Source organism: Bradyrhizobium sp. SZCCHNS30572, from assembly GCF_032484415.1.
Classification (GTDB): Bacteria; Pseudomonadota; Alphaproteobacteria; order Rhizobiales; family Xanthobacteraceae; genus Bradyrhizobium.
The window spans coordinates 956,005-1,012,058 of the sequence record NZ_JAUESY010000001.1; the positions used below are offsets into that span (position 1 = coordinate 956,005).

General features: G+C 61.8%; 43 protein-coding genes and 3 pseudogenes (1 of these 46 running past the window's edge). 23 read left to right on the forward strand and 23 right to left on the reverse strand.

The window, feature by feature from the left end; all coding sequences use genetic code 11:
* Both QX048_RS04755 and QX048_RS04760 read left to right on the forward strand, forming a co-directional pair.
* Window positions 1-176 carry the end of an extracellular solute-binding protein gene (locus QX048_RS04755; RefSeq protein WP_315828349.1) on the forward strand. It extends 853 nt beyond the left edge of the window, so 176 of the gene's 1,029 nt are visible here — the last part of the coding sequence; the start codon falls outside the window, past its left edge; the stop codon is at window positions 174-176.
* An 8-nt stretch (window positions 177-184) separates the two neighbouring features.
* Entirely contained in the window at window positions 185-1,015 is an 831-nt protein-coding gene (locus QX048_RS04760; protein WP_315828350.1) for an ABC transporter permease, read from the forward strand.
* 92 nt (window positions 1,016-1,107) lie between these two features.
* Here the strand turns inward: QX048_RS04760 and putA are convergent, their stop codons facing one another.
* Window positions 1,108-4,806 (reverse strand): trifunctional transcriptional regulator/proline dehydrogenase/L-glutamate gamma-semialdehyde dehydrogenase, encoded by a 3,699-nt coding sequence (gene putA / locus QX048_RS04765; protein ID WP_316172773.1) that lies wholly within the window; start codon window positions 4,804-4,806, stop codon window positions 1,108-1,110.
* Between the two features lie 146 nt (window positions 4,807-4,952).
* On the opposite strand from putA, the gene QX048_RS04770 reads away from it, so the two are divergent.
* Window positions 4,953-5,423, forward strand: coding sequence for an Lrp/AsnC family transcriptional regulator (locus QX048_RS04770; protein WP_315754084.1), 471 nt, complete (start codon window positions 4,953-4,955; stop codon window positions 5,421-5,423).
* A 340-nt stretch (window positions 5,424-5,763) separates the two neighbouring features.
* Here the strand turns inward: QX048_RS04770 and QX048_RS35200 are convergent.
* Window positions 5,764-5,931: pseudogene (locus QX048_RS35200) on the reverse strand (ion channel); the annotation flags it as partial.
* A 223-nt stretch (window positions 5,932-6,154) separates the two neighbouring features.
* Here QX048_RS35200 and QX048_RS35205 point away from each other — a divergent pair.
* Window positions 6,155-6,403, forward strand: a complete 249-nt coding sequence (locus tag QX048_RS35205; protein ID WP_409998687.1) for a helix-turn-helix domain-containing protein — start codon at window positions 6,155-6,157, stop codon at window positions 6,401-6,403.
* A gap of 251 nt (window positions 6,404-6,654) precedes the next feature.
* On the opposite strand, the pseudogene QX048_RS04775 reads toward QX048_RS35205, so the two are convergent.
* The 5 genes and pseudogenes from QX048_RS04775 to QX048_RS04795 form a co-directional block, all read right to left on the reverse strand.
* Window positions 6,655-7,639: pseudogene (locus QX048_RS04775) on the reverse strand (NAD(P)H-dependent flavin oxidoreductase).
* A 209-nt stretch (window positions 7,640-7,848) separates the two neighbouring features.
* On the reverse strand, window positions 7,849-8,445 hold the full coding sequence (locus QX048_RS04780) for a nitroreductase (protein ID WP_410051205.1): 597 nt from the start codon (window positions 8,443-8,445) through the stop codon (window positions 7,849-7,851).
* Window positions 8,446-8,554: 109 nt separating this feature from the next.
* The gene (locus QX048_RS04785) at window positions 8,555-9,532 is read right to left on the reverse strand and encodes an NADPH:quinone oxidoreductase family protein (protein WP_315754088.1); all 978 of its coding nucleotides are present in this window, start codon (window positions 9,530-9,532) and stop codon (window positions 8,555-8,557) included.
* Window positions 9,533-10,045: 513 nt separating this feature from the next.
* The gene (locus QX048_RS04790; RefSeq protein WP_315754090.1) at window positions 10,046-11,281 is read right to left on the reverse strand and encodes an ABC transporter substrate-binding protein; all 1,236 of its coding nucleotides are present in this window, start codon (window positions 11,279-11,281) and stop codon (window positions 10,046-10,048) included.
* A gap of 76 nt (window positions 11,282-11,357) precedes the next feature.
* Window positions 11,358-12,566: a CaiB/BaiF CoA-transferase family protein gene (locus QX048_RS04795; RefSeq protein ID WP_315754092.1), complete on the reverse strand. Its 1,209-nt coding sequence runs from the start codon at window positions 12,564-12,566 to the stop codon at window positions 11,358-11,360.
* Window positions 12,567-12,696: 130 nt separating this feature from the next.
* Between QX048_RS04795 and QX048_RS04800 the strand changes: the two genes are divergently transcribed.
* From QX048_RS04800 to QX048_RS04825, 6 genes are all read left to right on the forward strand, one after another.
* Entirely contained in the window at window positions 12,697-13,671 is a 975-nt protein-coding gene (locus QX048_RS04800) for a helix-turn-helix domain-containing protein (RefSeq protein WP_315828351.1), read from the forward strand.
* Between the two features lie 100 nt (window positions 13,672-13,771).
* The gene (locus QX048_RS04805; protein ID WP_315754096.1) at window positions 13,772-15,025 is read left to right on the forward strand and encodes a cytochrome P450; all 1,254 of its coding nucleotides are present in this window, start codon (window positions 13,772-13,774) and stop codon (window positions 15,023-15,025) included.
* A 91-nt stretch (window positions 15,026-15,116) separates the two neighbouring features.
* The gene (locus tag QX048_RS04810) at window positions 15,117-16,325 is read left to right on the forward strand and encodes an acetyl-CoA C-acetyltransferase (protein ID WP_315754098.1); all 1,209 of its coding nucleotides are present in this window, start codon (window positions 15,117-15,119) and stop codon (window positions 16,323-16,325) included.
* Between the two features lie 13 nt (window positions 16,326-16,338).
* A complete protein-coding gene (locus tag QX048_RS04815; protein ID WP_315754100.1) occupies window positions 16,339-18,480 on the forward strand; it encodes a 3-hydroxyacyl-CoA dehydrogenase NAD-binding domain-containing protein in 2,142 nt (713 codons plus the stop codon).
* A 210-nt stretch (window positions 18,481-18,690) separates the two neighbouring features.
* The gene (locus QX048_RS04820) at window positions 18,691-19,884 is read left to right on the forward strand and encodes an ABC transporter substrate-binding protein (protein ID WP_315754102.1); all 1,194 of its coding nucleotides are present in this window, start codon (window positions 18,691-18,693) and stop codon (window positions 19,882-19,884) included.
* Window positions 19,885-19,983: 99 nt separating this feature from the next.
* The gene (locus tag QX048_RS04825; RefSeq protein ID WP_315754104.1) at window positions 19,984-21,522 is read left to right on the forward strand and encodes an acyl-CoA synthetase; all 1,539 of its coding nucleotides are present in this window, start codon (window positions 19,984-19,986) and stop codon (window positions 21,520-21,522) included.
* Window positions 21,523-21,638: 116 nt separating this feature from the next.
* Here QX048_RS04825 and QX048_RS04830 read toward each other — a convergent pair whose 3' ends face one another.
* Complete coding sequence (locus QX048_RS04830) at window positions 21,639-22,895, reverse strand: CoA transferase (protein WP_315754106.1); 1,257 nt, start codon at window positions 22,893-22,895, stop codon at window positions 21,639-21,641.
* A gap of 21 nt (window positions 22,896-22,916) precedes the next feature.
* Window positions 22,917-25,139, reverse strand: coding sequence for an acyl-CoA dehydrogenase (locus QX048_RS04835; RefSeq protein WP_315754109.1), 2,223 nt, complete (start codon window positions 25,137-25,139; stop codon window positions 22,917-22,919).
* 130 nt (window positions 25,140-25,269) lie between these two features.
* On the opposite strand from QX048_RS04835, the gene QX048_RS04840 reads away from it, so the two are divergent.
* The 9 genes from QX048_RS04840 to QX048_RS04880 all read left to right on the forward strand — a co-directional run bounded on the left by QX048_RS04840 (window position 25,270) and on the right by QX048_RS04880 (window position 35,483).
* Complete coding sequence (locus QX048_RS04840; RefSeq protein ID WP_315754159.1) at window positions 25,270-26,100, forward strand: FadR/GntR family transcriptional regulator; 831 nt, start codon at window positions 25,270-25,272, stop codon at window positions 26,098-26,100.
* 214 nt (window positions 26,101-26,314) lie between these two features.
* Entirely contained in the window at window positions 26,315-27,103 is a 789-nt protein-coding gene (locus QX048_RS04845) for a CoA-transferase subunit beta (protein WP_315754112.1), read from the forward strand.
* Window positions 27,104-27,152: 49 nt separating this feature from the next.
* On the forward strand, window positions 27,153-28,037 hold the full coding sequence (locus tag QX048_RS04850; RefSeq protein WP_315754114.1) for a CoA transferase subunit A: 885 nt from the start codon (window positions 27,153-27,155) through the stop codon (window positions 28,035-28,037).
* Window positions 28,034-29,266 (forward strand): CoA transferase, encoded by a 1,233-nt coding sequence (locus QX048_RS04855; protein ID WP_315754117.1) that lies wholly within the window; start codon window positions 28,034-28,036, stop codon window positions 29,264-29,266. The genes QX048_RS04850 and QX048_RS04855 overlap by 4 nt, the downstream gene beginning before the upstream one ends.
* Before the next feature lie 80 nt (window positions 29,267-29,346).
* Window positions 29,347-30,633, forward strand: coding sequence for a cytochrome P450 (locus QX048_RS04860; RefSeq protein WP_315754119.1), 1,287 nt, complete (start codon window positions 29,347-29,349; stop codon window positions 30,631-30,633).
* Window positions 30,634-30,701: 68 nt separating this feature from the next.
* Complete coding sequence (locus QX048_RS04865; RefSeq protein ID WP_315754121.1) at window positions 30,702-31,805, forward strand: NAD(P)-dependent alcohol dehydrogenase; 1,104 nt, start codon at window positions 30,702-30,704, stop codon at window positions 31,803-31,805.
* A 23-nt stretch (window positions 31,806-31,828) separates the two neighbouring features.
* Window positions 31,829-33,067, forward strand: coding sequence for a cytochrome P450 (locus QX048_RS04870; RefSeq protein ID WP_315754124.1), 1,239 nt, complete (start codon window positions 31,829-31,831; stop codon window positions 33,065-33,067).
* Window positions 33,068-33,129: 62 nt separating this feature from the next.
* A complete protein-coding gene (locus tag QX048_RS04875) occupies window positions 33,130-34,278 on the forward strand; it encodes an acyl-CoA dehydrogenase (RefSeq protein WP_315754127.1) in 1,149 nt (382 codons plus the stop codon).
* An 8-nt stretch (window positions 34,279-34,286) separates the two neighbouring features.
* A complete protein-coding gene (locus tag QX048_RS04880) occupies window positions 34,287-35,483 on the forward strand; it encodes an acyl-CoA dehydrogenase family protein (RefSeq protein ID WP_315828353.1) in 1,197 nt (398 codons plus the stop codon).
* 54 nt (window positions 35,484-35,537) lie between these two features.
* On the opposite strand, the gene QX048_RS04885 is transcribed toward QX048_RS04880, so the two are convergent.
* From QX048_RS04885 to QX048_RS04895, 3 genes are read right to left on the reverse strand one after another with little or no spacing between them, the layout of a single operon-like run.
* Window positions 35,538-36,497 carry a nitronate monooxygenase gene (locus QX048_RS04885; protein ID WP_315754131.1) on the reverse strand — a complete coding sequence of 320 codons (960 nt, stop codon included), beginning with the start codon at window positions 36,495-36,497 and terminating at the stop codon, window positions 35,538-35,540.
* A gap of 22 nt (window positions 36,498-36,519) precedes the next feature.
* Window positions 36,520-36,924: a Zn-ribbon domain-containing OB-fold protein gene (locus tag QX048_RS04890; RefSeq protein WP_015665275.1), complete on the reverse strand. Its 405-nt coding sequence runs from the start codon at window positions 36,922-36,924 to the stop codon at window positions 36,520-36,522.
* 1 nt (window position 36,925) lies between these two features.
* The gene (locus QX048_RS04895; RefSeq protein WP_042339184.1) at window positions 36,926-38,092 is read right to left on the reverse strand and encodes a thiolase domain-containing protein; all 1,167 of its coding nucleotides are present in this window, start codon (window positions 38,090-38,092) and stop codon (window positions 36,926-36,928) included.
* A 144-nt stretch (window positions 38,093-38,236) separates the two neighbouring features.
* Between QX048_RS04895 and QX048_RS04900 the strand changes: the two genes are divergently transcribed.
* Together QX048_RS04900 and QX048_RS04905 are read left to right on the forward strand one after the other, a co-directional pair.
* Window positions 38,237-39,100: a MaoC/PaaZ C-terminal domain-containing protein gene (locus tag QX048_RS04900; RefSeq protein ID WP_316171388.1), complete on the forward strand. Its 864-nt coding sequence runs from the start codon at window positions 38,237-38,239 to the stop codon at window positions 39,098-39,100.
* A gap of 57 nt (window positions 39,101-39,157) precedes the next feature.
* The gene (locus QX048_RS04905; RefSeq protein WP_015665278.1) at window positions 39,158-39,934 is read left to right on the forward strand and encodes an SDR family NAD(P)-dependent oxidoreductase; all 777 of its coding nucleotides are present in this window, start codon (window positions 39,158-39,160) and stop codon (window positions 39,932-39,934) included.
* Window positions 39,935-40,037: 103 nt separating this feature from the next.
* Here the strand turns inward: QX048_RS04905 and QX048_RS04910 are convergent, their stop codons facing one another.
* The 8 genes from QX048_RS04910 to QX048_RS04945 form a co-directional block, all read right to left on the reverse strand.
* A complete protein-coding gene (locus QX048_RS04910) occupies window positions 40,038-41,252 on the reverse strand; it encodes an ABC transporter substrate-binding protein (RefSeq protein WP_316168097.1) in 1,215 nt (404 codons plus the stop codon).
* A gap of 37 nt (window positions 41,253-41,289) precedes the next feature.
* Window positions 41,290-42,429: an acyl-CoA dehydrogenase family protein gene (locus tag QX048_RS04915; RefSeq protein WP_315754137.1), complete on the reverse strand. Its 1,140-nt coding sequence runs from the start codon at window positions 42,427-42,429 to the stop codon at window positions 41,290-41,292.
* 305 nt (window positions 42,430-42,734) lie between these two features.
* Window positions 42,735-44,285, reverse strand: a complete 1,551-nt coding sequence (locus QX048_RS04920; RefSeq protein ID WP_315754139.1) for a 3,4-dehydroadipyl-CoA semialdehyde dehydrogenase — start codon at window positions 44,283-44,285, stop codon at window positions 42,735-42,737.
* Window positions 44,286-44,319: 34 nt separating this feature from the next.
* On the reverse strand, window positions 44,320-45,501 hold the full coding sequence (gene boxA, locus QX048_RS04925) for a benzoyl-CoA 2,3-epoxidase subunit BoxA (RefSeq protein ID WP_315754140.1): 1,182 nt from the start codon (window positions 45,499-45,501) through the stop codon (window positions 44,320-44,322).
* Window positions 45,502-45,560: 59 nt separating this feature from the next.
* Window positions 45,561-47,009, reverse strand: coding sequence for a benzoyl-CoA 2,3-epoxidase subunit BoxB (gene boxB, locus QX048_RS04930; RefSeq protein WP_315754142.1), 1,449 nt, complete (start codon window positions 47,007-47,009; stop codon window positions 45,561-45,563).
* A 35-nt stretch (window positions 47,010-47,044) separates the two neighbouring features.
* Complete coding sequence (gene boxC, locus QX048_RS04935) at window positions 47,045-48,736, reverse strand: 2,3-epoxybenzoyl-CoA dihydrolase (protein WP_315754144.1); 1,692 nt, start codon at window positions 48,734-48,736, stop codon at window positions 47,045-47,047.
* A 534-nt stretch (window positions 48,737-49,270) separates the two neighbouring features.
* Window positions 49,271-49,771: a MarR family winged helix-turn-helix transcriptional regulator gene (locus QX048_RS04940; protein ID WP_284417426.1), complete on the reverse strand. Its 501-nt coding sequence runs from the start codon at window positions 49,769-49,771 to the stop codon at window positions 49,271-49,273.
* Window positions 49,768-50,157 (reverse strand): hypothetical protein, encoded by a 390-nt coding sequence (locus QX048_RS04945; protein WP_315754146.1) that lies wholly within the window; start codon window positions 50,155-50,157, stop codon window positions 49,768-49,770. The genes QX048_RS04940 and QX048_RS04945 overlap by 4 nt, the downstream gene beginning before the upstream one ends.
* 146 nt (window positions 50,158-50,303) lie before the next feature.
* On the opposite strand from QX048_RS04945, the gene QX048_RS04950 reads away from it, so the two are divergent.
* Together QX048_RS04950 and QX048_RS04955 are read left to right on the forward strand one after the other, a co-directional pair.
* Window positions 50,304-51,623: a Rieske 2Fe-2S domain-containing protein gene (locus QX048_RS04950; RefSeq protein ID WP_315754148.1), complete on the forward strand. Its 1,320-nt coding sequence runs from the start codon at window positions 50,304-50,306 to the stop codon at window positions 51,621-51,623.
* Window positions 51,624-51,658: 35 nt separating this feature from the next.
* Window positions 51,659-52,621: a PDR/VanB family oxidoreductase gene (locus QX048_RS04955; protein ID WP_315754150.1), complete on the forward strand. Its 963-nt coding sequence runs from the start codon at window positions 51,659-51,661 to the stop codon at window positions 52,619-52,621.
* Between the two features lie 206 nt (window positions 52,622-52,827).
* Here the strand turns inward: QX048_RS04955 and QX048_RS04960 are convergent, their stop codons facing one another.
* From QX048_RS04960 to tnpC, 3 genes and pseudogenes are all read right to left on the reverse strand, one after another.
* Entirely contained in the window at window positions 52,828-54,099 is a 1,272-nt protein-coding gene (locus QX048_RS04960) for a hypothetical protein (RefSeq protein WP_172179754.1), read from the reverse strand.
* A gap of 190 nt (window positions 54,100-54,289) precedes the next feature.
* The gene (locus tag QX048_RS35210; RefSeq protein WP_409998688.1) at window positions 54,290-54,460 is read right to left on the reverse strand and encodes a hypothetical protein; all 171 of its coding nucleotides are present in this window, start codon (window positions 54,458-54,460) and stop codon (window positions 54,290-54,292) included.
* A pseudogene (tnpC, locus tag QX048_RS04965) lies at window positions 54,405-55,877 on the reverse strand (IS66 family transposase); the annotation flags it as partial. The gene QX048_RS35210 and the pseudogene tnpC, both read right to left, overlap by 56 nt.
* Between the last annotated feature and the right edge of the window lie 177 nt (window positions 55,878-56,054).

Sequence of the window (56,054 nt, forward strand, 5' to 3'; positions counted from 1 at the left end):
CCACCAAGATGGGATACGTCCCGACCGTCACGGACGCACCGCTGCCGCCCGAGCTCGACAAGCAGATCAACTTCTCCGAGGCCGAGCGGGCGCGCCTCTGGACGCCGAACTTCACCTATCTCGTGGAGCAGCAGGCCGCCTTTCTCGATTTCTGGAACAAAGATTTCAAGGGCTGAGGCGCGATATGGCGATCTTCATCCTGCCTGCCGGTCTTCTCGTCTGTGTGCTCCTTGTCGCGCCGATGGTCATGATGGCCCGCATCTCTCTGAACCATTTTGACGCGGCCTCGCTGATGATCGAGGCCCTGACCGGTGAGAACTATCTGCGCGCGGTGGCCGACCCCTACTATCAGCGCGTCCTGCTGATGACGTTGGGCGTCGCCGTCCTCTGCACCCTGGTCACGGTGATCCTCGCGTTTCCTGCGGCCTACTGGCTGTCGCGGATGGATAGCAAGCTCAAGAGCCTCGTGACCATCCTCACGATGTTCCCGCTGCTGGTCGGCAACGTGGTTCGTTCGGCAGGCTGGATTGCCCTGCTGGGAAATGACGGGTTGATCAATGCCACGCTGCAGGGCGCAGGCCTCGGCACGGCTCCCCTGAAACTGCTCTATACCCCCGGTGCCGTGGTCATCGGCATCATCGGCATCGTCCTGCCCTACATGGTTCTGACCCTCTCCGCGGTGATCGAGGGCATTCCGCGCCAGACAGAGGAGGTCGCAGCCAATCTCGGGGCGCGGCCGTTCACCGTGTTTCGGCGCGTGGTCCTGCCGCTGGCGATGCCCGGCGTCATTGCAGGTGGGGTCATGGTGTTCATCCTGAGCATGAACGCCTATGCCACCCCCGTCCTGCTGGGAGGGCCACAGTTCCAGATGATGGCCCCGGCGGTCTACGATCAGTTCAACCGTGTCAGCAACTGGCCTTTCGGCGCCGCTCTCGCCTTCATCCTGCTCGCCGTCACGCTGATGATGACCATCGTCGGAAGCGCTGCGCTCGCCCGCAAGTACAAGGCTGTGTAGCGGCGTCGATCTTCAGGCTGCTTGGCCAGGACGTACGTCTGCTGCGATCGCATCTCGAAGTGCACGCGCGGGAAGCGCGTGCGCTCGACGTCCTACCCGATCGTCATCAGGCTCGCATTGCCGCCGGCCGCGGCCATGTTGATCGACGTCGACACCTCCTCCAGCAGCCATTGGATATTGTAAGCATTCTGATTTCGGGCAATTTCGTTTGCTGAAGCTGCCTGAACCGGCACGAGTGGTCCCGGGATGGCGGCGATCCGCTTGCAGACGGACTGGACGCGCTCGACCCCGCGCTCGACCAGGGCGCCCCCGAAGAGACCGTGAGCGTCCCAGTCGGTCGACCAGGACACGCGGCCGGCCAAGTGTGGCGGTAGCCCCGCCAGCGAGCTCTGCAATCCCGATGCAGCGTCGATTATCGCGTGATTGCCGGTGGCGATGACTGCGCCAAGCTGATGATAGAGGCCGGTCACCGTTTCGGGTGCCAAAAGGATGAGGCCTCTCGGATGCAACGCGTAGACGTTGCGTTCACCGACGGGCCCGGGGAGCTCGACCTCATGCCAGAGCGCGGAGACTTGACCGAAATAACGAGCCGCGTCGGCGGCCGCGTTCGCCCCCTTGTCCTCAAGCCACTTCGCCCAATCGAGAAGCGCCGTGTTGGTGTTGTTGGAGCTGGGCTGCAGCGCGATCGGGGAGGGCGTGACAAGTCGCCCCAGATATTGCGGGCCGCCGGCCTTGGGGCCCGTACCGGACAGTCCGCGGCCGCCAAATGGCTGGACACCGACGACAGCGCCAATCACATTGCGGTTCACGTAGATGTTTCCTGCTTTGACGCGATGTGTGACGTGCGCGATCGTTGCGTCCAGACGTGTATGCAGGCCAAAGGTGAGGCCATAGCCCGTTGCATTGATGTCGTCGATCAGGGCATCGAGATCTTCACGGCGGTATCTCAGAACGTGAAGAACAGGTCCGAAGACTTCCCGTGTCAGATCAGAGAGCCTATCGAGTTCAATAATCGTTGGAGATACGAACGTGCCATTGGTGGTGTCCGCGCTCTGGCCGATCCGTTCGACCGCGCAACCCAAGCCGCGCATCGTCTCAATGTGCTCCTCGATCGTCTTCTTTGCTTCCGACGTGATGACCGGACCGACATCGACCGACAGGCGGTCTGTGCGCCCCATGGTCAGCTCACGCGTTGCGCCTTTCAGCATGTTCAGAATGCGATCCGCAACATCTTCCTGGAGACAAAGGACCCGAAGAGCCGAACAGCGTTGGCCAGCGCTATCGAAGGCCGATGCAATCACGTCACCGACGACCTGTTCTGCAAGCGCCGAAGAGTCGACAATCATCGCATTCTGCCCGCCGGTCTCTGCGATCAATGGGATCGGCCGACCTTCCATCGAAAGTCGGTTTGCAAGCTCCGACTGGATCAGACGCGCGACCTCGGTCGATCCAGTGAACATCACGGCCGAGATCGCCGGCGAGGCGACCAGAAGGGCGCCGACGCGGCCATCACCCGGCACCAGTTGCAGGACGTCGGCCGGAATACCCGCTTCATGCAGGATGCGAACGCCTTGGGCCGCGATCAGCGGGGTTTCTTCGGCAGGTTTTGCCAACACCGGATTGCCGGCGACCAGTGCGGCTGAGATCTGTCCGATGAAAATCGCCAGCGGGAAATTCCACGGGCTGATGCAAACGACCGGACCAAGCGGCTTTTGAGCCGGGCCGAGGGTGCGGCGTGCTTCCGCTGCATAATAGCGCAGGAAATCGATCGCCTCGCGCACCTCGGAGATCGCATTCGGCAACGACTTGCCGGCTTCACGCGAAATCAGGCCGAGAAGGGTGGGCATCCGATCTTGCATGAAATCGGCAGCCCGGGTGAGGCATTCGGCGCGCTCCGGCGGTGGTACGGACGCCCAACTCGCGGCTGCAGCGGAAGCCTGCTCAGTCGCCCGCAGCACATCGTCGTCCGATGCGTCAGTCACCCAGCCGACGATGTCGCGGCGATCTCCGGGATTGCAGATCGGACGTGCTGGAGCGCTCGCCTCGTTGGTCGTGAGTCGAGGTGTCGCCTTCCATTCGATGCCGGTGCTCGCCTTCAACGCGCGTGTGAGCGACGCGAGGATGGCTTCATCGGTCAGATCAAGGGCTGCCGAATTCGTTCGACTGCTTCCAAACAGCTCGGCCGGCAGTTTGATCTTGCTGTGCTGTGCGCCCATCGTCGCCATCGCCTTGACGGCTTCCACGGGATCGCTCACGAGGTCGTCGACCGATATGTTCGGGTCTACGATGCGGTTGACGAAGGAGGAGTTCGCCCCGTTTTCGAGCAGGCGCCGAACGAGGTATGCGAGAAGGGTCTCATGCGTGCCAACCGGTGCGTAGATCCGCACAGGGCGGTTGAGCTTGGCGTCACCGACGACCTCTTCATAGAGCGGTTCGCCCATGCCGTGCAGACACTGGAACTCGTATTGCCGGGGCTGAAAATTCTGACCGGCCATATAGTAGATCGTGGCGAGGGTCTGGGCATTGTGGGTCGCAAACTGGGGGAAGATCGCGTCGGGTGCTGCGAGCAATTTTCTGGCGCAAGCAATGTAGGAGACGTCCGTGTAGACCTTGCGCGTGTAGACGGGAAACCCGTTCAGCCCATCAACCTGGGCGCGCTTGATCTCAGCGTCCCAATAGGCGCCCTTGACGAGGCGGACCATGATGCGGCGGCCGGCGCGGCGCGCAAGATCGACGATGTAGTCGAGTACGAATGGGCAGCGCTTGCCGTAGGCTTGTACGACAAACCCCATTCCATGCCAGCCTGAGAGGTCCGTATCCAGGCAGAGCTGTTCGAGAAGATCGAGCGACAATTCGAGCCGTTCTGCCTCCTCGGCGTCGATATTGAGGCCGATGTCGAATCGCTTGGCCAGGAGTGCCAGCGCCTTCACCCTGGGTAGGAGTTCATCCATGACGCGCGTGGACTGCGCCCGGGAGTAGCGTGGATGCAGTGCGGACAGCTTGATCGAGATGCCCGGGCCCTGATAGACGCCGCGTCCTGCGGACGCTTGTCCGATCGCGAAAATCGCGTGTTCGTAGTCCTTGTAGTAGCGTTCGGCGTCGGCGGCGGTCATTGCCGCTTCGCCGAGCATGTCATACGAGTAGCGAAAGCCTTGTTGCTCTAGAGAGCTCGAATGGCGGAGCGCCTCCTCGATCGTCTGGCCTCGGACGAATTGTTCTCCCATCATGCGCATCGCCATGTCGAGGCCGCGACGTATGACCGGCTCGCCGCAGCGCGCGATCAGGCGAGCCAGTGCGGAAGCCAGACTGCCGTCGCTGACGGTCGAACTCAATTTGCCGGTGACGACGAGTCCCCATGTCGCGGCATTGATGAACAGCGACCGTCCGCCGCCAAGGTGCGACGTCCAGTCACCGGTGGCGATCTTGTCGCGGATCAGTGCATCGCGCGTCGGCGTATCGGGGATGCGAAGCAGCGCCTCGGCAAGGCACATCAGAGCCACACCTTCCTGGCTCGACAACGCGTACTCCTGAACGAGCGCCTCGACTCCGGAACGTGTTTGCTTGGCGCGCAGCTTTTCAATGAGACGTCGTGCGGTCTCCGTCGCCGCCGACTGGAGTCTCGCCGGGAGTGTTGCGGCCGCCACGAGTGGGGGCAGGCACTCCGTTTCCGGACGCCGGTAGGCCGCCGTGATCGCTTGACGCAATGCGCGCTGCGGATGGATCGGCGGAGCGAAGTTGGAGAAGACTGCATGCCGGTCCGCCTCGGAGTCGCTTTGCGGAAGAACAGTCATGGTGGAGTTGGACATCACCTCAGCCTTCATCTGACGCTTGATCGAACCGAGTTAGAAATAGCATTGGCGGCTCCGGCTTTCAGACTTTGTTTCTGCCGAAATATGGTATTATCGACCTTTCATCTGGAGCAAGTCGGTCCAATCGCATGGCGAAAACGCAGGAAAATAGTGAAATAGACCAGTTCGATGGGCGAATTCTGCAGGCCTTGGCCGAAGATGGCCGGATGTCGGTAACCGACCTGGCCAAGCAGGTCGGCCTATCCAAAACGCCGTGTCAGGTGCGATTGAAGCGCCTGATGGACGACGGCTACATCGTTGGTTTCAGGGCCGTGCTGGATCCACGACGGCTCGGACTGGAGCACGTTGCTTTCGCGGAAGTCCGGCTTTCGGACACACGGGAGAAGGCGTTGACCGAGTTCAACTCGGCGGTCATGAAGATCAAGGAGGTGGAAGAGTGCCACATGATCGCAGGTTCATTTGACTACCTGCTGAAGGTTCGAACCGCTGATATCAAAAGGTATCGGCAGGTATTGGGCGAAAAGATTTCGAGCCTTCCGCATGTGTCGAATACGTCGACATTTGTCGTCATGCAGTCTGTGAAAGACAGCGGATTATAGTCGGGCGGCGGAGGACGTCGCATCGTCGTCGGCCGTGACTTTCCGCCACGGACAAGGCCACGCCGCGAAATCTCGGAATCGTTTCATCGAGCGGTCGATCTCCGCGCCGTCCCGTCACCCAACTGCCGATCTGAAACAACGCATAGTCGGCCGCGGGGGGAGATTGTTCTCGATCTTGCCGATCTTGCGGCCAGAATCGCTAGCCCTGATCAGCAATCAGCGAGAACCTGAAACCAGGCCGTTATGAGCGGGCCTGCTTGCTCGAAGGTCTTGAAAAACATTGACGTTTTTCGTGGCGTCGGCTCACGAGCTTCCACGTTCGTTCACGGTGTAGCGGTGGTCAATCGGTGGTCGAATACTGAAGGCGGCGCTTAACTTCGGTGGATCTTCGGCCGACGAGCCCAGTAGCATTAAAAAAAGGAGCCCAATGGCCCATCACAAGCGACCGCGCCGCGGCGGTCTTCGGCACGATATCGCCATAGCCAACTGTCGCTATTGTGATGGTGCTGAAATAGAGCGCTGTTCATAGCCCATCCAGGTGCTGTTCAAACGCGCTATGCTGAAGAGCCTCAACGAGGCGATAAGCAATGGCGAAGGCGTAAATCGTCAAGAAATATGAGGTCGCGCCAGCTCCCGCCGCTACGACCGCCCGGATGGGCACATCCAACCGCCCGAACGAACTCAGATCTGGATAAAACTTGGGGGCAAGGTCAGGAGACAGAGGCGAAGGGGTGTCGATTGCTTCATCCAAGCCATTTGGAGAACCGAGGTCGATTCCGTTCGTTCTACGGCTCACCTGCACGATTAACGAAGCATGCGAGATCACTGGCTTGGGACGCACGAAGCTTTACGAGTTGATTGGGACAGGGGATCTCATTACTACAACCGTAGGACGTCGGCGGTTGGAACTCGTGAGCTCGCTCCAAGCACTGCTCGACGTGAACCCGTCGGAGCCTGGAGGTATGAGAAAGATTTGGTAACAGTTCGCGCCTTGTGAGACTTGGCCGCGTTTGTCCGTCTTTTTCCATTCCAATCCACTAAGTGGGTGAGGGTAATTTTGTGGAACCGCTGGTCCGTGAATCTCCCAACCAGTTGAATAAAAGAGATATTTTGCGCCGTCTCGCGGACTCCCTCTCCGCCATTTGCACGACGTCGTGCGCCAAACTACGATTTCCTGCGACACGGTTCGCCTGCTGATCATGCGTTGACTGTCGCGCGGCGGACCAGTTCGTCACGTTCGCAGTTGCTTGCTGCTTCGGACTAGATCCGAATTGACCGACGCTACATATTCTCTGGCGATCTCGTCGATCAATTCCGCCGCTCCCATCACGGAGCGCACGCCGGACACGGAGTGGCCTGCGCTCCAGACCTCGGCCCAACGACGCGGGCCGCCCGACTTGGTCCCAAACACCTCCTTGGCACGCTCTTGCGAAACGGACTCATCCAAATGAGCGGGATCGAGACCGGCGTCGACGATCGAAGGACGCAGCATGCTCGCCTCGAGTCCGGTGAAGGCCTTCGTCAAGATCACGTCATCCATGGTGCTGTCGATGAGCATTTGACGATAGGCGTCACTCGCCATGCTTTTCCCGCGTGGCGATGAAGCGCGTTCCCATATAAGCAAGGTCGCAACCGAGCAGCTGCGCAGCAGCCAACGCGACGCCATCGCCGCCCGCAAGAACGATCGGTCCGTCGAAGATTGCTCGGACGGCTCGGACGAAGGAAAATGGATTTGCCCAGCCGGTCTGGCCGCCCGCCCCGGCACTCAACAGGATCAGCCCATCCGCCCCGGCCTTGATTGCTTTCTCTGCGTGATTCAGAGACGCGATATCGGCGAATACGAGACAGCCTACATCCTGCAGCGGTCCAACGGCCGCTGCAGGAGACCCGACGCTGGTGATGACGATCTCCACCTTGTGGCGGACGAGACAAGCAAGGTCTTCCTGGAAGCGCGGCTGCCGCACGATCAAATTGGGGCAGTGTGGTGCAGCCTGATGACCCAAGTCTGCAACGCCATGCTCGATCGCTCTCAGCCAGTGATCGAGTTCTTCGACCGATCCAGCGTTGGCAGTGGGAAAGGCGCCGATCGCCCCCGACCGGCAAACCGCCGTGACGAGGTTGACGCCCGATACCCGGAGCATCGGAGCGGCCACCAAAGGCAGGCGCAACCGCGATGCGATCTTCGAGGGCAGGCCGGTTCGGTTCGTGAGAGTCATGTCGCCTTAAGTTGCTCTTGGAAGAGCTATCCTGCGCTTGCGCCGAGCTCTGTCATTGGAGTCTAAGCGCCAGCGCTGCACACGACAGGACCCTTGGAGCACCTTGCTCCAAGGGTCATTCGCGAAGGGATGGTGCCGCCATGATAGCGAAGCCCCTTCAGACCCAACATGAAGGTGGTCGTGTCGATGATTTCATCGTGCCCCGCAAGTCAGAAGCCTCGAAGCGTCGCAAATTCCGATAAGTCGGCGCGCTCCGTGCGAAGGCTGTTGATGGGATGCTCAGCATCCGCGTAGCCGAGAGCCATGCCGCAAAAGATCATGAGATGAGGCGGCAAAGCGATGAATTCGGCTATCGTCCTGTGCCAGATTGCCCACGCTTCCTGCGGGCAAGTGGCCAATCCCTTTTCGAAGGCCAGCAACATGACGGATTGCAAGTACATGCCAAGATCAGCCCACTGTCCCGGCTCCATCTCGCGATCGATGGCAAAGAACAAGCCGACCGGAGCGCCGAAAAATCCAAAATTCTTCGCGAGCTGCTTCAGGCGCGCGGCCTTGTCCTCGCGTGGAATTTCAATTGTGCGATAAAGATCTTCGCCGTTCTTGAAGCGTCGGGTCCTGTACGGCTCCTTCAGCTCGGGTGGATAGATGTTGTATTCTGCTTTTTCGCCCATTGGGTTGATCTTCATCCGCTCGGCGACGAGCGACCTGAACCGTTCGAGCTCTTGACCAGCCAGCGCCCAGACATGCCAGGGCTGAAGGTTGCCGCCCGAAGGCGAACGACCGGCCGCCAGCAGGATATCCTTCACGATCTCTCCCTGGACCGGCTTATCCAGAAACGCGCGGACCGACATTCGTGAGTTTAGGGCGTCGGAAACTTTCATAGGTTGTCCTCATGCAAAGCGTCGAAGGCGATCGTCAATCGATCCGAACAACCATCTTTCCCAGTGCGGAACGCGTGGTCATTGCCTTGAAGGCATCGCGGAAATCCCGAAAGGCGAAGATCTTCCCTACGACCGGAAGGAGTGTCTTTTCGCTCAACCAGGCGAATAGCTGGGCAATCAGTTGGTCGCGCACGTCCGGTTCGCGGCGGCCGATCTGAGCGAGGTCGACGCCCAGCAATGCGCCTCCTTTCAGAAGTGGTAAATTGAACGGCAGCGCGGGAATGCTGCCGGCCGCAAACCCGACGACAAGATGACGCCCATTCCAGGCGATCGAACGGAATGCCTGCAGACTCAGGTCACCGCCCACCGGGTCAAAGATCACGTCGACGCCGCGGCCACTGGTGAGAGTCTTTATCTCGTCACGCCAGCCGTCGACGGTGTAGTTCACCACTGCGTCGGCGCCGTACGCCGTCGCAAACTGCCGTTTCGCCTCAGTCGATGCGGCTGCTATGACCGAGGCGCCCAGTAGCTTTGCGACTTGTACCGCGGCGATGCCAACCCCGCCGGCTGCGCCAAGCACCAGCAGCGTTTCGCCCTGACGAAGCGTTCCCCGCACCTTCAGCGAATAGAGCGCTGTAAGATAATTCGCAAAAAACGAAGCGCCAACTTCCGGTGCCACGTCTTCCGGCCTGACGAAAAGCGCTGAAGCTGGGAGGCAAATATACTCAGCAAGCCCACCCGATCTGGCCATACCGATAACCGGCGTCCCTGGTGCAAAGCCTTCCACGTCCGGGGCGACTGCATCGACTGTGCCGGCAAACTCTGTGCCCGGTGTGAAGGGCAGGGGATCCCTGGTCTGATATAGGCCCCGGACCTTCAAGCCGTCCACAAAGCCAACGCTTGCAGCCTGTATCCGGACACGAACCATCCCAGGCGTTATGTCCGGTTGAGCCACATCCTTTAGAGCGACATTGTCGATGGCTTCGTAGTTCTCGACGACGACTGCTTTCATGATAGCCTCTTACGGAATTGGAGTGCGTATAATTGATCGAACGCAAGATTTTCGTTTCTTTTCGGTCGAGGCGCCGCAATGACGGGCCTGCGAATATCATCCGCAAATGTATCGCGGCGGTTCCGACGCCTCCGGCTGGGCGCGGGACGAGCATCTGGTCGCCAGCTTGTAGCTTGCGCCCTCTGTCAGCGCAGAATGGGCCGTGAGATATCTGCGCAAAATGAGGCCCTGCCTCGGCGGAAGTGCCATCCAGCAGGATTAGTGCTGCTTCCGCTGGAACGGCGACGTACTCGGCGAGTGCGCCCGAGCGATAAATTCCCATGACCTGCATGCCCCCGGGGCATACTCGGTCACCCCCTCTCCGACGCTTCATGAGATAGAGGTCCTGCACCTTGAGGCCATCGACGAAACCGATTCCCAGGGCTCGCAGACGCACGCGCGACGATGGCGTGAGCCGAGGCATGGGATCTGCTTCTCGCATTTGCGTTGGGAAAGCACAGGACCGAGCTCACCTCAGTTGGTCCCGGCGCTTCCGACTTCGCCGTCGATCAGCTCTCCGAGAGGCTGCCACCTCTGACCGTCGAAGCGAATGAGTTGCATCTGTTCGACTGGAAAATAATCCTTAGCAGACGTATTGATCTTGATGCCGGGCAAGAGCATCGGAACGTCCAGGTCCCTTAAGTTCGCGGCCTGCCGCATGATGTTGTCGCGCGTGGGGTTGTCGCCGCATCGCTTGAGGACTTCGAGCAGCGTGTGCGCAACGGCGTAGCCATAGACGGTGACGCGGTCTGCCTTGTCCCCATCTGGAAGATACCTGTCCATGAACGCATTCCAACCTCTCGTGGCCGCGTCGTTGCTCCAGGCGGGATCGCTGGGGTCCTTTAAATAGGCATTCGAGATGATCCCCTTGGCGTTCTCCAGACCTGCAGGACGGAGCACACTCGCCACGGAGGTGGAGACGCCTGCGAGGAAGACGACCGGCCTCCACTCGAGTTCTGCAAGCTTGCGGATGGCCTGAGCGCTTGCTTTCGGCGTGGTCCAGGACACGAAGATGTCCGCGCCGGAGTTTCTCAGCCGCGCGATGTGAGCGTCGATCGTCGGTTCCGACAATTCAAATGACGATTCGGCGACGATCATCGAGGCCCTTTCTCCCAGCCCATCGCGCAAACCCTTCGCCTCGTCGCGCCCTCCGTCGTCATTCTGCCAGAGCATGGCAATCTTCGCGTTCGGATAGTTCTGCAGGATGTATTTTGCGTAGGCGCGCCCTTCGCTCTGGAAATTTGGCTGCCAGCCCATGGTCCATGGAAAATGGTCCGGATCGCCCCAGCGGGTGGCATTGCTTGCGACAAAGAGCTGCGGCACCTTCCGGGCATTCAAGAATTTCTGGATCGCCGCGTTCGAGGGCGTTCCAACCGACTGGTAGATCATGAGCACCTCGTCGCTCTCGACCAGCTTTCTCGCCTGCTCCACGGCCTTCGGCGGACTGAACGCGTCATCGTAGCTGACGAAAGTGATCTTCCGCCCGTTGATGCCGCCTTCATCGTTGACCTTGCGGAAAAACGCTGCAGCGACGCGACCGATGATGCCGTAGGCTGATGCGGGCCCGCTATAGGGAGCGAGATTTCCGATTTTGATCTCTTGGTCTGTGGCGCCCGGATCGTACTTCTTTTCGGTTGCATTGGCCGGTAGAGCCGCGAGGCTCGCCGCCAACCCAACGGCGGCGAAATAGGGCAGGTATCTTCGTGGCATGGTTGATCCTCCCATCGACATAACTCAGCTCGGTTACGACCGATTTGGAACAGTGGGCCGGGACTTCGGCCGTCAATCAGCCGACAACGCCAGATACTTTCAGGCGAGCAATGTCCTCGTCGGAATATCCAAGCTCCTCCAGGATTTCCCCACTGTGCTGGCCCAATTCCGGTGCGGGGTTTGGGGGCCTCTTCGTGATACCGCTTATTCGGAACGGGCTGTCCACGATTGCGCCATGCCCCGGCATCCACTCGGCTCTGACAAGCGCACCGGCATGATACATCTGGTCGTCGCCGACCAGATCTCCGGCCTTGGCCACGATCGCCGCGGTCAGGTCAGCCGCCTGAAAGATGCGTTGCCAATCGGACGAGATGCGGCTCGCAAACAGGTCGTCGAGAAGTGCCACAAGCTCGGCCGCATTGGCGCGCCGTGTTGCAAGCGCCGAAAAGCGTGAGTCCTCGATTAAGGCGGAGCGGCCGATTGCGTGGCAGAAGCGCGGCCAATCGCGTTCCTCCTGCACCAGACTGATCATGAACCAGCGGTCGTCAGCGCACCGATAGAAGCACGTCAAAGCGTTCCGGGTGGCCTTTCGGGGGAGGCGGTACTGGATCTCGCCACCGCACAGGACCGCCTGGATCGATGCCGCATTCGACCAGACTCCGTTGGCGAGCAGCGATGACGTGACGCAGCTCCCCCGGCCCGTGCGCTCCCGGTAAAGGAGCGCCGTGACAATCCCGGCGTAGAGGGTGACCGCTGTCGGCTGATCGCCCATCCCCATAGTGGGTGCCGCAGGAGAGCTCTCGGGGTCGGGGCGTACGCTATCGGCCAATCCCGATCGAGCCCAATAGGCATGGGCATCGAAGCCCGGTCTTTCAGCTTCGGGGCCTGTCTCCCCGTAGCCGGTGAGCGCCGCATAGACGAGACGCGGATTGATTTCCGAAAGCTGCTCATAGCTGATCCCGAGCCGAGTGCGTGAAGCCGGAGACTGGTTGGTAACGAAAACATCGGCGGAACGCACGAGCTGCCCCAGGATGGTTCGACCAGTCTCGGTCTTGAGGTCCAACCCCAGCGTACGCTTGTTGCGCGCGGCAACTGTCCACGCGTAGTTATGGTCGGCTTTTGGCAGGTTAGGAAGACGACCGAGGACCCGCTGCGGATCGCCGGCGCCGACCGGCTCGATCTTGACGACGTCCGCACCGAAGTCCGCGAGGATCACGGCCGCCGCCGGGCCGGCGACAAAGGTGGCGCTGTCAATGACTTTCAGACCCTGGAACACGCCAGCCACCAGATCCTCCCTGCCGCCAAGCAGACTTGTTGCCGGCCATCCAGATGACAGCCAGATCTTTTGATTGGCATCTACCTAACACTCTTGACGCAAAGGTTCAACCATTCATAATTGGGACCTGGAGAGCAGAATGCCCTACGGCCCCGTCCATTCGATTTCCGCGATGCACCGGCGCTTCACGTCGCCGGACGAATGGCACTCCGCTATCGAGCCGCACTTCGCGGGAAGCTGCTACACGAGGCGGGCGCATTCGTTCTCTGTGTGGGGACGACTTGAGCGACTGGGCGATGCACTGCTGGTTGACAACTATGTTGCCGCATCTGGACTGGGCCGCGCCAACGACACGTACGGATTTTCGATCGATCCGACCGAGACGGGAAGCTGCTTTATTTTGCTGCAGCGATTCGGAAGCGCATTCGTGAAGCAGTCTGATCGTGCGACGGAACTCCGGGCCGGCGAATGGGCCATCTTTGACGCTTCCGTGCCGACTTCATTTCTGATTCCGGACGGCAGTCGAACGATCGGGGTGACCGTTAGTCATCGATACTGCGAACATTGGCCGCGCTCTCAGCTTGGCGGAACCCGCCTCGCGAGGTCGGCTGAGAGCCGGGTTGCACTCTCAATGATTTCCGAGGCCCTGGGGTCTCCCGAATGGCCGAATTTGCGGGTTCAGGCTTCGATGGAAGTTCTGTTTATGGATGCTGTGGAAGCAAGTCTGCCTGCGAGCGCTGCCAAACGGAGCGCCTTCATCCCGAACGCTGCGAAAATCGACCAAGTGAGACAGGCCATTGAGGTTCAGTTGAGTAATCCCGATCTCAGCCCCGACGGCATCGGCCGATCTGTCGGCCTGTCCCGCCGCTCGCTGTACCGGCTCGTCCGCCGGATCAATCAGACGCCTATGGGGTTGGTCCAAGAGCTACGTCTCGCGCGAGCTGCGCGATTGTTGCGAGATCGCGCGGAGGAACCTCAGAGCATCACCGACGTGTCGTACCTCGTCGGCTTCGTCGACCCCGCGCATTTCAGCCGGGTGTTTCGGGCACGGTACGGTCAATCGCCCAGGCAATGGTCGTCGTCCCGCACCGACGGGCAGGCCGCTGCGAGATAAACTTGGCACCGTGCGTCACGTGCCTGGCGCTGTGAGGCAGGTTTGATTTTCGTGCCGATGTTAGGGTGTCAGAAAATAATCAAACATCTGGAGGAGACCGATGGTCGAACGGATCGATGACCAGGTCGTAGACCCTGTCACATACGGAACGCCCCGCAAGTACGACGAAATCTTCGCCGAACTGCGGCGAAGCGACCCCGTGCGATGGACAGAACCTGCCGGCTATCGGCCATTCTGGACCATCGCGAAGCACAGCGACATCCTCGAAATCGAGCGGCAGAACGACAAATTCATCAACGATCCGCGTAATAGCCTCGTGCCGATCGAGGAGGAAGAAAGACGAGTCCGCGCGGGGAACGCGAAATTAGTCAGGACGCTCATCACCATGGACGAGCCCGACCATCGTGCTTACCGCGGCATCACACAGGCGTGGTTCATGCCGGTGAACCTGCGCAAGATCGAGGGGGAGATCAAGAATCTTGCCGGAGAGTTTGTCGCTTTGATGGACGAGCGCGGTGGCCGGTGCGATTTCGTCAACGACGTCGCGCTTTGGTACCCGCTGCGGATCATCATGACGATCCTCGGCGTTCCGCGCGAAGACGACGCCAAGATGCTCAAGTTCACGCAAGCTCTGCTCGCTTCGTCTGACAAGGATTTGTCGGGAGGAAGCAACAACTTCCAAAGCCGCCAAGTCGCGGCTCAGGAGTTTTTTGCTTACTTCGGCGCTATCGCGGAGGACCGTCGCAGGAACCCGAAGGACGATCTCGCCTCGGTAATCGCCAATGCGTCGGTCGGCGGCAATCCGGCCGGAGTCTTCGAGAGCCTCTCGTACTACCTGGTCATTGCGACCGCGGGCCATGATACGACAAGTTCGGCGATGGCCGGTGGATTGCATGCGTTGATCGAGCATCCGGCGGAGTTCCGTCGGTTGCGCGAGTCGCCGGAGCTGCTGAATTCCGCAGTCGAAGAGATGTTGCGCTGGACCTCGCCGGTGAAGCACTTCTTCCGCACGGCGACTCAGGACTATCAGCTTCGGGGCAAGCAGATCCGTGCCGGCGATTCGCTCATGATGTGCTTTCCATCCGGCAATCGCGACGAGGAGGTTTTCGTCGATCCTTTCGCGTTCCGTGTCGATCGGACGCCCAACCGCCATATCGCTTTCGGGCACGGCGTGCACCAGTGCCTTGGCCTCAACCTTGCGCGGATGGAGATGAAAGCGCTGTTCACGGAAATTGTTGCTCGGGTGGACTCGATCGAACTGGCGGGGGAGCCCGCGTGGATTGAGGCCAATCTGGTCAGTGGCCCGAAGCGGTTGCCGATCACGTACCGTATGAAGAGCTGCCCGGTGCAGTGATCAAGCCATCGCGTGCCGGATGGTCGAGGTGCCGTGCGTTGCCGCGGGGGCGCTCCGACATCATCTTTCAGACCGACTTCAGGAATCAGAAATGAGTGAAGCGATTATCTTCGATGCGATCCGCACGCCGCGAGGCAAGGGAAGGAGGGACGGCGCGCTGTACGAAGTGGGGCCGGTTCAACTCCTGGCCGGGCTGATGCAAGAGCTGGAGCGGCGGACTGAAATCGACACCGCGCTGATCAACGATGTTCTGATCGGCTGCGTGCAGCCGTATGGCGAGCAGGGTGGCGTGATCGCCAAGACCGCCGCGCTCGCCGCTGGATGGTCCTGGACGGGGCCGGGCCTTCAGCTCAACCGTTATTGCGGCTCGGGCCTCGATGCTGTGAATCTGGCAGCGCAGAAGATCCGTTCCGGGTGGGACGACTTGATCGTCGCCGGTGGCGTCGAATCGATGTCGCGCATGGGCATCGGCGCAGCACCGAGTGTGCGTGATCATCAGCCGCGGTTGTCGTTCGAGCTAAAGATGATTCCGCAGGGTGTGAGCGCGGACTTGCTGGCCACGCTCGATGGTCGGACGCGCGAGGATGTCGATGCCTACGCGCTGCGCTCGCAACAACTGGCGGCGCAAGCGCGCGCCGAAGGCCGCTTCGATGGATCTCTTGTGCCGGTGCGCGATATCAATGGCGTCGTCCTGCTTGCGGCGGACGAGGCAATCAGGGCAGATGCGACCGTGGAGGGGCTGGCGAAGCTCATGCCGTCCTTTGCCGAGATGGGCGAGTTCGGCGGTTTCGACGCCATCGCAATGTCGAAATATCCTCAGGTCGAGGAGATCAGGCACGTTCATACGGCCGGGAATTCCTCGGGCATCGTCGACGGCGCTGCGCTCATGCTGATCGGCAGCGCCGAAAAGGGGAGCGAACTCGGCCTGAGGCAACGCGCGCGGATCATCGCGACGGCCGCGCTCGGCGTCGAACCGACGATCATGCTCACTGGGCCTGCACCGGTCGCGGAAGCGGCGCTCCGCAAGGCGGGGTTGAGCTTCGAAGACATTGATCTCTACGAGGTCAACGAGGCGTTTGCGAGCGTAGTGTTGCGCTTCCTGGATGAAACGAAGGTGCCGCTGGCGAAAGTCAACGTCAACGGCGGCGCGATCGCGCTTGGGCATCCGTTGGGCGCAAGCGGATGCGTGCTGGTTGGGACGTTGCTCGACGAGTTGGAGCGGCGCGAGCTGAAGCGGGGCCTTGTCACATTGTGCGCAGCTGACGGCATGGGCGTCGCAACTGTCATTGAACGTGTTTGATTGGGGATTCGGAATGACCGCCATCGATTATGCCAGGGATGATCAGGGCATCGTCACGCTGACCATGGACATGCCAGGTCAGGCCGTGAACACCATGACCCAGGCGTTCCGTGATGCTTACCGCGGGACGGTTGAGCGGATCGAGCAGGAACGCGAGATGATCATCGGGGTCATCCTCACCTCGAACAAGCCGACGTTCTTTGCCGGCGGAGATCTCAAGGGGCTGCTCGCCGCCGATGACGCCGCGGCGCTCTTTGCCCGTGCCGAAGCCACCAAGGCGACGATGCGTCGGCTGGAGAAGCTGGGAAAGCCCGTGGTCGCGGCCATCAATGGTGCTGCGCTCGGCGGCGGTTTCGAGCTCGGCCTCGCCTGTCATGCGCGGTTCGCCATCAACGACGGAGGCCTTCAACTCGGTCTTCCGGAGACCACTCTCGGGCTCATTCCGGGTGCCGGAGGTATCGTGCGCCTGGTCTGCATGCTGGGGCTCGAAGCTGCGATGCCGCTCGTCCTCGACGGCGTAGTCTTCGGTGCGGAACGCGCCCTTGAACTGAAATTGCTGAATGGGCTCGCGCGGGACAAAGACGAGTTGCTCGCGCAGGCGCGCAGTTGGATCTTGGACAATCCCGAGGCGAGCCAGCCGTGGGATAGCAAAGGCTTTCGCATTCCAGGATCGACGCCCAATGCCGCGGCGCCGCTGGCTTGGCTGCGAACCGCGCCCACGCTGCTGATGAAGAAGCACCGCCTGCGTTACCCGGCCCTGGAAGCCGCGATGTCTGCGGCGGTCGAAGGGGCTGCCCTCGATTTTGACACGGCATCTCGGATCGAGAGCCGTTACCTCGCGAACGTCGCGGTTGGTAGCGTTGCCAAGAACATGATCCGGACGTCCTTCTTCCAGATGAACGAAATCAAGGCCAGGAAGAGCCGGCCGGAAGGCATTCCCGACGCCAGTTTCGCGCGAATCGGAGTGTTGGGTGCCGGACTGATGGGCCGTGGCATCGCCCAGGTCGCCGCTCAACGGGACATCTCCGTCGTGTTGAAGGACGTTACCCGGGAGCAGGCGGAAAAGGCAAAATCGCAGATCCAGAGCGGACTTGAGAGACAGGTCGAGAAAGGCCGACTGTCCGCGGATCGCATGAGCGCTGCGCTGGCCTTGATCAAGCCGACCGGGAGCCCGAGCGATCTCGCAGGATCGGAATTGATCATCGAGGCGGTGTTAGAAGATCGTGACCTCAAGCGAAGCGTCACTCAGGAGGCCGAGCCATATTTGGCGCACGGGGGAATTTTTGCGTCCAACACGTCGACGCTTCCGATCACGGGGCTCGCACAAGCCTCGGCTAGACCGGCGAACTACGTCGGATTGCATTTCTTCTCGCCGGTCGATCGGATGCCGCTCGTCGAGATCATCAAGGGAGCAGCGACCTCGGCGGAGACCTTGGCCCGGGCCTACGACTTCGTGCGGCAGATCAACAAGACGCCGATCGTGGTGAATGACAGCCGCGGCTTCTTCACGAGCCGCGTGTTCGGAACCTTCACACGCGAGGCAGGCGCGATGCTGGCCGAGGGCGTGGATCCTGCAGCAATCGAAAACGCGGCGATCTGGGCCGGAATGCCCGTCGGCCCTCTCGCCGTCATGGATGAAACCTCTCTTGCGCTGGCTTGGAGTGTTCGCCTCCAGACCGTCGCTGACCTCCAGGCCGCGGGTAAGTCTGCGCCTGCCCATCCACATTGGGCCGTTGTCGACAGAATGGTCAACGGGTTGAAGCGGCCCGGTCGAGCCGGTGGCGGCGGCTTCTATGAATATCCCGCCGGTGGCAAGAAACGAATCTGGCCCGGCTTGCGTGACCACTTTCCGCCGCGTTCGGCACAAATTCCTCTCGAAGAGTTGTCCGACCGTTTTCTCTTTATCCAAGCCGTCGAAGCCGTGCGCTGCCTCGAGGAAAACGTCATCGAATCTTCCCGGGACGCAAACATCGGTGCGGTGCTAGGCATCGGTTATCCACGGTGGACCGGCGGACCTCTTCAATACATCGACATGATTGGCCCGAAGGCGTTCGCTCTACGTGCCTCCGAACTCGCTACGAAATACGGCGACCGCTTTCTTCCACCGCGCATGCTGGTTCAGATGGCCGACGGTGACCGCCGATTCTGCGCCTGACGAGGGCGGGCCGGGAGCGGAGAACCTTGCGTCGTATCGATTGTGGGTGCGGCCTGCCCAAAGGCCGGGAATAGGCCGATTGCGAGCGAGTCTCTCTTCCCTTCTCGTCCGGCGGAGGCTGGCAAAGGACTCGTTGGACCGAACAGGGCTTGCGGCCATCACAGTCACAATGTATCAATGGTCCAACCAATAAAGGGGAGGGCAGTGGTCATGGCAGGACGAGTTGTCGCCGCGGTACTGGGCTTGTTCCTGTGCAGCGGTTTGGCGGTTGGCGAGCCGCTGAAGATCGGTGTCTTGACTGACATGTCGGGCGTCATCGCCGATACGGTCGGTCGCGGCTCGGTCCTTGCCGCGGAGCTGGCGGTCAGCGACGCCGGCGGCACCGTCCTTGGCCGACCGATCGAGATCGTTTCGGCCGACCACCAATTGAAGCCGGACGTTGGCCTGACCATCGCCCGACGGTGGTTCGACGAGGAGCATGTTGACGCGATTGCCGACGTTCCCGTGTCCACCATCGCTCTCGGAATCCAGAATCTCGCCCATGCGAAGGGAAAGATCGCCCTCATCTCGGGCGCCGGGACAATCGATCTCTATGGCAAATCGTGCTCGCCGACAGGCTTCGTGTGGACATTCGATACCAGCGTTTTGCCGCGCGCCACCGTTCTGAGCGCAGCCGAGTCCGGCGTGAAGAAGTGGTTCGTAGTCGGGCCCGACTATTCCTTCGGACACCAGATGGAGCGGGCGGTTGCCGACGTCGTGAAGGAGACCGGGGGACAACTGGTCGGCACGCGGCGCGCGGCGATAGGTACGTCGGATTATGCCTCGCTCCTCCTGGCGGCGCAGGAAGCGCGACCGGACGCGATTGCCTCGTCCTTTGCCGGCCACGACGGCGTCCTTCTCATCGAGAACGCTGTTGAATTCGGCCTGCTGCAGAAGGGAATGCGCATAGCGAGCCTGATGTTGTTCGACTCCGACGTGCACAGCCTCGGCTTGGACCGCATGAAAGGCATCTATACGACGACAGCATTTTACTGGGATACGGACGACAACACCCGCAGCTTTGCGAAGCGGTTCAGCGAGAAAATGGGACGACCGCCGTCCGCCCTTCAGGCCGGAGTCTATAGCTCGGTCACGCACTACCTGAAGGCCGTCAAGGCTGCGGGCTCGACATCCGGACCGGAGGTCGCAAAGAAGATGCACGAGCTGCCGATCTCGGACCTCACGACCCCTTCGGCCAGGATCCGGGCAGATGGCCGCGTGATGCGCGACATGCTGCTGGTCCAGGTCAAATCGCCGGAGGAATCAAAGGCCCCGTGGGACTATTTCAAGATCGTCCGGCGCATGAAAGCCGAAGAGTTGATGCCGGAGGCGCCCAATCCGGACTGCAAACTGGCAACGCAGTAGCCGATCGGTTTCCAGAACGATCGGGCAGGCGGCCGCGAGAAGTCGAGCGCTTCACCAAACGTGCTCCCACGCCCCGGACAGAACATTGTTAGAGGGATGATGACATCGCCACTGATTTTTCTCGATGGAACGGCTCGCGCGCGCGAAGAGGTGCTGAGCAATGCCGCACGTGCGGCCAGCGGGCTGCATGCTTGCGGAGTCTCCGAGGGCGACACTGTTGCGGTCCTGCTGCGCAACGACTTCGCTTTTGTCGAGGCGACCCACGCCGCTGCGTTGATCGGCGCCTATTGCGTGCCGATCAATTGGCACGGCCGGGCGCAGGAGGTCGGTTATATCCTCAGGGATGCGAAGCCCAAGGTCCTGGTGGCTCATGCCGATCTGCTCGCGGCGGTGCGCAGCGAACTCGGGGAGGCCTTGCGCGGCATTCTGGTGCTGAGCGTACCGACGCCGCCCGAGCTCGTTCGGCAATTCGGCGTTCCACCAGGTGCCGAGGAGCCGGTGGGATCGGACCGCTGCTGGCCGGCTTGGCTGGCGGATTTCCAGCCCTGGAGCGGTGCCCCGCCGCGCAGCCGCGCGACGCTGATCTACACGTCCGGTACGACGGGGAACCCGAAAGGCGTGAAGCGCGAGCCTGCGACGGTTGAGCAGGCCAAGGCGTATGGAGAGCTGATGCGCGCCGTCTACGGCATCGCGCCCGGCGTGCGCGTGTTGATCGGGGGTCCACTCTACCATGCGTCACCGAACGCCTGTTTGCGTCAGGCCATCGCACAGGCCGAGATCATCGCGTTCCAATCCAAATTCGAGCCGGAAGAAACGCTGGCGCTGATCGAGCGGGAAAGGATCACGCATGCGGTGATGGTTCCCACCATGTTCGTCCGCCTGATGCGTCTGCCGGAACAGACCCGCCGCCGATACGATGTGAGCTCTCTGCGATGGGTGATCCACACGGGCGCGCCCTGTGCGCCGGAGATCAAGCAGGCCCTGATGGACTGGTGGGGGCCGGTCATCTACGAGACCTATGGCGGAACGGAGGTCGGAGCGGTGATGCTGAGCACGCCGGACGATTGGCTGGCTCACCCCGGCAGCGTCGGGCGGCTCACGCCGGGCGCCCGGATTGCGCTGTACGGAGAAAACGGTAAGCCGGTCGCGCCGGGCGAGGTGGGCGAGATCTACGTTCGTCAGGACTCGCTGGCGGATTTCGTCTACCTCAACGACGAGGCCAAGCGAAAATCGGTCGAGCGCGACGGGCTGATCAGTGTCGGCGACGTCGGCTATCTCAAGAACGATCGGCTGTATCTGTGCGATCGGCGGTCGGACATGGTGATTTCGGCGGGCGTCAATATCTATCCGGCGGAGATCGAATCGGCTCTGATTCAATGTCCTGGAGTGCGCGATTGTGCTGTGTTCGGCATTCCCGACGATGAGTTCGGCGAGTCGCTGGCTGCCGCGATCGAGCCTGAACCGGGAAGCGAACTCACGACCGAGCAGGTTCGCGCCTATTTGGCCGAACGTATCGCGAAATACAAGGTGCCGCGCCGGATCGATTTCCATGGAGCGCTTCCGCGCGAGGAAAGCGGGAAGATCTTCAAGCGTCGGCTCAAGGAGCCCTTCTGGAAGGACACGGGCCGGCGCATCTGACCGCTATTTTTCCGTCGCGCGCGGGGGCGCAGCACGCTGCGGCGGCAATCCCTTTCTTGGATATTGACGTTTCGGCCGGATGTGAGCGGACGTCATCGCGCGTCGGCGAGAGCGGGTCAGCCTGACGATCCGAATGCGCCCGCCGTTCTCAGTTCAGCAATGCGTTCGGGCCCATAACCGAGAACGTGCTCCAGCACCTCGGTCGTATGCTGCCCGAGAGTCGGGGCAGCGATCGGGTCGAGAACAGGCGTTTCGCTGAAACGCAATGGGGATCCGATGTTCGGTATGTCGCCTGCTGTCGGATGCGGAATGGACGACGCGAGCGCACGCTCGGCCATTTCGAAAGAGCTGAAAGCGTCTTCGATCGTTCTGACGACGCCGGCCGGCACGCCCGCGGCCTGCATCTTGGCAGCCCACCGTTCGCTGGAGTGGCCGGCAAGAATCCCTTCGATGATGGCGGTCAACTCGTCGCGATGCGCCATCCGGTCGCGGTTGCTTACGAAGCGAGGATCCTCGGCCAGGTCAGGCCGCTCCAGCACGTTCGTGACAAGGCGACGAAAGGTTCGATCATTCGCGCAGGTGACATAGAGCGGGCCGTCTGCCGTCTGGAAGGTGCCCGTCGGCGTGCTATCGGCGCTGCGGTTGCCGGCGCGAGTCGGATTGCGACCCGTCGCAAGATAGTTCATCGCGTGAAAGCCCAGCATCAGCGCAGCGGTATCGAACAACGCTGTCTCGACACGCTGCCCCAGCCCAGTGTTCTGGCGTGCGGTCAAGGCGCCGAGCACGGCAATCGCGGCCGTCATGCCAGTGGAGATGTCCATGATCGCGGGGCCGGTGCGGACACCTGGCTGGTCCGAAAAACCGTTCATCGACATGAAGCCGGTCTCGGCCTGGATCACCGGATCGAAGCCCAGACGATCAGCCATTGCGCCGTCGCGGCCATAGGCCGAGACGCTGCAATAAATCAGGCGAGGGTTGAGCTGATGCATCGCATCGTAGCCGAGGCCGAACCGTTCCATCACCCCGCACGAGAAATTCTCCACCAGGATATCGGCTGATGCGACGAGTTCAATTGCGATTTTTTGCGCAGCTTGGCTCGCAAGATCGAGCGCAATGCCTTTCTTGTTCCGATTGACCCAGAGGAACGGCACGCCTTCACCGCCGAGGTGAGGTTGGAAACGACGAAAATCGTCCCCGTTCGCCGCGTTCTCGATCTTGATCACGTCGGCGCCCATATCCGCTAGAAAGAGCGTGCACATGGGTCCCGCGATGAAGTGCGAGAAGTCGATGACACGCAATCCTTGAAGCGCGGAGGGCGCGCCAGGCGTTCTCGGGCGCGGCGGCGGAAGCTGCGGACGGCCTGTCGTGGTCATGTCACCTCCCGGGGCAAACAGCTATCGCGGCAGTCCCAGCCCGCGTTGGGCGATCAGGCTGCGCTGGATTTCGTTGGTGCCGATGCTGATGACCCACATCAGCGAATGCCGGAGCATCTGTTCAATGCGCCCGCGCAGGACCGCGCCTGGGCTGTGTTCGCTGAGCAGCGCCTCCGGCCCCAGCAGGTCCAGCGCGGTCTCGCCGAAACGCTCCATCAGTTCGCCGGAATAGACCTTGCTAACGGCAGCCTCGTCCGGGGGCGTCTCGCCCTTGTCCACCTGCTCGGCACAATAGACCATCATGCGCCGCCCGGCTTCGATCTCGGCCGCGAGCGCGCCGATCCTGGCGCGCACGAGCGGATCGTGCCGCATCGGGATGCCGTGGCGCTTGGCGGTCCGGAGATGCTCGCACAGCAGTTCGAACATGTGGGCGACCTTCAAGACGATGCCGCCGCCGATGAAGCCGCGTTCGGTCGCCAATGCCCCGGTCAGGACCTTCCATCCTTCCCCCTCGGCACCGATCCGATTTTCGGCAGGTACCCGCACGTCGTCATAGAAGATGTTGGCGAAGGTGCCGCCATACATCGTCTCTGAGGGGCGGATCGCAATCCCGGGCGTCGTCATCGGAACGATGAACATCGTGATGCCCGCATGAGGCGGGGTCGCGTTCGGATCGGTCCGGGTCGCGAGCAGCATATACTCGCCCCAATAGGTCGTGGTCCAGATCTTCTGTCCGTTGATCACATAGTGCTCGCCGTCGCGGACCGCGCGCGTCTTCAGCGACGCGAGATCGGAGCCAGCCTGGGGCTCGCTGTAGCCCATGCCGTAGATGGCCTCCCCGCGCAGGATTTCCGGCAGGTAGCGCTGCTGCTGCTCCGGCGTGCCGTAGACCTGAAGCATGGCCGCCTGCACGGGCGCGCCGGCACGCGGGGCTTCGGCGTGCTCCATCTCCTCCATGAAGGCGATCTGCTCGAAGGCGCCACGCTCCTGTCCGCCGAACCGCTTCGGCCAATTCAGTCCGATCCAGCCGGTCATGCCGAGCGCCCTGGCGAACTCGCGGTCATATTCGCGTTCGCGAAAGGAGAGCTGCTCGTGCCGCGCACGGCGCTCGCCCGACCAATACGCGTCGAGCCAGGCTCGCACCTCACGGCGGAAGGCATTGCCGGCCGGTCCCAGATCGTAGTCCGGAAACCGGATTTTCCCGTCCCCGTCGAGAAAATGGCTCGCGAGTCGTTCGGCCGGCGGGCGTTGGCCGCCATGGCGAAGCATGCTGACATGGACCTGTCGGAAGTGCCGCGGAGCCTCATGCTCCTCGCTATAGCCAATCGCGCCGAAGGCGTGCTGGGTCTCGAGCGACACCTGGCGAAGAGAACCGCTAGCCGTCGCCAGGGCTGCGGCTGCGAACCAGCGCCATTGCGCGGCTTCCAAGTCATATTGAGCTGCGGCATTCGCGATCGTGAGCTGAACCGCGCGCAAGGCGATGTGGCAGTTCGCGAGCTTGTGCTGAATGGCCTGGAAGCGCCCGATGGGTTGCCCGAACTGCCGACGTTCGCCGGCATAGGCAACGGCCTGCTCGAATGCGCGCTGGGCTGCACCGAACGCCCGCGCGGTCTCCGCCACGGCCGCGACTGTGAGCAGGTCTCGGACCTCGGCAGCCGTGGACGGCACCAGGACGACTGGAACCGCATCGATCCGTACCCGCCACCAACCAGCCTTTCCCATCATCGGGCTCGGCTCAGCGGCGACACCTTCGCTGGTGTTGATGATGGCCAGAGCTGGGCCGGGCACGAATATGGCCAGATGCGTAACGATGTCGGCGGATTCGACGAAGCCCAAGTCCGCAATCAGGCGGCCTGCTTCCATTTTCGCCCAACCTGCGGCTCCCTCATGATCGAAGCCTGCGAAAGACACGGCGACTACCGCGTCACCGCTACGGAGGTCATCTACAAGCGAACTGAGAGCGTGGGCATCGCCGCGGGCTCGAAGCTGCATGAGGTTGATCAAGGCTGCATCCGCGAGCGGTGCACGGCAGCTGGCACGGCCGGCCTCTTCCTGGACCAGCACGATCTCGCGCAAGCCGCCTTCGGCGGGAGAGGCCGCAATCTGGGTCAAGCCCTGAGCGGCCAGTTGCTTCCAGAGCCTTGGGGGCACCTGAGCAGCCTTGTCCCACAAGTCCTCGAAGAATCCCCGGACGGCTTCTTGCAGGATCCGGCGATCCTCGTCCGACGGCAACTCCCGCAGCATTCTGGTGGCTACTCCCCGTTTGGTCCTACCATTCTACATTTGTGAGAAGTCTGGGTCAACGCCAACGCGCTATGGCGAGAATCGTCAGCTTCGCCTATATTTCCTTGCAGCTTCGAACCATCGGGTGGATATGAGCGCTTCACAATTGCCGGCCAAATCCAACGCAGAGGCTGCGCCGATTGCGCAGTTCCAACGAATTAAATCGTCCCGCGCGTTCGATGAGATTGCCGCTCAGATCCGAACGGAGCTTTCCTCCGGCAGACTTACGGTCGGCAACCGTCTGCCTTCCGAGCGTGCGCTGTCGGAGCAATTTGGCGTCTCTCGCAATACCCTTCGTGAGGCCTTGCGTTCGCTCGAGCATGCCGGTCTCATCCGCCTGCAGAAGGGCGCCCGCGGGGGCGCATTCATCAGCCAGCACAGCGGCGAAGCCATCGCGACCGGGTTGATGGACATGTACCACGTCGGTACCATCCAGCCCGCACAGTTGACCGAGGCCCGCATCTGGCTCGAATCGGTCGTTGTCCGAGAAGCGTGCCGGCGCGCAACGGCCGCAGACATCGAGATGCTGAACCGTAATATCGATGAAGCGCAGGAAGCGCGCCGCCGGGGCGACTTCGCAGGCCGCGCGGAGAGGCACATCGAATTCCACAGAATGCTAGCGCGTCTCACGGACAATCCGATCATGGTCATCGTCATGAACGGGGTGCTCGATGTGCTCACTCATTTCGTGCAGCGGATCGGCGAGTATGACAACAGCTTCGTGTTGCCGTCGCGGCGCCGCTTCATGGATCATTTTGCTGCAGGCGACGCTGAAGCTGCCGTGGCCGAGATGGAATCCTGCCTGAAGCGGCTGCAGCGAAGCTATATGTCGCGCATTCAGGCCGCGGAAGGTGTGTCAGGTGTGTCGGCTACCAAGGCCGCTCCACGCGCCCGCCGGTCTCCGCCGGCCGCCCAGCGCTAAATCCACTTACTGCGCAACGCGACCCTCGTCTGTCGAGCAGCCGATGCGTCCACTCCGGATGGCATGCGGACACGCGTGGCTGGCCGACCCCCGATCACGTCCGAATTGTCCGGCACGAATCCGCGCGGTCTCGTCGCCGCCGGCCGTGGGTCCGTTGACACGGCATCCGACCCTCGCTAAATTGCCAATGGTTCAACCAATAGGTCGCGGACAAATGGCTGCAAATCCCTCCCTCGGAGAGACGCTGGCGGTGTTGCTGGCGCGCGATATCGCCGATGGCGAGAAGGTCATCATCGGAACCAATTCCGACATTCAGCTTGCCGCCTGCAATCTCGCGCGCCGCCTGCAGGCGCCGCGCTTGTGGTGGATCTCCGGTCCGGGCGGAATGGTCAATCCGACGCGCGATCATCTGCTGTCGACGGCCGACTACGAGAACCTCGAGTCGGCGGAGTCCTGGATGGATCTGCCGGTCATGATCGACTTCATCGACTGGAAGATCCACTTCTTCGATTTCGCCATCCTGTCGGCGCTGCAGGTCGACCGCTTCGGCAACATCAACACGGTGGTGGTCGGTGATCAGCGTAAGCCGCGCGTACGCGGGCCGGGAACCGTCGGCATCAGTGCGCTTTGCGGTCTCGCCAAGCGGTTCTATGTGTGCCTGACGCGTCACGACCGCAGCGCGTTCGTGCCGCGGGTCGATTTCCTGTGCGGAGCCGGTCACATGGAAGGCGGTGATTCCCGCGAGCGCACGGGATTGCCGCCTGGCGGCCCCAGACTGGTGCTGTCCCCGCTTGGAGTTTTCGATTTCGTGCCGGACAGCAAGGCCATGCGCGTGAGGTCGATCAGCCCCGGCGTGACGCTCGAGCAGATCCGCGACTCCACGGCCTTCGACATCGTCGTCGAGGGCATGCCCCCTGTGACGACCATGCCCACCGATCAGGAGCTCGCGCTGCTGCGCGAACATGTCGATCGGCGCGGCGATCTCCGGCGCAAGTTTCCCTGACCGTGCGGCGGATCTCCTTCCATCAGACTGACAGGCAAGCCGAAGTCCCATGACAAAGAGCAAGATCGTTTCCGTCGATGAGGCCGTAGCCGAGATCCCGGACGGAGCCAAAGTTGCCCTTGGCGGTTGGATATTCAATTCGCAGCCGATGGCGCTCGTACGCGCGTTGATCCGCAAAGGAGCTCGCGACCTGCATTTGATCCCTGCGCCCGGCTCGATCGCGCCGGACATGCTGATCGGTGCGGGATGTGTTGCCTCCACCGTCTGCGTCTTCATCAGCTTTGAGCAGTTCGGTCTGGCGCCGCATTTCCGTCGTCAATCGGAGAACGGCACGCTCAAGGTCTACGATCTGGACGGTCCTGCTATTGCGGGCGGATTGCGCGCGGGAATTTGCGATTTGCCCTACATGCCCGTGCCGGACCTCTGCACCGACCTGCCGAAATTTGCGCCGGAGCATTATTGGCCGCTCCCGTCCAAGCCTGGCGAGCGCAGGATGCTCGCCGTCGCGGCCGTCAAGCCGGATGTCTGCCTGCTGCACGCGCAGCAAGCCGACGAGCACGGCAACGTTCAGCACCTTGGGCCGCCGTTCTTCGACGCGATGATCGCCCAGGCGTCCCGGCGGGTCATCGTCTCGGTCGATCGCATCGTGTCGACCGACACGATCAGGCGCAGCAATCATCTGACCAAGCTGCCGAGCGCCATGGTCGACGCGGTCGTCGAGGCGCCATTCGGCGCGCATCCGACCGCTTCACCTTCGCTCTATCGCTCCGATGAAGCGCATCTGAAGGACTATGTGAAGAGCAGCGCCAGTGCCGAGACATTCAGCGCCTATCTCGATCGCTACGTGCGGAGCGCCTCGTCCAGCGTTTATCTCGATACGATCGGTGGCAGCCGGCTGGCGGCGCTTGCCGTATCAGAAACCAATCTGAAATGAGCGTCGATATGGCAATCGGACCGGCCCGGCCAGGAATCCTCGACGGAATCCGCGTCCTCGACTTCACCGCGATGATGTCCGGCCCTTATTGCACGCGGTTGATGGCGGACATGGGCGCAGAAGTAATCAAGGTGGAGCCCCCGGAGGGCGATCACATCCGGTTGCGTCCGCCGCTGCGGGATGGGCGAAGCGCCTATTTCTCCCAGCTCAATGCCGGCAAGAGCAGCATCGCCCTGGATCTCAAGCAGCCCGCGGCCCGCAAGCTGATCTACGATCTGGTGCCCCGGTGCGATGTGCTCGTGGAGAACTACCGCCCCGGCGTCATGCAGCGGCTCGCGCTGGACTACGAAACCCTTGCGAAGATCAATCCCAAGCTCGTGTACTGCTCGATCTCGGGGTTCGGCCAGGAGGGCTCGTGGTCCGGACGGAGCGCGTATGCGCCGGTGCTGCACGCAACCTCGGGCTACGACATGGCGAACCTCGACTATCAGGAGGGGAATGTCGAGCGTCCGCTGAAGAACGGAATCTTCATCGCTGATGTTCTCGGTGGCTCGACGGCATTCGGAGCCATTCAAGCCGCACTGTTTCGGACGCTCAAGACCGGGCAGGGCGACTATATCGACGTATCGCTGCTCGACGCCATGGTCGGCATGCTGGTGTACGAGTGCCAGGAAGCGCAATTCCCGGCCGAGCGCCGCCGGCCGGTCTATCGACCCACGCAGGCGAGCGATGGCTTCCTGCTCGTCGCCCCCGTGAGCCAGAACAACTTCGAGGCTTTGGCGCGCGGCGTCGGTCATCCGGAATGGATCACCGATGCGCGCTTCGCAACCAGCAGCGCCCGCGAGCATCACTGGTCCGAATTGATGAACCTGCTCGACGGCTGGGCGGCATCGCGAGCTTCAGCGGAATGCGAGGCGACCCTAACCGAAGCCGGCGTGCCGTGTTCTCAATACCGGACCATCCGTGAGACGATGGCGCTGCCGCCTATCCAGGAGCGCGGCGTCTTTGAGGAGATCGATGACGGCGCCGGGCCGCTGCTCATTCCAAACCCCGCATTCCGGTTCGCGCAGAGCGCGGCCAATGTCCGGAACAAGGTGCCTGCGCTCGGCGAGGATGGGCCAAGGTTGTTGCAGAGCCTTTTGGGACTGAGCCCGCAGGAGATCGCGGCGCTGCGCGAGGGCAAAGTTCTTCGAGGCGCGGAAGAGAGGATCGTCGCGGCAGCCGAGTAGCCGCGACGGCGCATCAGGAATGTCGAAGTCGTCGATCGCCTGCCGCTGGGCTTCCTTCCTGAACCCGCGAGCACTGCGACATGAAGGAGGGACCGGGGTTGAGCGCTGCGAATTTTCCAATCCCCGACAACATCGTCGCCGTGCTGACGGACCCTTCAGCCTACGGCACTCAACGCATCTTCGATGCCTATCGCTGGCTGCGCGTCAATCAACCGCTCGGGAAGGCCAGTCCGCGCGGGTTCAACCCTTTCTGGGTCGTGACGCGCCACGCGGACATTCAGACCATTAGCCAGCAGAGCCAGCTGTTTCGCAGCAGTGATCGCCCGGTGGCGTTGCTGAGCAGCAAAGCCGAAGCCAAGATCGAGGCGGCGACGGGGGGCAACGGCCTCCTCCGCACCCTGGTGCAGATGGATGCTCCCGATCATCCCAAGTTCCGTGCATTGACGCAGAAATGGTTCACGCCGGGTAATCTGCGTTCGATCGAAGGCAGGATTCGCGACATCGCAAGAAGCTATGCGGACCGCCTCACCGCGTCCGGCCAGCATTGCGACTTCGTGTCCGAAATCGCGCTCGGGTTTCCGCTGCGGGTGGTCATGGCGATTCTGGGCGTCGATCCGGATCATGAGCCCAAGATGTTGCGCTTGACGCAGGAGTTCTTCGGCACCAAGGACCCGGATAACGCGCGCAAGGGTCGAAACGACGGTGCCACGGCTCTATCGGATGTCGTATTGGAGTTCGGCGAGTTCTTCTCGTCTGTGGTTGCGGACCGGCGCGCCAACCCGTCCGATGATCTTGCAAGCGTCATCGCCAACGCGCAGATCGACGGCGAATCGATCTCGGACCTGGATGCGCTCAGCTATTTCGTGACCATCGCGACCGCCGGCCACGACACCACATCGTCCTCGAGTGCAGGCGGGATGTGGGCGCTTTGCGAACATCCGCAGCAGTTCGAAAGGCTGAAAGCCGATCCTGGCCTGATCCCCGGCTTCGTCGACGAGGCGATCCGCTGGACCACGCCGGTCAAGCATTTCATGCGCACGGCCGCCGAGGACACCGAACTGGACGGCCGCTCCATCAGGCGCGGCGATTGGCTCATGCTGTGCTACGCCTCTGCGAATCGCGACGAGGCCGTCTTCCAGGATCCCGACACGTTTCGGATCGATCGCTCGCCGAACCGCCATCTCGCCTTCGGCTACGGAGCCCATCTGTGTCTGGGGCAATATCTTGCCAAGCTCGAGATGCGGATCCTCTTCGAAGAATTGTTGCAGCGGATTTCCTGCGTTGAGCTCGACGGCGAAGGAGCAACGACCGTGTCCTGGTTCGTCAACGGGCCCAAGCGCCTCCCGATCCGCTTCCAACTCCGTTGATCCATCCCCTACATCTCGCTTCCGCATGATTTGACGGCACTGCGCAATCTGTAACGGAGAAGACGAGCATGAAGATCACAGCCGCAGTTGCAGTTGCGCCGGAGCGACCGTTCGAACTGATCAGCTGCGATCTGTCGGATGATCTTGCGCCCGGAGAGCTGCTCGTACGGGTCGAGGCTTGCGGCATCTGCCATACCGATCTCGCGGTGAAACTGCAGCACCTCCCCGTGCCGCTCCCCAAAATTCTCGGTCATGAGGGCGCGGGCGTGATCGAACGCGTCGGTCCGGGCGTGGTCGGGCTGGCCGAGGGCGATCACGTGCTGATGAGCTTTGGCTCGTGCGGCGCATGCGGACAGTGCCAACTCGGCGCGCCCGGCTATTGTGATGAGTTCGGGATGATCAACCTGTTCGGTCAGCGGCGCGGTGGCTCAGGCCTCCGCTACCGCGGCGCTGAGCTTAGCGGCTACTTCTTTGCGCAATCGGCGTTCGCAACCCATGCCATTGCCACGGCCCGAAACGTGGTGAAGGTCGGCAACGATCTGCCGCTCGCGCTGCTCGCGCCGATGGGCTGCGGGATCCAGACCGGCGCGGGTGCGGTAATGAACGTGCTGACCCCTCGGGCTGGTGCGTCGATCGCCGTGTTCGGCGTCGGCGCGGTCGGGATGGCGGCGATCATGGCCGCCAAGCTGGCGGGCTGCGGCACGATCGTTGCCGTCGACATCCGCGATGAACGTCTTGCCCGTGCGCGTGACATCGGAGCAACCCACATCGTGGATGGCCGGACACCCGATCTGGCCAAGGCCGTTGCCGCGCTCGGCCGTGGCCGCGGCGTCGATCACTCGCTCGACACCACGGGCGTGCCCGAGGTGGTCGCCGCTTCGATCGCGTGCCTGCGGCAGCGGGGCTCATCCGCCCAGGTGGCCGCGCCGCCGCGCGGGACGCGGTTTCCCGTGGAGGCAAGCGTTCTGGTCGGCGGAGGTCTGACGGTCCGGGGCGTCGTCGAGGGTGATGCCGTGCCCACGATCTTCCTGCCGAGGCTCGTTGATTTTTTCCGCCAGGGGCGGCTGCCGCTCGACAGGATCGTCAGCTTCTATCCGTTCGAAAAGATAAACCAGGCGGTCGAAGACATGGAAGCCGGCGCAACCGTCAAGCCAGTGCTGCGGATGAACTGAACAAGAAGCGAGGGGAGGACGCGATGCAAGAAACGAGTTTAGACCAAGCGATCGTCGACCACGAAACCTACGGGGCTCTCGACAGGCAGCATGCCCTGTTCTCGACCCTTCGCAAGCAGGATCCCGTACATTGGACTGAACCTCCGGGCTTCCGTCCGTTCTGGACCATCAGCAAGCATCAGGACGTCATCGAGATCGAACGGCAGAACGAGAAGTTCATCAACGCGCCCCGCACCAAGCTGTTGTCCATCGATTTCGAGACAAAGGTCCGGGACGCGATGGCAGGCCGACCAATGCTGGTCCGCGCGATCAATCAGATGGATAATCCGGACCATGCCAAGTACAAGAAGATTACGCATGCCTGGTTTCAGCCGCGTGAAGTGCGCCATCTGGAAGACAGGATCGCCGTGATCGCACGGACCAGTGTCGACCAGATGCTTGGAAAGGGGACCGAGTGCGACTTCTATAAAGATGTCGCAGGGTGGTATCCGCTCAGGGTCATCATGCTGATTCTCGGAATCCCGGATGAGCATGGCCCGCGATTGCTCGATATCACTCGAGCTTATTTCGGCGGTGGCGATGCGGAGGTGCAGCGCGGCAACGACCTGATCGATGCCACCTTCGCCTATGTGAACTTCTTCAAGGAAGTGGCGCGGGAACGACGGCGGAACCCCACCGACGACCTCGCGAGCATCATTGCGACGGCCGAGGTCGACGGCGAGCCGATAGGCGAGTTCGAGACCTCGTCCTATTATGTGGCGCTCGCCAGTGCTGGTCACGACACGATCAGCGCAACTCTCTCCGGCGGTCTGCTCGCCTTGATCGAGAATCCCGGAGAAATGCGAAAGCTGAAGCAAAATCCCGATCTTATTCCTGCCGCTGTCGAGGAAATGGTGCGCTGGGTATCTCCGGTGAAGCATTTCTTCCGGACCGCGACGGAGACCTATACGTTGCGCGGCAGGACCATCAAACAAGGCGATCATCTGCTGCTGGCCTATCCCTCTGCAAATCGGGATGAGGATGCCTTCGAGTCTCCCTTCGCATTCGTCGCCGACCGGACCCCGAACCGCCACGTCGGCTTCGGTTTCGGCATTCACGCCTGCCTCGGACTATATCTCGCCAAGGTCGAAATGATCGCCTTCATGCGCGAACTGCTCTCGCGCGTCGACGGGATCGAACTTGCTGGCGAGCCGGCCTGGACCGAGACATCCTTCGTCGGCGGTTTGAAGCGGCTTCCGATCCGCTTCTCGCGACTTTATTAGGCGATGGTCGATCTGCGCGCCCGGAAACCGAGATTGGCGGGCGACATGAATGGAGCTCAAGGATGGATCTGACGCCGAGCGAAGCGCAGCAGATGCTGCGCCATAGCGCCGAGCGGTTTATCGCTGAACAGTACGACCAGGCGGCACGTCGCTATGCGATGCAGGATCCTATGGGATTCAAGCGCGAGAACTGGCGCAAGTTCGCCGATCTGGGCTGGCTCGGGCTTCCGTTTGCGGAGGAGGTTGGCGGCTTTGGCGCAGGACCCGTCGAGGTCGCGATCCTGATGGAGGAGTTCGGCCGCGGGCTTGCGACCGAGCCTTATCTCTCGACGGTGCTGCTGGCTGGGACCCTGATTGCGGAATGCGGCACGGACGGGCAGCGGACAAGCCTGCTGCCGTCCATCATCAACGGCGAGCGTCTGCTATCGTTCGCTCACTACGAGTCGGATGCAAGGGCAGGCCTTTCCGAGGTCCACACTGTGGCGCAGACCGACAAGCAGGGTTGGATGCTCCACGGCCGCAAGATCGCCGTGCTCGACGCAGCGTCTGCGGACGCCCATATCGTGTCGGCGCGCTTGCCCGATGCGCAGGGGGCTGGAATTGTTCTGTTCCTGGTGCCGAAGGATGCCGCGGGGCTGAGGCTGCGCGATGCACCACGGCTAGGTGGGGGCCGCGTCGCGGAGCTGACATTCGAACAGGCTCGGCTTCCGCCGGATGCGCGGCTTGGAGGGGGCGGGGATGCGCTGCCGGCGATCGAAGGTGTCGTCGATCGGGCGATTGCCGCACTCTGCGCCGAGGCCGTCGGCATGATGCGAAGCATGTTCGACGCCACGCTCGACTACACGAAGGTGCGCAAGCAATTCGGTCGGCCGCTCGGGGCCAACCAGGTGATCCGTCACAGGCTGGCCGACATGTATGTGCAATGCGAGGAAGCCCGAGCGATGGCGTCGCGCGCGGCTCTTTTCGTGGGTGCCGATGCCGGTCCGACGCAGCGATCGCTCGCCGCATCCGGAGCCAAGGCCAAAATCGGCCGCTGCGCACGGAGTGTCGCGGAGCAGGCGGTGCAACTTCACGGTGCGATGGGCGTCACGGACGAGCTCGACCTCGGACTCTATTTCAAACGGCTGTTGGCGTTCGAAGCGCTTTTTGGCAGCGTGGACTACCATCTGCAGCGTCACGCCAAGCTGTTTGGCAACTCCCGATCTGAATGAGATCAGTCATGTCGATATTGCTCAAGCCCGATGAGTTGTGCTTCAGAGATGAGGTGCGGGCATTCATCGCGGCCCGTCTTTCGCCCGAACTGCGGCGGGCCAGTTCTCTCAATGTCTCCTTCTTCTCCGATCCCGACATCGTCGCGCCATGGCAAACGGCTTTGCACGAGCGGGGCTGGGTCGCACCCGGTTGGCCTAAGGAGCATGGCGGCCCCGGCTGGACCGCGAGGCAGCGATGGATCTTCGAATCCGAGTGTGCCGCAGCAGGCGCGCCGCAGCTATCTCCCATGGGCATCAAGATGGTCGGACCCGTCTTGATGCGCTTCGGGACCCCGGAGCAAAAGAAGTTCTACCTGCCCCGCATCCTCAGCGGCGAAGATCGATGGTGCCAGGGCTATTCGGAGCCTGGCTCGGGATCTGACCTTGCCTCGCTGACGACACGCGCCGTTCGCCATGGCGATCATTACATCGTCAACGGCACCAAGATTTGGACAACGCACGCGCACTTCGCAAACCGCATGTTCGCGCTGGTTCGAACCAGCGATGAACCGCGGCAACAGGACGGCATCAGCTTCCTGCTCATCGACATGGCGTCGCCCGGCATCACGATTCGCCCGATCACGATGATCAGCGGCGACCATGACGTCAATCAGGTGTTCTTCGACGGTGTGGAAGTTCCGGTGACCAATCTCGTCGGCGAGGAGGGACGGGGCTGGACGTGCGGCAAGTATCTGCTGGAATTCGAGCGGGGCGGCGGAATCAACTCGCCGAAACTGAGACATGCGCTTGAGAAGGTGCGGGAACTGGCCAACTCCGACCTGTCTTGCAAGGCGATATCGCACCCGGAGATCGCGACCAAACTGTCGGACATCGAACTCGACGTCCAGACATTGGAGTTCCTCGAGCTGCGGGTGTTGTCAGCCTTGCAGAGAGGCGAAAATCCAGGACCGGTGTCGTCGGTCCTCAAGCTGCGTGCGAGCGAGATCCACCAGGCCATCTCGCGCGTGGGAGTTGAAATGATCGGGCAAAATGCACTGGTGGAGGAAAGGCGCCGTCCTCTCCATGCTCTCAATGACGAGCCGATCATCCCAGAAGAATTGCTAAGCGTGGTGGCACGTCATCTCAACGGCCGCGCCAACACGATCTTCGGCGGGAGTTCGGAAATCCAGCGCGACATCATCGCCAAGCAGGTGCTCGGGCTTTGAGGAAATCACCATAAGAGGTGATGCGGCCGCCCGGAGATCGTCCTGCAAGGTACCTCAGACCATGGCGGGGATCTGGCAAGCTTCCGCATATTCCCGCTTCAGCTTCACAATCAGATCCGCGACGGTCGGAATCTCGTCGATCAAATCGATTCCTTGACCTGCGCTCCACAGGTTCTTCCAGGGCTTTGCGCTCTCAGGCAGATGGTCGTGCCGCATGCCCTTGCCCATCGGGTCGGGCAAGGCGTCCGGATCGAGGCCCGCAGCGCGCAACGACGCGGCCAGCCAGTTCGCGGCGACGCCGGCAACCTTCTCCGTATAAATCAGGTCTGCGGACGTCTGCGATACGATCATGCGCTTGTATTCGTCGGGCGCCAGCGACTCCTTCGTAGCGATGAACCTGGTCCCGAGATAAGCTAGGTCGGCACCGAGCACTTCTGCCGCGCGTATGGTGGCGCCGTCGGAAATGGCGCCGGCCATGACGATCGTTCCGTTGAAGATCGAGCGGACCTTGCGGACCAATGCGAGGTGGCTGATCGTGCCGGAGTGGCCACCGCCTCCAGCGCCGATGCAGATCAGGCCATCGACGCCGGCGGCCATGGCGCGCTCGGCGAACGGGATGCTGGTGATGTCGTGGAAGACCTTTATCCCACGATCATGCGCCTGTTGCACGATGATCTTGGGATTGCCGCCGACGGTGATGACGATGTCGACATTTTGTTCGACGCACAGATCGAGGTGACTCCCGATCTGGTCTTCCGGCGTCTTTGCAGACAGGTTCACGGCGAGCGGACCGACCGGTCCCGGCGCCTGCGCGGCGTGTTCGCGCAAATCCGCGGAGATCGTGCGCAGCCACTCAGCGAATTCGTCGAACGAGCGGGCGTTTTGGCGTGGCAGGGCGCCAATCACGCCCGCCTTGCAGGCCTCGCGGACGAGATCAGGGCCGCTGACAAGGAACATCGGTGCGCAAACGGCGGGCAACGAAAGCGTTCGCCGAAGCTTTGGGTCAAGCGCCATGAAGCTGCTCCTGGGCCGTTCGTCAGCCCTGTTCCGGGGCGAACATCGGGATCATCGTCCCGTCCTCCGCGGGCTTGAATACGACGTGGACACGTTGCCCGATGCGCAGCGAATCGAGATTGCAATCGACGATATTGCTCAACATCGTGATGCCCTCGTCGAGCCGCACATAGGCGATCGCGTAGGGTGTGGGGCCGGCACGGCGGGTGACGCTGACGCTATAGATCTCACCCTTGCCGGTGACATCGCTCCATTCGGTGTCTCCGAGACAATAGGGACAAAGCGGCCGCGGATACCAATGCGGCTTGCGGCAGGAAACGCAGACCTTCACGCGGAACGCCCCGACTGCCGTTGCGGCAAAGAATGGCGCGGTTGCGGGGTCGTGCACCGCTAGGCCGAGCGGGCGGTCCTGATACATCGTCGTCATCTCACGCGCGCTCCATGATCAGGGTGGCACTGCCATGGCGCGAGCCGAGCAAGCCGCCTGTGCCTTGGGCGAGGGCAAGGTTGCAATCCGGGACCTGCACTTTGGCGTGGGTTTCGCCGCGCAGTTGGCGGACGGCCTCGATGACCTTGGTGATGCCCCCGCGATTGGCGGGATGGTTGTTGCAAAGTCCGCCGCCGTCGGTGTTGAACGGCAGCTTGCCTACTCCGGAAATCAGATTGCCATCCGCAACGAAAGCTCCGCCCTTGCCTTTCTCACAGAACCCGAGATCTTCGATCTGCATCAGCACGGTGATGGTGAAGCTGTCGTAGATCGAGGCATAGTCGATGTCGGAAGGCTTGACACCGGCTTCCTCGAACGCGCGAGGACCGGACCATGCTGCTCCCGAAAACGTCAAGTCGACCTGCCCGTTCAACTGACCCTTGATCGCTTCGCCAGCGCCGAGAATATTGACGACGGGTCGCTTGAGCGAGCGCGCGATCTCCGGGCGGACGACGACCAGGGCACCACCGCCGTCACTGACGACGCAGCAGTCGAGGCGATGCAAGGGATCGGAAATCATCGGCGAGGCGAGGACATCGTCGACCGAGACCTGATCGCGCAACATCGCATTCGGATTATACTGCGCGTGGGTTGCGGCCGCGACCTTGATCCATGCCAGCTGTTCGCTGGTCGTGCCGTACTCGTACATGTGCCGGGCCGCCGCCAGCGCATACATGTTGACCGTCACGGGAGCATAAGGCGCCTCCCAGGGCACGTCGGGTGTTCCCGCGCCGACGAGTCGTGGCGCTACGCCGCTTGATCCCTCGCTTCGCGGCCGCCCCGCGAGCGTGATCAGAGCCACGTTACACTTGCCCATGGCAATCGCCTGGGCGGCATGCGAGACGTGAATCAAATAGGCGGACCCGCCGGTGTCGGTGCTGTCCACATGGCGGGGCCGCAGTCCCAGATAATCCGCCATGCTGTTCGCGCCGAGTCCTGGCGCGTCGCCTGCGCAGAAATAGCCATCGACATCCTCGAGGCGCAGGCCAGCATCTTCCAGGGCTCCGCGCGCACATTCAGCGTGCAACTGGGCGACCGTCTTATCCGGTGCTTTTCGGGTCGGGTGCTCATAGGCGCCTGCTATGCAGGCCTTTCTTCGAATACTCATCAGGTCTCTCGCGCTCGCGTCAGCCCGTGGCCGCTCATCTGCATAGGGCATCGTTGACCACGACCGGCGGGCTGTATATCATTGGTTCAACCAAAGACCAAGGCTGTATCTGTTTCTTGGCGGGGGACCAGACCCGGGGGAGCGATGGTTGATTATGCAAAGACGCGGGCTTGGCGTTCCAGCGAGGTCCGCCACGTCTACACGGCGAGAGACACCATTCTCTACGCGCTCGGTGTCGGTGCCGCGAGCGGCCCATTGGACGAGCGGCAACTGCGCCTCGTCTACGAGAAGGATCTCGTGCCACTTCCGACCATGGCGACCGTTCTAGCCTCGCCGGGTGCCTGGATGAGGGACAATGCGGAGCTCGGAATCAATTTCGCGAAAATGGTGCATGGCGAGCAATCCGTGCAGATGCATGCTGCGCTTCCTTCGAGCGGAATTCTGGTCGGCAAGAGTCGTGTCGCGCGGCTCGTCGACAAGGGCGAGGGCAAGGGCGCCATCATGTACGTCGAGAAGGAACTGTGGGACGAAACGGACAAACGATTGGTGGCCGTCAGTGAGCAGGTGCTCTTGCTGCGCGGCGATGGCGGCTTCTCACAAGTTTCCGGCGGCGATGAACCCGCCGCCGCTCCGCCGCCCGTCCCGGATCGTACGCCGGACCGCGTCGTCACCTTGCCTACGCGCCCGGACCAGGCGGTACTTTATCGTCTGTCGGGAGACCTCAACCCTCTGCATATAGACCCCGCGGTTGCCAGCAAGGCCGGTTTCCAGAAGCCCATCCTGCACGGGCTTGCGAGCTATGGATTTGCCTGTCGCGGCCTGGTGGAGAGCTTCTGCGACGGAGATCCCGCACGGCTGAAGACGATCCGGGCGCGCATGTCTGCGCCGGTCTTTCCTGGGGACACGATCCGGCTCGAATGCTGGCGCCTCGACGACCGCATCGCATTTCAGGCGCGGGTCGTCGAGCGCGACGCGCTGGTCCTCAGCCATGGCTGGGCCACGACCTGATACGGCCGGACGGCACGTACAAGATGATGGACTTCACCGGAGACTAAGGAACTGCGAATGACGAAGAACATGGTGTCGCTACAAGGCCGGACGATCGTCGTCACCGGCGCCGCGCAGGGGATCGGCAAGGCAACGACAGACTTGGCCATCGAACTTGGGGCAAATGTCGTGGCCGTCGATCTCAACGGCGAGGCGCTAGGGCCGGCTTTGGCGGGCTTTCCTGCGGAGCGGGTGATGAAGGTCGTCGGCAGCGTCACCGACGCTGAGCTGGCGGCAAGCACCGTCGCAGATGCCGTCGACAGGTTCGGTTCGGTGAACGGACTGGTCAACAATGCCGGCATCATTCGCCCCGCGCTGATCGAAAAGATGAGCATGCATCAATGGCAGGAGGTCATCGACGTTCATCTCACCGGCGCGTTCCTCTGGTTGCAGGCGGTGGGACGCCATCTGGTGCAGCGCGCGAAGGACGGCGACGCCTCGGGAGGAGCCATCGTCAACGTCTCGTCTGACGCGGGGCGAAAGGGATCGGTGGGCCAGATCAACTATGCCGCCGCCAAGGCCGGACTGCTCGCCATGACCATGACCGCAGCCCGGGAGTGGGGCAAATACAACATCCGGGCCAATTCGATCTGCTTTGGCGTGGTCGAAACGCCGATGACCGAGGTCGTGCGCGGCGAGAAATTCCGCGATGGTATCTTGGGGCAGATCCCGCTTGCACGCTGGGCAACACCGGACGAAGTGGTGCGGACCGTATGCTTCCTGCTCTCCGATGCGTCCTCGTACACGACAGGCCAGCACATCGGAGTCAACGGCGGCTTCCACATCAGTCTTTGACCTTACGCCTTCGTCGCTCCCTTGGCGTCTCTGCATTCAGGGGGGCCGAAAGACGAAGGCGAAACTTGCGGTGGGGCGCGCACGAGACGCGACCCACCGGCTTTTAATCCGCCGTCATCGGCTCGCCGGACAAGGTCCAACTGGTCCCATCGAAAACGGCGATGCGCAGAGTCCTGAACGGCGTGTAGTCGCCGGGCTTGGTGCCGATGGTGATGCCCGGCAGCATCATCGGCAACCGTTCGCCGTGCAGGGATGTTGCCTGCCTGATCAGATTTTCCCGGGTCAACTGGTCGCCGCATGCCTTCAGGACGGCCTCTAGCGCGTTGACGTTCATGTAGGCGACGAGCACCGAGTAATCGTCGGGATTGACGGACGGCGCATACTTCTTCAGGAAATTCTTATAGGCCTTGACCTCATCGTCGTCTGTCCAAGCCGGATCGCCCGGCTGCTTGAGAAATTGCGTGGTGACCAGACCGCGGGAGGCGTCGAGGCCGGCCGGCTTCAGCACGGTCTCGACTGAGGCTGTCGAGCCACCGATGATGTGCAGCGGATGCCAGTCCAGTTCATGCACCTTGCGGATCGACTGCGCCGCGGCCTTGGCCGACGACTGTTCGATCAGCGTGTCGACGCCGGCGGATTTCAACTGAACGACCTGGGAATCGATGGTTGGGTCGGAAACTTCGTAGGACACCTGGGTAACGATCAGAGACGCCTTTGCGCCGAGTCCCGCGCGCAGACCCTTGAGATAGTCCCTCCCGAAATCGTCGTTCTGGTAGAGAACGCCGATCTTTGCCTCCGGCTTCGCTGTGAGGATGTATTTGGCCATGACGCGGCCTTCGGTCTCGAAGTCTGGATAGAGCGGAACGGTCCAGGGAAATTGATTCGGATCGTTGAAGCGGCGTCCGCCCGCCGTGATGAAGAGTTGCGGCACCTTCTTGGAGTTGAGATATTTCTGGATGGCGACGTTCGGCGCGGTCCCGATCGTACCGACCTCGGCAAGGACGCCGATATCCTCGATCAACTTTCGGGATTGCTCGACGGCTTTCGGCGCACTGTAGGCGTTGTCGAGTTGGGTGAAGCTGATCTTGCGTCCATTGATCCCGCCACGCTCATTGAGCATCTCGAAATAGCCGAGCACCGCCCGTCCAGCCCCTGCGCCAAACGCGGAGGCCGGGCCGCTGAGCGGCGTCGATTGACCGAGCTTGATCTCGGTGTCGCTGGCTCCCGGATCATAAGTCTTCTGGGCATGCGCGGCAGAGAGCGACAGGAGAGTGACTACGATCAGAGAGCACGATGTCAGGACCGATGCGCGGCTCAAGGGTGTTCCTCCAGGTCTGCGTTTCCTAATTTGGCGGCTATCGAAGCAGTTCGCGCGCGATCACGAGGCGCTGGATCTGGTTCGTTCCCTCGAAGATCTGGGTCAGCTTGGCATCACGCATCATCCGTTCGACCGGATAATCCATGGTGTAGCCATAGCCGCCGAAGACCTGCACCGCGTCGGTCGTCACCTTCATCGCCATGTCGCTGCTGAAGCACTTGGCCATGCTCGCGAGCACGTTGAGGCGTTTCCAGTCGCCGGCGTCTCCGGCGCGGGCGCATTCGTAGACCAGCGCACGCGCCGCCTCGATCTGCATGGCCATGTCTGCCAGGATGAACTGGACGCCCTGGAATTCGGAGATGCTCTTCTTGAACTGCTTTCGTTCCTTGGCGTAGGCGAGGCTCGCTTCGAATGCGCCTTGCGCAAGGCCGACGCATTGGGCGCCGATCGTCGGCCGATTGAGGTCGAGCGCGCGCATCGAGGCCTTGAAGCCCTTGCCTTCCTCGCCGACGAGGTTTTCGACGGGTACGCGGACGTTGTCCAGGAAGATCGGCGTATTTGGCGCCCCGCGGAAACCCATCTTGCGTTCATGGCGACCGAAGCTGATGCCCGGCATTTTCTTCGGCTCGAGAATGAATGCGCTGATGCCGTCCGAGCCGGGGCTGTCGCTGGTGCGCGCCATCAGCACGATGTAGTCGGCGGCAACGCCGTAGCTACACCACTGTTTCCTGCCGTTAATGACGTAGCTGTCGCCGTCCTTGCGAGCCCGCGTATTGAGGGCGGAGACGTCCGATCCCGCCTGGGGCTCGGAAATGGCGATGGCCGTGACGACGCCGCCCTCCGCAATGATGGGGAGGAATCGCTTGCGCTGCTCTTCTGAGCCGAAGTGCAGCAACGGCATGATGAACATCGTGTTGAGGCCGGCAATCGACGCGCAGGCCGGCGAGACTTTCGCGATCTCCTCCCGTGCGATGCACATCATGGTGAGATTGCCGTTGGGACCGCCATACTGCTCGGGCACCCAGAGCTGCATCAGCCCCATTTCACCAAAAATCTTGACGATCTCCTCGGGGAAGCGATCGGTCTCGTCGATCTCGGCCGCGATCGGGGCCACATGCCTGGCAACGACTTTCTGCACGCTGTCGCGAAAGGCGACCTGCTCCTCGGTGAAGGTCACGATAGCGGTTCTCCCTCAGGTTAAACTCAATGGTTGGACCAATATATCCACCAGACGTCATTATGACAAGTCGGACCGTGGAGCGGACGCTTGGGGCTCGGCAGGTTGTGCCGTAGCGACGCGTCCCCGCCCGCAAGAAGCTCAGGAGACCCGAGTCACCACAAACGGCGCCAGACCCATGCCGGCGATTGTCGCGGGGGCACGTCAATATCCTAAGCCGAGCGTACACATCAGCGCGGAGAGGCGCAGCCACCGCAATCTGAGCAGCCGGCACGGCAATGGTCGCTCCGAAAGTGATCTGCGGCTCAGCGGCTCAGGGTGGCAACCACTGCTTTGGAGCCCTGTATTGCGGAGCGCCTGTGGTAGAAGTTGAGCGCACGCGCGCCGCCGAGCTCTTCGCCGCCTCCAGCGCGCCCTGGGCCGCCATGCAGGGATTGAGGCATGACGTTTCCGTGGCCTGTGTGAGCCTCGGCGACGTCCGGACTGACGACGTGAACACGGCCGTGGCTGTCTGCGAGCTCGGTCGCAAGACACGACAGTCTGGTCACGTCGGAGCCATACAAAGAAACGACCAGGGAGCCTTGCCCTCTCCGCACGAGGCTCAAGGCGTGAGCCTCGTCTCGGTAAGGTATCAAGGTCGCCACCGGTCCGAACACCTCGAGCTCATGCACGAGATTGGCCGCGTCCGCATCGCCTGAGCCTAGCAAGGTCGGGCCGACGCAGCATGCCACGGCCGGATCGACATCGATCAGCTCGTGAGTCTCCCCGTCGTACAGCACCTTGGCTTCCTGGCGCAAACGATCAAGCCCGTGCCGCACAGCAGCAAGTTGGGTTCGGCTGACAAGCGCGCCCATCCGTACCGAAGCGTTGCGGGGATTGCCAACAGTAATCTTGCTCAATCGTTGCGAAATGGCGTCAGCCGCGGGCTTATATTGCCGCTCTGGCACAAAAATGCGACGAATCGCCGTGCATTTCTGTCCCGACTTCTGGGTCATCTCCCGAACGACCTCCTTGACCAGAAGATCGAATGCGGCATCTCCGCATGCGCCTCCTTCGGCGAGGACGGCGGAATTGACGCTGTCCGCCTCGACGTTGATCCGGACCGACCGCTCTGAGATTGCCGGATGCAAGCGAATGACAGACGCAGTCTCCGCCGATCCCGTGAAAGAGACGATATCGAACGGATCGACTGCGTCCAGGAGCCCTGTAGATCCACCGCAAATGATCGAGAGCGCTCCCGGCGGGAGGATATTGGCTTCAACGACGTCCTTCACCATCACCTGTGCGAGCCATGCCGTCGCGGTGGCCGGCTTCACGACGACGGGGACGCCTGAGAGAAGGGCGGGAGCAGCCTTCTCCCACATACCCCAGGCCGGAAAGTTGAACGCATTGATGAGGAGAGCGAGTCCCCGTGTTGGCACGAGGATGTGACGGCTCTGGAAGGTCGCATCTTTGGCGAGCGAGGCAGCGTCCCCATCAAGCAGAAATCTTTCATCACCGAGGGATGCTGCCAGCTTCGCATAGGTCGAGACCGTGTAGATCGCTCCATCGATGTCAATTGCCGAATCGCTTCTTACCGTGCCGCTGTTGGCTTGTGCGATCTCGTAATATGCGTCTCGATTGCGCTGAAGCGTATTGACGATGCCTTCGAGCAATCCGCCGCGTTCGCGATAGGTGAGGCTGCGCAGTGCGGCGGCACCGGTGTCGCGGGCAAATTGAAAGCCGTCAGCGACGTCAAGTCCAGTATTGCCGACCCGCGCAAGCTCGGTACCCCGGATCGGATCGTACAGTGACGCTCCGCCTTGGCTGCCGCTCCGCCAACGTCCGCCGAGGTAACTCTGGAGATTTTCAGTCATCATTGCTCCTTGCTGCTCGAACAGAGCAGGCCAACTAATAGGTCTCGACGTGATAACGCCCCTCGGTACGCATCGCGTCGCGCAACTCGCGCCAGCGCAGATTGGCGGTGCGGCAGATGTCGTCGAGCGCGGCATCGACGCCCTGTTCCATGCCCTTGAGACCGCAGACATAGATATGGGTCGCGGTTGAGCAGAGCAGGGCTACCAGAGACGCTCCTTCCTGCCGGATGAGATCCTGCACATAGACCTTCTCTTCACTCGGAATTCGCGAATATGCGAAGCGCTTGCCTAGCAGGCTCTCCGGCACGTTCTGCAATGGGCCGAAATACGGCAGGTCCTGCGGCCGCCGCGCTCCGAAGAACAGCAGCATGCGGCCAGGAGCGCTGGGCATGGATCGGCGCCGCCACTCCGTGAAGCCGCGAAACGGGGCCGAGCCGGTGCCGGTGCAGATCATGATGATGTTGGCGGAGGGATCGTTCGGCATGAGGAAGGTTGCGCCGAACGGTCCAGTCACGTTGACCTGATCGCCCTTCTTGAGATCGCTGATGTAATTCGAGCAGAGCCCATTCGGCTCGCGCTTGACGGTCAGCGCGAGATTGTTGGTGTTCGGCCGCTCGCCGTGCCGCGGGCTCGCGATGGAATAGAGCCGCACGCGATGTGGCTTGCCTTCTTCATCCACGCCTGGAGGCACGATACCGATCGATTGACCTTCCAGAACCGGAAACGCCACCTCGCCGAAGTCGAGGATCACGTGATGGACGTCGACATCGGAATCCTGGTGCGTAAGGCGAAAATTGCCCGTGACGGTCGCAACAGCAGCGTGGTTCCTCTGGTAAAGATTGACCGCGGGCTTGGCTGCGCTTGCGGGAGGGACGGACTTGCCGCCAACGCCAGTATGGGCCTGGTCGAGCAGGGCCAACACCTCGGAGTCGATTGCCTCGCCGTCGTCGCCGCCGGTCAGCTCCCCTTGCTTCGGCAGCTCGCCCCATGAATATTGCTCATCGAGCGAGTAGGGCGACCTGACGATGCGCCAATTGTCGATCGAGCCGGTCGGACACGGCTGGATGCAATCCATGCACAAATTGCACTTCGTCGCATCAACCACGTAGTTGTTGTTGTCATGAGTGATCGCGTCTTCCGGACAGGTCTCTTCGCAGGTGTTGCAGCGAATGCAGATTTCCGGATCGATCAAATGCTGTTTGAGCGGCGCATTCATGGTGGCCCGAGCAGGAAATAGGACCGTCCGCATGGCGCGGGACGGCCGGGTTGAACGGATCAAGCGGCGATCTGGACGTATTCGAAGTCGCCCGGCTTGTTGTCGATGCCAACCTTCGGCGGCGCGATCCAGCTTGCGAACTGGCCTGGCTCAAAGGCAGGCTCCATCAGCGACGCGATGAACGCGCCGTCTGAGTCCGAGGGCAGATACTCCTTGTGTGCCTTCGCCCAATCTGCGTCCGACATGATCACCCCTCTGGGCGAGACATGGACGTCGCGGAACTCGCCGATCTTGCGATGGAATGCCACGTGCGGCAGTTCGAGACGGAACTTGATGCCTTCCTTCTCCATGATCTTGTTCCAGCGCCCGACGCCGCCGGCGCAATCCCGGCTGTAGTCGTCACGCAGCCGCATGTTGAGCGCGGTGAGCGCGGCCTCGTCCACGTTGGAGATCCGCCCGTCGACCAGCTTCAGCACCGGGTAGGTTGCGTTCGTGAGCTGGTGATCGTCGTCAATCCTCGTCTCCTGGAAGCGGCCCTTCAGCCCGGCATTGTAGAAATTGGCCGAATTAGTCGATATCTCGGCGCCGAACAGATCCAGCGTAAGCGAGTAGTGCAGGTTGAGCTTCTTCTGGATCGTGGGCAGGTCGATGACGCCGAGCCTCCGAATCTTGGTGATGTCATGGGGATCTTGGATGCCGGCACTCTTCATGGCTTCGCAGGTGCGCTGGATCGTGCGGCCGACACCTGTCTCGCCGACGAACATGTGATGGGCCTCTTCCGTGAGCATGAAGCGGCAGGTGCGGGACAGCGGATCGAAGCCGGATTGCGCGAGGCTTTCGAGCTGCATCTTGCCGTCACGATCAGTGAAGAAGGTGAACATGAAGAACGACAGCCAGTCGGGTGTTGTCTCATTGAATGCACCCAGCATGCGCGGACTGTTGTCGTCGCCGGAGCGGCGGCGCAGCAACTCATCGGCCTCCTCGCGCCCGTCGCGGCCGAAATATTTGTGCAGAAGGTAGACCATCGCCCAGAGGTGTCGGCCCTCTTCGACGTTGACTTGAAACAGATTGCGCATGTCGTAGAGCGAGGGAGCGGTTGCGCCCAGGTGACGCTGCTGCTCGACGGAAGCCGGCTCGGTGTCACCCTGAATCACGATGAGGCGCCGCAGCATCGCTCGGTATTCCCCAGGCACCTCCTGCCAGGCCGATTCCCCCTTATGCTGGCCGAAGTTGACCTGCCGCCCCTCCTCCTTCGGCGCGAGCAGGATGCCCCAACGATATTCCGGCATTTTTACATAGTCGAACTTGGCCCAGCCTTTCGGGTCGACCGAGATCGCGGTCCGGAGATAGACCAGCGACTCCTGGAAGCCGGTCGGACCCATATCTTTCCACCAATCGATATAGCCAGGATGCCAGCCTTCGAGGGCGCGCAGCACAGTCCTGTCCTCGACAAGTCCGACGTTGTTGGGAATACGGGTGGAATAGTCCACGTTGAGGTTTTCGAGCACGAACGTCTCCTTTTTGGTTGATGAAAGCGGGCGGGTCAGACGCGCTGCATGCTGAAGGCCGGCCGGATCCCGGTGCCGTAACGCGCAAGTGCACCGTCTTCGCCGACCGCGTTGGGGCGTTGGAAGATCCAGTTCTGCCAAGCGGTCAGGCGAGCGAAGATCTTCGATTCCATCGTCTCTGGACCGGCAAAGCGCAGGTTCGCTTCCAGCCCGGTGAGCGCGTCCGGCGAAAAGCTCGCGCGTTCTTCCCGGAACACGCGCAGTTCGTCGCTCCAGTCGATGTCGTCGAGCGCAAAGGTTACGAGCCCGAGTGCTTCAGCCTCGTCTGCCTCGATTGGGCAGCCGGACTTCTGCTTGAGTTCGCAGATCTTGCCCGGCTCGGAGAGGAAGCGCGATTGCAGGCGTGTCAGACCGTGCGACATCGGATAGCAGCCGAAATTCGCGGCGGTGAGCTCTACCTTGGCGGACGTCCGGTTGTTGCCTTGAACCCGGCCCGCCAGCATGTATGAGCGATCAGCCGCGAAGACCAGTTCGGCCAGCGTGCCGACGAAGCAGGATCCAGGCTCGATCAGCGTGACCAACGTGCGCGAGGTCAGATCGATCCGCTTGAGCACGCGCTTCCAGTAGTGGCGTATCTCGTGAGCGTACCAATGCTCGTGGTATGCGTTGAGAAGGGCGTCATACGCGCGGACCGCGGCGGGATCACCTTCCGTCTTAAAGATGATCGTGCCGACCTCATAGGCGTTGTTGCGCAAGTGCAGGATCGCATCATCCAGCTCGCGCGCGATCTGCATTGGCCAGAAGCGCGCGCCGAGCTCGACCGTCTCCTCGGCCGCGGACGGCGGCGTCCCGTCGGGCGCGCGGATCGTGATGGTCGCGATTCGCTGGGCAGCGTCGATGTCGAGCTTGATGTGACCGTAGTCGATGCCGTCGGCGCGAAACTTACGCTCCAGCGCGACCAGCTTCACGCCGCCCTGAGTGGGGTTTGGCCGGGGCGATTGCGCGGCGAGCTCCATGGCCGCCGCTTGCACGCGTTCTTCGAGCTTCGACGGCGAGACAAGCTCATCGATGAGTCGCCATTGTACCGCGCGGCGGCCCTTGATGCCTTCTTCGATGGTGCAAAAGACATCTGCGTGGTCGCGGCGAACCATGCGCTTGTCGATGACACGGGTGAGCCCGCCGGTGCCCGGCAATACCGCCAGCAGCGGCACCTCCGGCAGCGACACCGCGGTCGAGCCGTCGTCGACCATAATGATGCGGTCGGTCGCCAGTGCGAGCTCGTAGCCGCCCCCTGCCGCCGTGCCATTGATGACGGTGATGAAGCGCTGGCCCGAGTGCTCGCTCGCATCCTCCATTGCGTTGCGGGTCTCGTTCGTGAACTTGCAGAAATTGACCTTGTGCGCGTGCTCCGAGCCGGCCAGCATCCGGATGTTTGCGCCGGCGCAGAAAACCCGGTCCTTGGCCGAGCGAAGCAGCACGACCCTGACATTGGGATGCTCGAACCGCAGCCGTGTCAGAGCGTCGGCCAACTCGATATCGACCCCGAGATCATAGGAGTTCAGCTTGAGTTGATAGCCCTCGTAGAGGCCCGCATTCTCATCGACATCCATCGCAAGCGTCGCGACTTCGCCGTCCACCGAAAGCTTCCAATGGCGGTACCGGGACGGCTCCGTCTGGAAATCGATGAAATCCTTTCCGTTCGCAAGCTTTCGGGTGATGGCCGCCATAGACGCTCCCTACGCATTGAATCAATGGTTGGACCATAATAGCTGCACAATGATGCATTGTCTAGGAGGAGGTGGGCCGCTGGTTAGGCGCCAAGCTCACATAACGTGCATTATATTGCCAACTTGCAGCCTGCAGACCGGGAGCCAAAGCCGGAACGTCGGCGGCTCTGCGCTCTCCAAAGTTTTCCGAATGCGCACGCATTGCCCGGAAAAGGCTCACCTGCGGTGCTTCTCCTGATCACTCGCAGCGGCACGGCCACCGTTGACACCTGCTGGAGCGCGAGACCATCACACGCGCTGCGGACGACGGGCAGGCCGTACGGCGCGCCCTGTCGAGCGGACGTCCGGCGATGCTCGATGTCGGCCCGGATCCGGCATGCACCCAACCACGCATAAACGTCATGCTCAAAGCCGGAGCAGCGGGTGGTGAGTCATCCTTGTTACGTGAGCAGACCGGTTTGCCGATCATCGCAGGCGGGCCTCCTCGCGAACGCGTCGCTGTAGCCTGACGCACGCGGTGTATGCGTGCAAAACTCAATCATCCGACGTCGACGAACAGGCAGGCGCCTGAACTTTGGCAATGGCCAGCATGCATTTCAGGAAGTGTGCGCGGTCTTTCTTGCTCAGAGGCGCAAGCACGATGTCCTGCAGCTCGGCCGCCGCCGGGACGACCGCAAGCAAAGCTTCCTCACCCTTGGCGGTAATCTGGATCTGAATAGAACGGCGATCTTCCGGATTGGTCTTCTTCGAGACCAGCCGCCGCCCGGCCATGCGCTTGAGCATCTCGCTGAGGGTATTCCGGTCGCAACTGATGCGGTCGGCGAGAACCGACGCCGTCATCGGCCCCTGTTGATAGAGCGCCATGAGCACGCCGAACTGCCGCGGCGTGATGTCGCTCTGCCGGGTCAGGCTCTGATAAAGACCGTCATACCGGGCCTCAAGCAGCCGCAACAGAAAGCCGATGCCGCCTTCCAATTGCCAGGTGCGCGCAAGCTCCCCCGCCGAATCCTTTTCCATGCGTTTGCCTACGCTCATCCGGTTTCGATCTCGCTATGGCACCCGGCCGTGATCCAGCGGTTAACAGCTTGTTCCAATGAGCTCAACCCTGCCGCAATGCAGCGCAGGTTTTGAAATTCACACCATTGCAGAGAGATCGGATATTTAGTACGTATACGTATCAATTGAAAGGCGCGTGGCCGCAAACCAGGGAGGTCACTTTGCATCTGCGCGAATTGCTGGCGATCCCTTATCTCCTCGAAGCGGAAGCCGTGGAGAGGGAGCCCGGACAATGGCTGATCCGCCTCGCTTACCCGGAACTTCCGGGCTGCGCGGCGGAAGGCGCGGTGGTCGAACATGCGCTCCGGGATCTCGAACGGCGACGGATCGAAATCATCGTCAGCCTGGTCGAGCAGGGCCAGCAACCTCCGATACCGCGCCAACCGCTCGCGACATGCGATCCACTCTGGACCGTACACGATCTTGGCCTGTTGGAGCGCGTGACTCCGTTGCTCACCGCGGCAAACCCATAACGGCGACCTGATGCCATCGATTCGAATGGAGAACTGTCATGCTCTCACAAGAAGACAATGAGCGGCTGGTGAGAGTCGGAAAGGGCACGCCGCTTGGCGAACTCTTCCGTCTCTACTGGATTCCGTTTCTGCCTTCGGCCGATCTGACGCAGGACGGCCAGCCGCGGCGGATCCGGTTGCTCGGCGAGGATCTGGTCGCTTTCAGGGATTCCGAGGGGCGCGTGGGCCTTGTCGACCAGGCCTGCCCGCATCGGGGCGCTCCCCTGATCTTCGGCCGCAACGAGGATTGCGGGCTGCGATGCGTCTATCACGGCTGGAAGTTCGACGTGACGGGGGCCGTCACGGACATGCCGGCAGAGCCGGTGCGTAGCCGTCTCAAGGAGCGGGTGCGCATCAAGGCGTACCAATGCCGCGAGCGCAACGGCATGATCTGGACCTATATGGGCCCCGACCAGGCCGATCCGCCGCCGCTTCCGAACGTGGAATGGAACCTCCTGCCGCAGGAGCAGGTGCATGTCAGCCTGCGCGTCCAGGAGTGCAACTGGCTGCAGGCCGTGGAAGGCGAGATCGATTCGGCGCACGCGCCGTTGCTCCATGGCCGCCTGGACGCCCAAGGCACGACGAGTGCGTGGATCCAGAAGCGGGACCTTCGCCCAACCTTCGAATGCATCAAGCAGGATTTCGGGATGAGCATCGCTGCGCGTCGCAACTACGACGCCAACACGCTCTACTGGCGCGTGAACCAGTTCATGCTCCCGTTCTACACGCTTGTCCCGCCGCTGTCTCCGTTCCCGGATCTCAGCGGGCATGCCTGGGTGCCGATCGACGACGAGAACACGCTCTGCATCATGTTCTCATACCATCCTTCCGAGCCGCTCCGCCCCAAGACACGGCAGATCTTCACGGAAGGGCACAATGGCCGCGAAAGCGGACACGCCAGTCGCAACGCGCTCGTTCAGCATCCCGTGACGGTCCCCTATGCCGGATACTGGACCAGGTACAATCCGCAGAACGGCTTCCAATTCGACTACGAGTCCCAGCGCTCGACCTGGTTCTCGGGCTTGCCCGGGCTGTGGGTGCAGGACGGTGCCTGCCAGAGCGGCGTTTCACCGATCTTCGACCGGACAAAAGAAAATCTTTGCTCGAGCGATACCGGCATCGCGATGACGCGCCGCTTCATCCTCGAAGCGTTGGGCGCCTATCGCGATCATGGCACCAAGCCAAAGGGCGTGGCTGACCCCGACGTGTTCATGGTGCGAGCCGTGTCCTTGCGACTTCCTCCGGAGGATTCCTGGGTCGACGTCGGCGCGCCGTTCATGCAGGCCAGGCTCGGCGCCGATTTCGGATACGAGATGTGAGTAGGACGTCCTCTCAACTGGCGGAGGATGACGCCATGACCGAGCGTGTCATCCCGGTTCGCGTCAAGCGGATCACCTACGAGGCCGAACGCATCAATTCCTACGAGCTGGTGCCGCCGGACGGCGGCGAGCTCGATCCGTTCACGGCCGGCAGTCACATCGATCTGCACCTGCCGGACAAGATGATCCGGAGCTATTCGCTGTTGAACGACCAGCGCGAGCGGCATCGTTACGTGATCGCGGTCAACAAGGACGCCGCGAGCAGGGGCGGGTCGAGCTTCCTCCACGATCATGTCAGGGTCGGAGACGTTTTGACGGTTTCGGTTCCCAAGAACAATTTTCCGCTCCACGAAGATGCGGATTCATCGGTCCTGATCGCCGGGGGCATCGGCATCACGCCGTTGCTGTCGATGGTCCGCCGGCTCGAATGTCTGGGACGCCGCTGGGACCTGTTCTATGCCGCGAGGACGCGTGCTGCCGCGGCGTTTCTCGATGAAATCGGCAGCTTGCGGCCCAACGTCCATCTCAATCTGCATGTCGACGTCGACGACGAGCGATCGGGGCGGATGTTCGACCTAGCGTCGATCGTCGAACGAGTCCCCGCGCAAGCTCATCTGTACTGCTGTGGCCCCGCGCCGATGCTGAAGGCGTTCGAGGCCGCCGCTGCCGACCGTCCCCAAAATAGCGTCCACGTCGAGTATTTCCAGGCCAGGGAGACCCCGGTGCTCGAGGGTGGCTTCGAGGTCAGATTGGCCAGAAGCAATCGCACCATCGCAGTGGAAGCGGGTAAAACCATTCTGGATTCGCTCCTCGAAGCCGGCCTTGCACCCAACTACGCCTGCCGCGAGGGTGTCTGTGGCACCTGCGAGACGCGGGTGCTGGAAGGAATACCGGACCATCGCGACCAATATCTGAGCGAGGAAGAGCAGGCCTCCAACAAGGCGATCATGATCTGCTGCTCAGGCTCCAGGACGCGCACGCTCGTTCTGGACCTCTAGCCGCACTCGCAGTTGGAATTCTTCCCGTAAGCTATTGATCTGCAATGGCCGGAAACTGGCGCAGTTGGAAAAAATCTCTTGAGAAATCAATCGCGATAGCGTGTCTCTTAATCAGCGGGTCCTAGGTTCGAGCCCTAGTGCGCCCACCAAGCCTTTCAAGGACTTATGATAGAGTCGGCCAAGTCATTCCGACAAGCGGTCAGCGGCTATTCCGACAAACCGGCTGCTTTTGTTCGCTCCTCCCGGCGCTTTTTTGACCCCGAGATCAACTGTTTGCGGGTCCGCTTCGCATAGGTTGGCAGTTGTCGACTCGACCTGTGTCGGCCTGCGGCACGCAACTCAGCGTCTGTCAGGTCGCTGTCTGCCCCTTCCGTGAAGCCGCCGTGGCGGAATGAAGTGAAGGACAATTCGCTTCGCAGAGACGCGGCTCTGATGATCTTTTTGACCACGGCCCGCAGATACCGCAGATCTCGCCGCTGGGTGATCCAGGGCACGAGCGCGCTCCCTCGGCGACTTTGGTGATCGCGCCGAAACATCAGGCCCGCCGCCATTCTCGATTTGATCTCATCGAGCTCGGCCATCAACTCGGGGAACAGCGTCTCGCCTGCGTCGTCGAACAGAGGCCACCAAGCCTCCTCCCCATTCTTGGGGTGGACGACCTTGACACTGTTCGGACGCTCCTTTGGCCGGTAGTGGGAAATCTCGAACGCGCCGAAGACGTGCTCCTCGCGTTGCAGCCATTCCCAGCTGAGAAGAGCGGCGGTCGCAACCGAACGATAACCCATCTCGTTCGCCTTTCGACGAAAGGCGACGAGTTCTTCCCATGTGGCGGTTGGCGTCTCTCGTGCTGCTTGGTTTGGCGCACGAGCTTTCAGGCCCATGCGAGAGAACGGGTTGATGGCTGGGACGTCCTTCTCCCTGGCGCGGTGGCCAACGAACCAGGCTCGCCGACAAGCGACCATGGCGGCGTTCGCAAAACGCCGACGTTCGCGATGAATGATATTGCCGTCCTTGTCTCTTTCTTCAACAACGAGCAGCTTTGCATAGACAGCGTCCACGAAGCCCTTCGTGAATTGACCGATCTGCTTTGAGCCCGCTCGAGTCCCATCCTTGAGCATATGGTTGGCGAAGAGCGACAAGCCTTGATCATAAAGTCGTTGGGTCTTGTGATCGATCTCTTTCCATTTCTGGTGCGACTTGAAGATGCTCACCAGCCAATCAAACGTCCCTGGGACAAGCGAAGGCGGACCAAGGTCGGTCAGTCCTCGCGAGCGCCAGCTGTCGAATGCTGGAAGCAAGACCGTTTCGGCTCGCTCTACTGCAGCCGTGTAATCCTCGCCTAATGCCTCAGCTTTGATCTCGCAGCCCTGCTTGCGCGACCAGGTCGGTGGCTCGAAAAAGTAAGCCCATCGCCCATTCTTCAACGGCTTGCGCCGGCAATAGCGCGGCAACTTCAACGTGGTGCGAGGTGGTTTCATACAAGGGATGCCAAGTCTTCTCGACTAGGCGAATCGGAATCCGGCTTGATGAAATTGTCAATAGCTGTCTTTGACCAGATTGGCTCGCGAGCTCTTCCAGTGCCGTGGTAGCCCGTCGGACGAGGGGCTTCTCCTCGGAGCACAGCACGTGCGAGCTCTTTCGTGTCACCGTAGTCCAAGTACGCCGCCGTCATGTCCGCTCGCATGATTGCACGTCGAGCAGAACGTCTTCGCGTGGCAGATGATCGGGCAGCGGACGGCGTCGCGGCGAAGAGTTGGCTTCCGGTGTGACCTTCGGTTGCGCTTCTTCGACGCGGCCTCGACGATCCATCCCTGGGCCGACTCGCGGAGATGTAAGCATAGGGCTCGACGTCGTTCAGCTTGCACGTCGTGATCAGCGAGCTGACCACTGCCCATCGTTGGCCGCCACCATCGCTACCGGCGAACAGGTGGTTCTTGCGGCCGAGGGTGACGGGGCGGATGGCGCGCTCGACCGGATTGGTGTCGAGCTCGACGCGGCCATCGTTCAGGAAGCGAGTCAGGCCGTGCCAGCGCGAGAGCGCATAGCGGATCGCTTCAGCGAGCGTGCTGCGGCCGGAGACCAGGCGGAGCTGCGCATCGAGCCAGACGTTCAGCGCGTCGACGATCGGTTTGGAGAAGGTCCTGCGTTCGGCAAGACGGTAGTCAGGCGATTGGCCGCGGATGCGCGCCTCGATCGCATAGAGCTCGCCGATCCGGCGCAGGGCTTCTGTTGCCACGGGAGACGCGGTGGCTTCGGCCACATCGTAGAACTTGCGTCGCGAATGGCTCCAACACGCCGCGAGCGTGATGCCCTCCTTGTCGGCCAATTGCTCGAAGCCGGCATATCCGTCGACATGCAGGATGCCCTTGAAGGCGGCAAGATGTGCGACCGGTCGCTCGGCCTTGCGGTCGGGTGCGAACAGGTAGATGGCCGCCGGAGGTTCGGGTCCGCTCCACGGCCGTTGCTCGCGCGCGTACACCCAGAGCCGTCCCGTCTTGGTTCGCCCACGGCCAGGATCGAGTACCGGGATCGGCGTGTCATCGGCAAAGAGATGGTTGGAGGCGAACACGTTCTTGCACAACCGTTCGTGCAAGGCTTCGAGCCACCAGCATGCGCCGCCAACCCAGCCTGCAAGCGTCGAGCGGCAGAGATCGGCGCCATGACGGTCGAAGATCTGCGACTGCCGATAGAGCGGAAGGTGATCGCAGTACTTGCTAATCAACACCTGCGCGAGCAACGCCGGCGTCGCCAGACCGCCAGCGATCAACCGCTCCGGCGCGCCGGCTTGCACGACCTTGTTGCAGGCTCGGCAGGCGTATTTGGGTCTGGTTGTGCGCACGACGCGAAGCTGCGCCGGTACCCAATCCAGCATCTCGCTGACGCTCTCGCCGATCAGATGGAGAGCTCCACCACAGCAGCCACAAACCCGGTCTTGCACGTCGAGCAGAACGTCCTCGCGTGGCAGATGATCGGGCAGCGGACGGCGTCGCGGCGAAGAGTTGGCTTCCGGTGTGAACTTCGGCTGCGCTGCCTCGACGCGGCCAACGTCGCTGTCGAGATCCTCCAGACCGAGTGCAAGCTGGTCGGGGTCGATGCGCTCGGAGCTGCGGCCGAACTGCATTCGCTGCAGCTGTTTGATGATGGACTTGAGACGATCGATCTCGGTGTCGCGGTGATCGATGGCTGCCGCGATGTCACGCACCAGGCGCTGCAGAAGCTCAGGATCGGATGGGAGATTGGTGAGATCGAGCTGCATGTCCGATGGTACTCGAACATGCTGATTCGTAGAAGAATCGTAGCTCAGTTCATCACCAGTTTTTGTCGATCATCCTGCAATCGCCGGTTTCCAGATGCGCTCTGGCGCGCGCCAGTCGATGCCTTCGATCAGCATCGCGAGCTGCGCCGGCGTGAGCGTGATCGAGCCATCATAACC

What these genes read in the sequence shown, in the direction of transcription:
- QX048_RS04760 (WP_315828350.1), top strand. Translation starts at nt 185, where the DNA reads ATGGCGATCTTCATCCTGCCTGCCGGTCTTCTCGTCTGTGTGCTCCTT.
- putA (WP_316172773.1), bottom strand. Translation starts at nt 4,806, where the DNA reads ATGACTGTTCTTCCGCAAAGCGACTCCGAGGCGGACCGGCATGCAGTC.
- QX048_RS04770 (WP_315754084.1), top strand. Translation starts at nt 4,953, where the DNA reads ATGGCGAAAACGCAGGAAAATAGTGAAATAGACCAGTTCGATGGGCGA.
- QX048_RS04785 (WP_315754088.1), bottom strand. Translation starts at nt 9,532, where the DNA reads ATGAAAGCAGTCGTCGTCGAGAACTACGAAGCCATCGACAATGTCGCT.
- QX048_RS04790 (WP_315754090.1), bottom strand. Translation starts at nt 11,281, where the DNA reads ATGCCACGAAGATACCTGCCCTATTTCGCCGCCGTTGGGTTGGCGGCG.
- QX048_RS04800 (WP_315828351.1), top strand. Translation starts at nt 12,697, where the DNA reads ATGCCCTACGGCCCCGTCCATTCGATTTCCGCGATGCACCGGCGCTTC.
- QX048_RS04805 (WP_315754096.1), top strand. Translation starts at nt 13,772, where the DNA reads ATGGTCGAACGGATCGATGACCAGGTCGTAGACCCTGTCACATACGGA.
- QX048_RS04810 (WP_315754098.1), top strand. Translation starts at nt 15,117, where the DNA reads ATGAGTGAAGCGATTATCTTCGATGCGATCCGCACGCCGCGAGGCAAG.
- QX048_RS04815 (WP_315754100.1), top strand. Translation starts at nt 16,339, where the DNA reads ATGACCGCCATCGATTATGCCAGGGATGATCAGGGCATCGTCACGCTG.
- QX048_RS04820 (WP_315754102.1), top strand. Translation starts at nt 18,691, where the DNA reads ATGGCAGGACGAGTTGTCGCCGCGGTACTGGGCTTGTTCCTGTGCAGC.
- QX048_RS04825 (WP_315754104.1), top strand. Translation starts at nt 19,984, where the DNA reads ATGACATCGCCACTGATTTTTCTCGATGGAACGGCTCGCGCGCGCGAA.
- QX048_RS04830 (WP_315754106.1), bottom strand. Translation starts at nt 22,895, where the DNA reads ATGACCACGACAGGCCGTCCGCAGCTTCCGCCGCCGCGCCCGAGAACG.
- QX048_RS04835 (WP_315754109.1), bottom strand. Translation starts at nt 25,139, where the DNA reads ATGCTGCGGGAGTTGCCGTCGGACGAGGATCGCCGGATCCTGCAAGAA.
- QX048_RS04840 (WP_315754159.1), top strand. Translation starts at nt 25,270, where the DNA reads ATGAGCGCTTCACAATTGCCGGCCAAATCCAACGCAGAGGCTGCGCCG.
- QX048_RS04845 (WP_315754112.1), top strand. Translation starts at nt 26,315, where the DNA reads ATGGCTGCAAATCCCTCCCTCGGAGAGACGCTGGCGGTGTTGCTGGCG.
- QX048_RS04850 (WP_315754114.1), top strand. Translation starts at nt 27,153, where the DNA reads ATGACAAAGAGCAAGATCGTTTCCGTCGATGAGGCCGTAGCCGAGATC.
- QX048_RS04855 (WP_315754117.1), top strand. Translation starts at nt 28,034, where the DNA reads ATGAGCGTCGATATGGCAATCGGACCGGCCCGGCCAGGAATCCTCGAC.
- QX048_RS04860 (WP_315754119.1), top strand. Translation starts at nt 29,347, where the DNA reads ATGAAGGAGGGACCGGGGTTGAGCGCTGCGAATTTTCCAATCCCCGAC.
- QX048_RS04865 (WP_315754121.1), top strand. Translation starts at nt 30,702, where the DNA reads ATGAAGATCACAGCCGCAGTTGCAGTTGCGCCGGAGCGACCGTTCGAA.
- QX048_RS04870 (WP_315754124.1), top strand. Translation starts at nt 31,829, where the DNA reads ATGCAAGAAACGAGTTTAGACCAAGCGATCGTCGACCACGAAACCTAC.
- QX048_RS04875 (WP_315754127.1), top strand. Translation starts at nt 33,130, where the DNA reads ATGGATCTGACGCCGAGCGAAGCGCAGCAGATGCTGCGCCATAGCGCC.
- QX048_RS04880 (WP_315828353.1), top strand. Translation starts at nt 34,287, where the DNA reads ATGTCGATATTGCTCAAGCCCGATGAGTTGTGCTTCAGAGATGAGGTG.
- QX048_RS04885 (WP_315754131.1), bottom strand. Translation starts at nt 36,497, where the DNA reads ATGGCGCTTGACCCAAAGCTTCGGCGAACGCTTTCGTTGCCCGCCGTT.
- QX048_RS04890 (WP_015665275.1), bottom strand. Translation starts at nt 36,924, where the DNA reads ATGACGACGATGTATCAGGACCGCCCGCTCGGCCTAGCGGTGCACGAC.
- QX048_RS04895 (WP_042339184.1), bottom strand. Translation starts at nt 38,092, where the DNA reads ATGAGTATTCGAAGAAAGGCCTGCATAGCAGGCGCCTATGAGCACCCG.
- QX048_RS04900 (WP_316171388.1), top strand. Translation starts at nt 38,237, where the DNA reads ATGGTTGATTATGCAAAGACGCGGGCTTGGCGTTCCAGCGAGGTCCGC.
- QX048_RS04905 (WP_015665278.1), top strand. Translation starts at nt 39,158, where the DNA reads ATGACGAAGAACATGGTGTCGCTACAAGGCCGGACGATCGTCGTCACC.
- QX048_RS04920 (WP_315754139.1), bottom strand. Translation starts at nt 44,285, where the DNA reads ATGACTGAAAATCTCCAGAGTTACCTCGGCGGACGTTGGCGGAGCGGC.
- boxA (WP_315754140.1), bottom strand. Translation starts at nt 45,501, where the DNA reads ATGAATGCGCCGCTCAAACAGCATTTGATCGATCCGGAAATCTGCATT.
- boxC (WP_315754144.1), bottom strand. Translation starts at nt 48,736, where the DNA reads ATGGCGGCCATCACCCGAAAGCTTGCGAACGGAAAGGATTTCATCGAT.
- QX048_RS04940 (WP_284417426.1), bottom strand. Translation starts at nt 49,771, where the DNA reads ATGAGCGTAGGCAAACGCATGGAAAAGGATTCGGCGGGGGAGCTTGCG.
- QX048_RS04950 (WP_315754148.1), top strand. Translation starts at nt 50,304, where the DNA reads ATGCTCTCACAAGAAGACAATGAGCGGCTGGTGAGAGTCGGAAAGGGC.
- QX048_RS04955 (WP_315754150.1), top strand. Translation starts at nt 51,659, where the DNA reads ATGACCGAGCGTGTCATCCCGGTTCGCGTCAAGCGGATCACCTACGAG.
- QX048_RS04960 (WP_172179754.1), bottom strand. Translation starts at nt 54,099, where the DNA reads ATGAAACCACCTCGCACCACGTTGAAGTTGCCGCGCTATTGCCGGCGC.
- QX048_RS35210 (WP_409998688.1), bottom strand. Translation starts at nt 54,460, where the DNA reads ATGCTTACATCTCCGCGAGTCGGCCCAGGGATGGATCGTCGAGGCCGC.